Source organism: Rathayibacter sp. AY1D2 (assembly GCF_002932695.1).
In the GTDB taxonomy this organism is placed as follows: Bacteria; Actinomycetota; Actinomycetes; order Actinomycetales; family Microbacteriaceae; genus Rathayibacter.
This window is the reverse complement of record NZ_PSVX01000013.1, coordinates 1-57,671: the sequence shown is the minus strand read 5'-3', so window position 1 is coordinate 57,671 and position 57,671 is coordinate 1. Positions and strand designations below refer to the sequence as shown.

Sequence of the window (57,671 nt, the reverse complement as noted above, 5' to 3'; positions counted from 1 at the left end):
GAGCCGAGGGCGAGCATCCCGCCCAGGAGCGCAGCGCCCAGGTCGCGGCCGGTGACGGCCAGCCCGCCGCCCGCCGCTCCGGGGAAGGAGCCGGGGCCGGGCGTCGCGGAGGGATCCTCCTCCGTCGTGCCCACGAGCACCCGCAGCGACGCCGCCGCGAGCTCGGTCCCGTTGCCGGCCGACTCCGGGAACAGGACGCGGACGCGCACGCCCACGGTGGCCCCGCGCTCGAGCGGACGGACACCGTCGAGCCGGCCGAGCGTCGCCGCGGGCCCGGATCCGAGCGGCACAGCGTCGTCGGGGCAGAGGTAGCGCTCGACCGTGCGCCCCCCGTCGACGACCTCGGCGACGGTGAATGCCGAGGCGCAGAGCTCGACGGACAGCTGGAGGCCGTCGCGCGGGTCCTGCGCCAGCGTCCCTCCGTCGACCGCGAAGGCCACGGAGACCCCCTGCGGCGACAGGCCGGTGCTGGTCACCTCGACCGCCCACTCGGCGCGGTCGCCCGGAGCGAGGTCGGTGAGGGATCCGGGCGCCGAGAGCTCGCGCACGTCGAGCACGCCGACGGGCTCGGCGCTCGCCGCGGGCGCGAGGAGCACCGCCGCGAGGACGGCGACGAGCGCACGGGCGTGGGGCATGGGGACGACTCCGGGAGGAAAGGGGGATGCCTCCGCCCCGCGCCGGTGGCGGCCGGGCAGGACGGAGGCGGTGGGGGACGGTCTACTTCTGGATGCCGGCGCGCTGGATCGCGGCGGCGGTGAAGGTGACCGTGGCGGAGGCGTTCTCGTACGCGTTGTCGGCCGCGGTCGGCAGGACGAGCTCGATCAGCGTGTTCAGCGTCACATCACCGGCGTCCGAGGGGAAGGTCCCGGTCGTGGTGGGGGTGATGCCGAAGTTCGCCGGGGTGAAGTCGACCGCGCCGGCCTGGCCGCCGATGGACGACAGCTTGCCGGATCCGGTGACCGTGGTGGTCCCGCTGCAGGAGTACGGGCCCGCCGGAGTCGTGGTGGGGGCGGTCGTCCAGGCGGTGGAGCAGGTCAGCAGGCGGTAGTCGAGGCCGTTCGGGCCGGAGACGAGAGACTGGCCGACACGGTTCTGGTCGGTGGTGTCGGATCCCACGACGTCGTTGGTGACGGCCTGCGAGAAGCGCACCGACGAGACGAGGTCGCCGTCGTTGGTGGCGTTCGGCAGGACGATCGTCACCGGGCGCTGGATGGTGTCTCCGGGCGCGATGTCCGTCACGATGAAGGTGCCGTCGAGGTTGATGTCGAGCTGTCCGGCGTCCGCGGTGACGCTGGCGCTCCCGGAGTCGGTAAACACGGCGAAGGCGCCGGCGCCGGCGAGGGCTCCCGCGGCGAGGAGGACGCCGCCGGTGAGGGCGATCTTCTTCCAGGGGCTGCGACGGGTGGGTGCTGTGGTGGTCATGGCGACCGTTCCTTTCTGGTGGGTGGTGCCCGGTGCGGGCGTGGTCTCCCTCACGAGGACACGTGCAGGACGAGAGGGGTGTCGGCGGGGAGGCATCAGCAGCCTCCGGCGGTGGTGACGGCCGGCTGGGCGACGGCGGTCGAGGCGGCGGACGCGACTCCGAGCCAGCGCTGCAGGTCCGGGCGGACCCGCCACTGGTAGCTGCGGCCCTCACCGACCCGGTCGTCGGTGAAGCTCGTCGCGGAGGCGGCGGGTGCCGCGATCACGGTCCAGGGGCCGGGCGTCGTCCCCGCGAGGCGGCGCTCGAGGGTCCAGCCGGTCGCTCCAGCGGCGGCCGACCAGCTCACGAGGGTGCTCGGCCGACCGGCCGTGCAGCTCGCGACAGGCGTGGCGACCACGGAGGAGCTGGTCCAGGCGCCGAGCCCGACCGCTCCGCTCGTGCTGCCGGTGCCGGAGAAGCCGCGCCGGACGAGGGGAGCGGGATCGACCCACACCGTGATCGTGCCGCCCGCCGTGAGCGCGCCGTCCGTGACCGTGTACGCGATCGTCGCGCTCCCGGTCCAGCCGTCGGTCGCGGGCGTGTAGGTGCACGTGGATCCGGAGCAGGAGAAGGTGCCGCGCAGCCCGGCCGGGACGCTCGTGCCGGCCAGGGCGAGGGTCGTGCCCGGGTCCTCGTCGGTGTCGTTCGCGAGCGGAGCGACGGTGACGGCGGGGCCGCCGGTGGTCGCGACCACGCGGTCGGGTCGGGCGACCGGCGCGCGGTTCAGCGCGGTGACGGTGACCGTGACCCGCACGTTCCAGGTGCCGTACTGGCCCGAGAGGGAGTAGTCGAAGACGTCGGTGCCGACGAAGGCGGCGATCGGGCGGTAGGTGCACTGGCCGCGGGTCGCTCCGCTCGCGACGCAGGAGACGGACCCCTGCAGGGGAGTGGCGGGGGCTGGGGTCGCCGCGCCTCCGATCGCCTTCGGGGTCGCCGAGAGCTGCGCGCGCGAGAAGGTCGCTCCGGTCGCGGCGGGCCCGTCGTTCGCGAGCACGTCGATCACGACCGATCCGCCCTGCACGACCGTCGCGGCGTCGGCCGCCGGATCGGGGATCACTGAGATGCTCACCGAGGCCGTGCGGGTGAACGCCCCGCCGGTCGGGCCGGTCGCCGTCGCCGTGGCGGTGTTGGCGATCGTGCCGGCGGTGACGTCGGCGGCTGTGGTCGTGTAGGCGGCGGTCGCGGTGACGACCTGGCCGGGCAGCAGTCGTCCGGAAGTGCCCGGCCAGGAGTAGGTGAGAGCGGAGAGCCCGCTCTTGGGGTCGCTGATCGCGACCGCGGTGAGGGTGGTGGTGCCGGTGTTGGTCGCGCGGAAGGTGTAGGTCACCACGGTGCCGGCGGCGCTGATGAAGGCGGGGTTCGCGGTCTTGGCGAGCGCGAGGTCGTTCGTGCGGGTGATCGTCACCGTCCGCGAGGCGGTGGCCGTGACGGCGGCGCCCGTCGGAGGGGTGCCGGTCGCGGTCGCGGTGTTGAGGACCTGGCCCGCGTCGACGTCGGCCTGCGTGAGCGTGTACGACGCGGTCGCGGTGACCGACTGGCCGATCTCGAGGCGCCCGGCGGTCCCCGGCCAGGAGTAGGCGAGCGCGGAGAGCCCGCTCTTGGGGTCGGTGACCGCGACGGCGCTCAGCCCGGTGTTGCCGGTGTTGGTGGCGGAGAAGCTGTAGGAGACGGTCGAGCCCACGGCGGCCCCGGTCGGGATCGTGCCGTTCTTCGTCAGCGAGATCGAGGGCGCGTAGCGGATCGGCGTGGTGGCCGTGGAGGTCGCGGTGACCGTCACGGCCGAGGCTGCCAGCGTGCGCCCGCTGACCGTGGCGGTGTTGGTGACGGCCGTGCCCTTGTCGATGTCGGTCTGCAGCACCGTGTACGGCGCCGAGGTGAAGGTCGCGCTCGCTCCGGGTGCGAGCTGAGTCGAGGCGGGCGTGATGCCGGTGACCTTCGGGTCGGCGACGGCGACCGTCTGCAGCGTGACGTTGCCGGAGTTGAGGGCGAGGAACGAGTAGCGGATCTGCTCGCCCGGGTCGGCCTGGGCGTTGCCGTTCGTGTCGGTGAGCAGGGCGGTCTTGGTGAGGGTCAGAGCGGGAGCCGGGGTGGCGATGGGGGCGGTGGCGGTGGCGGTCCTGCTCGTGACGGGGGTCGTCGTCACGACGTTCGAGATCGTCTCCGTCTTCGTCGCTGCAGCGGTCGCCGTGTTGACGAACGAGCCGGCCACCGCTTCGGCGGCCGTGACAGTATTAGATCCCGTGCAGATGGTGGAGGCCAGCGGGAGCAGGGTCGTCGTCGGACAGGAGATGCTCGCGGCCTTCGGGTCCGTGACGACGATGCCGGTGAGCGTGCCCCGGATGGACCCGTTCGTGACGACGAACTGGTAAGGGATGACGGATCCCTCGGCGTAGGCGACGGGCTGCGTGGTGGTGCGGTCGATCTGCTTGACCAGAGTGATGTCGTCGAGAGTGTTGATGGACGAGACGGAGACGTTGCGGACGAGGTGGGTGTCGTTCGATCCACCGGTGGACGCCGTGAAGCCGAGCTTGTAGGTCGAGGGCGCTGCGGTCGGCATCGTGAACTGCATCAGCTGCGTCAGCGCGGAGGCGGCCATTCCCGCCGAGGTGCCCCAGTAGACCGTGACGACGGGGGAGGCCGTGGCGGACACGGTGATCCGCACGGTCCTGCCGTAGCTCGCGGGCGGATTGCCCGACGAGACGGTGATCGGGGTGCGGACGGAGGTGAGCGTCGGCGGCGGCGCGGCCTGCAGGAAGCAGTAGCCGGTCTGGCCCTGGCCTGCACCGCGGGCGACGATCTGATTCGCGACCTGGCCCTGGCCTGAGCCGGAGGGGCACCCGAATCCGAGTCCGTAGGTGGGCGGGGCGTTGGGTGTCGTGCTCTGCGTGGGAGGTCTGGCCGAGAAGTTCCCGTAGGCGTCGATGCCGATGCCGAGATAGCCGCCGTTCACACCCTCGACGGTCGCGGACTGACCGTAGCCGAGCGAGCCGCCAGGGGCTCCGGCCGCCGTCAGTGACTTCGAGCCGTCCGTGAGGAAGAAGCCGATGCCGTCTGCTCCGAGGAGGCCGAGGGCGGAGCTGTACTGGTACTGGTCGAACTGGACGTCGATGCCGCCCATCGCGGGGATCGGCCGGTTGAAGACCGCGCCGCCCTTGGCGTTGTTCCGGGCGTCGGTGAGCTGCAGGAAGCCCGGACTCGTCGCGGCGGCGGGGGCCTGAGTCCGGTTGGCGCAGACGCCGAGATTCGAGGAGCCGGTCGGCGGAGCAGTGGTCGCCGCCGTGATGCAGGCGCCGTCGAGCGCCTGCCACGCCGAGTCCGCGACGCTGATGCCGCCGAACCCCTCCTGGAGCAGGACCGTGGCCGCGGCGGCCCTCGACGCGGGCAGGACCACGAGGACGGCGGCGAGCAGGAGCAGCACGAGGCCGAGGGCGATCGAGCGGTCGTGGCTCGGCCGGGCATGCGCGTTCGACACGGATCGACCTCCCCCCGGGGCGCCTCGCCGGGCCTTCCGGATGGAGCGGGATCACGATAGGTCGCAGCTCGGAGGCGCCCTGTCCCCCTGAGACGGGACGTGGGCGGCGGACGACGGGCCCCCGATCCGGTGGGCACGCAGAAGGGGGAGAGCAAGCGCTGAACCAGCGCTCAGGTGGTGTCCAGAAAACGCGACCTATCCGGGGCTCCCCCGCGAGAGTGTTGACGTGCGCACGGCCCTCGCGCCGGGCTCAGGGCGGCCTGGATCCGTGCCGGCCCCGCGGGACCCCGGAGTTCCGCCACCGACACGATGCGGTTCCGCTCCCGTGGCGGGCATCTCCGGAGCAGTGGCGCGAGATAGCGCTCTCACCAGGACCTTCTCGCATCCCTCCGCCGCTCCACGCCAGGTGGGAGCGCCGCCGCGGGTGTCCCTGAAGCGGGTCTGGCGGTCGCGCAGCGGACGCGGGAGGATGCATTCGCGCCTGCCCGCCCGCACGGTCCCCCGAAGGACCGCACCGCGCCCCCTCCACGGTGGTCCGATCCGGACCGCAGCACCCCCCTCACACCTTCCGGTCAGGCTCCGCCGACCGAGCAGCCCTCTCCACGTCGGGATCCCATGTCCTCTCCTGCGCGCCACAGCCGCCGTCTCGTCCTCACCGGAGCCGCCCTCGGCGTCGGATCCGCCTTCGCCTACGCGATGACCGCGTCCGCGGCGCCCGACTACAGCGTGATCCCGCCGCTGCCCAACGAGCTCGGGCGCAGCGACACGGCGATCTCGCGCGTGGGGAAGAAGCCGTACCAGATCATCGACGTGATGATCGGCACCGACCGCGCGCGGCTCTTCGTCCCGCACACCGCGGTCCCCTCGCAGCGGATCGGCCGGGTCGTCTACTGGTACTACCACGCCAACGGGAGCACCTACGCGGCCCTGTCCGGCGCCTACCAGTACAGCGCTGACCAGGCCGTCGACAAGGGCGTCATCTCGATCTGCCCCAACTACGGCGGCAGCATCTACACGAACAAGCGGGCCGTCGCCATGCAGGTGGACGCGGTCGCCTGGTTCCAGAAGACGTGGCGGATCGGCGCGAGCTTCCTCCGCTCGAACTCCGGCGGCGGAGCGCTGCTCTGCTGGGCGTACGGCAACAAGCTGGTCCCCGAGATCCGCGGCGCGTACCACGCGGCCGGCGTCTACGACATGGCCGACATGGCCCGCCGCGATCCGGGGCGCGTCCTGCCGGACTACGACAACGACCCCTCGACGATCCCGGCGACCGACCCCGCGCTGCTGCCGCAGGCCTCGTGGGCGGGGGCGCGGATCCGCACGACCGGCTCGACGGAGGACGTCCTCGTCCCGATCGCCGTGCACGGAGGGGCCTGGGTCGCGCTCGCGAAGCCCGTCGCGAAGGAGGCTGTGGTCCTCTACACGCCGACCGACGGCGCTCCGAACGGCCACAACGTGCCGAGCCTGACGAACAAGGACATGCTCGACACGTTCGACCGCTGGCTCGCGGAGCAGCCGGTCGTTCCGCTGCCCGACGAGCCCGCCTCGTCGATCCCCGGCGAGGGCACGTACCAGAACTACTCGCCGCTCATCACGACGGCGGGCACCTGGAGCACGATCTCCTCCTCCGCCGACAGCGGCGGGAGCATCAGCTACTCCAGCTCGGCCGGAGCGTCCGCGAGCTTCCGCTTCTCGGGCACGGGCGTCAGCTGGGTGAGCCGGATGACGGCGACCTCCGGCATCAACGAGGTGCTGCTCGACGGCGTCCTCGTCGCCACCGTCGACCGCTACAGCCCCACGACCCGCTCGGGTCAGACGGTGTGGACGAGCGGACCGATCGCCGCCGGCACCCACACGGTCACGATCCGCCGCGGGACGACGCGCAACCCGGCGTCCACCGGGTCCACCCTGATCCTCGACGCCTTCGTCGTGACCGCGGGGACCGTCTCCACGTCGACCCCCACCCCCACCGCGACGGCGTCTCCGACCAGCACGCCGACGCCGACGCCGACGGACACGCCGACCCCCACCGACACGCCGACTCCGACCGAGACCCCGACGGCCACGTCCACGCCCACCCCGACCTCGACGCTGCCGGCGGCGGGGACGTACCAGAACGGAGCCGCCGTCATCGCGACGGTCGGCACCTGGGCGACGCTCTCGAGCACCGCCGACAGCGGCGGCAGCATCTCGTACTCCAGCACCTCCACGGCCTCGGCGACCCTCCGCTTCCGGGGCACGAAGGTCAGCTGGGTGAGCCGGATCACCCCGACCTCCGGCATCAACGAGGTCCTGATCGACGGCGTGCTCGTCGCCTCCGTCGACCGCTACAGCGCCACGAACCGCTCGGCCCGCACCGTGTTCACCAGCAGCACCCTCAGCGCCGGCGAGCACACCATCACCATCCGCCGCGGCAGCAAGCGCAACGCCGCCTCCACGGGCAACTCGCTGATCCTGGACGCCTTCGTCGTCGTGTGAGCCGCTCGGGCGCCCGAGCCGCCCGCGTGATTCCGGACAGAGGACGCGGGCGGGCTCGGGTGGCCGGGTGTGCGGGGGCTCGTGGAGGGGGCCTTTGTCGCTGAGTCGCTCGCTCGGCGCCCACTGCGTCGAGTCGCCCGTGTCGAGTCGCCCGAGAATGCAGTTGTTTCAACGTTCTCGGGACCAATTCGGGCACCTCAGCGGGCTTCGCGCGAGGCGGCCCGTGCGAGCATGCGGGGACGAGAACGCTGATCCTCGGAGGAACGGGCTGGCTCGGCGGGCACCTCGCGGCGGAGGCGCTGCGGCGCGGCCACGACGTGACCTGCCTCGCGCGGGGGACGGCCGTGCCCGCGGGGGTGTCCCTCGTCCGGGCCGACCGCGACCGCGAGGACGCCCTCGACGCCGTGGCTGCGGCATCGTGGGACGCGGTGATCGACGTCTCCTCGACCCCGCAGCACGTCCGCCGATCCGTCCGCGACCTGCGCTGCAGCGCCTACGTCCTCGTCTCGACCACGAGCGTCTACGCCGAGAACGCGGTCGTCGGCGCGGACGAGGACGCCGAGCTGCTGACTCCCTCCGACGATCCCGCCTCGTACGGCGCTGCGAAGGCCGCCTGCGAGCAGGCCGTGCTGGCCGGATCCGCGCCGTCCCTGATCGCGCGCGCCGGCCTGATCGTCGGCCCCGGCGACCCGACGAGCCGCTCCTCCTACTGGCCCTGGCGCTTCAGCGCGCGGTCCGGGCCCGTGCTGGTGCCGGATGCGCCCGAGCTGCCGACGTCCGTGGTCGACGTGCGGGACCTCGCCGCATGGCTGGTGGCGTCCGCCGAGGCGCGGGTGGCGGGCGTGATGAACGTCTGCGGGACCCCCGTGCCGTTCGGCGAGCACCTCGCCGCGGCGCGGAGCGGATCGTCGGCCGAGCCGGTCGCCGTGCCGCAGGAGTGGCTGCTCGAGCGTGGCGTCGGCCAGTGGGCGGGCGCCGGCTCGCTCCCGCTGTGGATCGCGGACCCGGACTGGCGCGGCATGAACGCACGCTCGACGGCACGGGCGGAGGCCGCGGGCTTCGAGCGCCGCGAGCTCGCCGAGACGCTGCGGGACGCGGCGGCCGCGCACGTGCCGGGACGCGGCGCCGGACTGGGGGAGGAGCGGGAGCGGGAGCTGCTGGGGGAGTGGGGTGCGGGGCGGGATTGAGGCGGCGGGCCGTCTCGGCTGAGTCGTCCGATGGAGCAGGCGGCCCTACGACGAGGCGCGGAGTTCAGAGGCCGGAAGAAGTATTGATCCCTGCCCGCCTGGCAGCCGCTCGACCGATGTCGTCCAGCTGAGCGAGCATCTCGGCGGGCGGCCTCGTGACGTCGATCCGCACCGTCCGAACCACGACACCGGAGCCTTTCACCGTCGCTGTCCGATCACTCGGGTCTCCGGCGCTCGAGACGTAGACGAGCGTCCCTTCAGCCAGCCCGAGCACTGTGCAGTAGGCCAGCATCTGGTAGAGGTCCTCGACCCTCGGTGGCCCGAGTTTGTACTTGGCATCGATGACGACCACTGGTCGGCCGCCGGCGACGTGGACGAAGTCGGGTCGGATCGGCTGGCGTCGTTCGAGATCGAGATGAGCGGGGAACTGACCGATACTGACGCCACGCGAGACCCCTGAGAGAGCGCTGCTCAGAGTCGTGGTCACGAATGCCTCGAACGCCTCCGCCATATTGACGACGAAGGAGGCGACGGTGTGGCCGCCGTTCGTCGTGGTGGGCGTGATGCGTGCGAGCACGAGTTCGGCGAAGCGCAGGGCGGGCTGATAGCGCTGGTTCAGCCGCGACGGCTGCCACGACGGTGTCATCGTCCCTGGCCGCAGGAGGGCTGCCTCCGACAGTCTCGAGTCGAGGTGCGCCAGGCGCCGCCGGACGTCCGGCGACACGCGGGGCACGGCGAGCAGCAGCCGGCCGGCCGCACGCAGGATCCGGTTCTCGACGATGTCGGCCGAGTAGTCGTCGACCGTCAGCTCGATCGGGAGGAGTCGTCCGCCGCGGCGCGACATCTGGTCGGAGAACCGGACCCGCCCGCGCACCGTCATGGCGCTCTCGTCGTACCGTCGGTACCCCTGCAGGAGGCCGTGCCCGAGTGCACGTTCCGCGATGCGCGCGTACGTCTCGGCGACCGCGGGGAAGATCTCCCTGCCGTCGCCGGAGACCTCTTCCGGTCGGAAGCCCGGGTCCGCCGCGTACCCCAGCATGAAGAGCACCGAGGAGAAGGCGGCCTTCGGACGGACGACGACCTCGTCGCCATCGATCCGAATCGCCCCGATCCTGTTGAGCTGAGGCTTCACCTCGGCGCCTGACGCTGTCATGCGGGATTCGAGCAGCCCTGCGCTGCATACGCGACCGATGACCTCAGGGTCGAACGAGACCGCCGTCCAGCCGCCGTTCTCGTCGAACTCGACGCGGGTCATCCGGCCGGAGCGTCGTCGACCGCTTCGTCCGGATCCGCGACAGCACCGGGCTCGAGAGCGCTGAGACCGAACGTCGCCCGGACCTCCGCGCGAGACAAGCGTCCGTAGTAGTGCTCGTCGAGCAGCGGAAGGATGTCGTACTCCCAGATCCTCGCCAATCCGGAGTCCGTGCGGGCAGAAGCGCCCATGAGGTAGGACGGGCCGATCTGGAAATCGCGGTCGAGGTCGCCGATCCGCTCGTTGAGCTGCCTCAGCAGAGCACTTCGGCTGATCTCATGGTGCTGCGCCTTCGACCATCGCTCGATCAGGCCGAGTACCGGCTCCTCTGCGGGGTGCAGCTCGACGAACGAGAACCGCCTCCTGATCGCCGCGTCCACCAGGGAGATCGAGCGGTCTGCCGTGTTCATCGTTCCGATGACGAAGAGATTCTCGGGCAGACGGAAGTCCTCCTCCGGCGAGTACTGCAGTGAGACCCCGGCGTCGCGGTATTCGAGGAGCAGGTAGAGCTCGCCGAACACCTTCGCGATGTTCGCCCGGTTGATCTCGTCGATGATCAGCACATGCGGCACTGTCGGGTTCGCCGCCGCCGCAGCAGCGAGAAGACGTACCGGCCCCGGTGCGAGTCGGAAACTCGCGGACCCCTTCTCATCGACCGTCGGCCGGAACCCCTCGAAGAAGTCCTCATAGGAGTAGGAGGGGTGGAACTGGACGATGCGGACCGCGCCCTTCGGCGCGATGAAGTCGGCGAGAGCACGGGCGAGATAGGTCTTGCCCGTTCCGGGAGGCCCGAAGAAGATCGCTTGGCGACGCTCCTCGAGGAGACCCAGCACCTCGTTCAGCCACAGTGAGTCGTAATGCAGGCGACCCGCGAGTTCGGGCGTGCTGCGGGGGAGGCGGAGGGGGCCGGACAGCGGAGGTGCGGGCGTCGGTGCGATCGGCGGCGATATCAGGAAGCCGACGTCGGTGATCGGAGCGCTGCCGGACAGGACGTCGAGGACGGCGTTCGGTATCTCCGACCTCGAGACCGGCGTTCGCCAGTCGACGCCGCGTCGTCCTCGGGAATCGAGTTCTCCGATGACGCCCCAGTGCACGTCGTCGGAGCCGTCGACGAAGACCTGGTCGCCGGCCGCCATCGTCACGAGGAACTGCGCAGCCGAATCCACCTCGGTGAGGAGATCGGTGATGGGCGGTCGCGGACCGGCCCCGGACGTCGGCCAGTCTCTCCATGAACGGAGCGCTTCGTCGCGGATGCCGCTTCGACCGCCATCCGGCGGGAGCGTGACGTGGAGGCCTGGGAGGGCGAGTGGCGCGCCGGGAGCGGCCGAGGGTACGGCCCAGCCGCGATGCTCGGTCTGCGGTGCCGCAAGCCACCATTCCGCGTCCCACGGTGGCGAGTACCAGGCGATGTCGAGCTCGCCGCTCGGGTCGAGGCTGTCCCGCAGAGCGAGCAGATCGCGGTCGACGTCGTCCGTCACCGTCGGGAGCGCTCCCGCGAAGGCGTCGCGGATCGCGTGCTTCTGCGCGACGGAGACGATTGCTTCGAAGCAGCTCGGCCAGGCCAGAGCGAGCAGAGAGCTCCGGATCGGTGGAGCATCACCCTGTACGTCGAGCGTGCGGTCGCGGAAGAGCCAGGGATCGCCGAGCGCGGCTTCGCGATGATCGGACGCGAGGGCGTCCCACTGCCGGACGAAATCGCACAACCAGAGGAGATGCTGTGCGATCTGCTGGTTGAACCCCTGACCGCCGTTGAAGACGCCGCGAGTGTCGAGGGCGTCGACGATCACATCAGGGACCCGGGGGCGATCGGGCAGCACGTCGAGGATCTCCTGCAGAAGAGCGAGCTTCGTCTTCGCCCGGATGTTGATGAGGGGGAGGCGCTGCAGGAAGCAGAGCTCAGCGGCGAGCAGGACGACCGCCCTCGGCTGATCCGTCATCTGCTCGGCGATCCGCTCACGGAAAGTGCCGGTCGACCCGGGTGTCTCGATCGCTCGCCGGAGTGCCGCCGCAGTATCAGCGGTCCAGGTCACCGTCCGGCCGTCGAACGCGGAGGCCTGGCGTCGGAGACCACCGTCGAGGACGACCCGGGCGGCCTGCGCGATCGCCGTCCGCTCCGCCCGGCCCGTCCGTCCGGACGTCTCCGGTTGCTCCGCTGGAACGCCGGGGTCGGTCGTTCCTCTTATGGCCGCGCAGTCCGAGCACCATCCCGGTCGCGTCAGCGTCCTGAGATCGACATCCGGCGCAGCACCCCAGGCCTTCAGCACTTCGTCCTGAGCCCAGATGCGGATCGGAGTCGTCACGCCGTGAGCACATCCTGGGAGATGCAGCTTGCCCGAGGACGCTTCCTCGTAACCGTGCTCGGATGCGGCGAGCCCCCACTCGACGCCGTCGAAGGACCGCGTGGAACCGGAGATGCGCCCTCGAGCTCCCGGAGCAGTGCTGAGCACCAGGAATCCGAGCCCTGTGAGGACCCGCTGTGCCTGGCCGGAGGTGAACTCGCTCCTCTGCAGACCGGTGACCTCGGAGATCACCTGTTTCACGGGGAAGCGGCTGCCGCTCACCTCGACGGAGTACGTGCTCACCTCGGCCGGCGCGGTACGGGCGAGGGTGCTCTCGACTTGTTCCCGTGTGAGTTCGTAGGTGGCGCCGTTGATCGTGAACTGCACTTCGTCCCCTTCGTCGTTCCGGTGAGTCTGTCGGACGGTACCGACTTTCACCGCATCGGCTCCCTTTTCGCGCCGGGAGAAGAGGGGGTGTCACTGACCGTCTTCGAGTCCGTCTGCTCCGGTCTTGGTATGGGGGAGAGTCCGACGCGATGAGCGCGGAGAATCCGACGGGACGGCGACCGATCGAGAAGGAAGCGACAGCCCTTCCGCAGCGAACCGGACCTCGACCGGTATGGCACGATCAACCCATGCCCGGCTCACTGCACGCCTATGTCGTCGAAGGAACCCGTCTCCGAGTGGATGTGGTCTCGGATCAGGGGGCGACTCTCTCCCTTGCGGGGGAGTTTACCGATCTCGAGCCGGTGACGGAGAGCGGTGGCGTTCTCGAGAGCAATCCTGCACTGCGCAGCAACATGTGGGCGTACGCCAAGACCTGGTACCGCGCCCGGATGACGTCCAATGCCGAGGCTCTCGCGCATTCGGATCCGGCCGAGCAGAAGGCAGCTCTCCAGCAGGTGGAGCAGGAGCGGCGGACCGCACAGAAAGTGGCCGAGACGTACGCGAAGACGGCGCAGTGGATCGCGGACGTCGCAGACGACGTCTCGCTGCTGGACGTCCAGCACGGATGGTGCTCGTCGTGCTTCTTCAACACCGAGCACCGGAAGTCGAACCGTCCCGCGGGGCAGCTTCCCGTCTACGTCTGCCAGGGCTGCGGATCCGCGACGCTCCCGTGCGTGGCTGTGGGCTGCGGCAACATGGCGGTGCGCGAGCGCGGCGCTCTGCGCGTCCCCCAGTCCTGCGCCGAGCACAAGCACGAGATCCCGGGCTTCGAGAAGGCCCAGGGGAGCTTCGGCGAGCTGCACGACTACGAGGCCTTCCTCGAGTACGAGAAGCCCGACCTCGACGCGACCTCGAAGATCATCGTGGGCGGCATCGCTGTCCTCGCGATGGCGGCGCCGGTCGCTCTCCTCGCCGCTCCCGCCATCGGCGGCGCGATCGGCTCGCTCGGCGTCTTCGGCGGATTCACCGGCGCAGCGGCGAGCTCACACGGACTCGCGCTGCTCGGCGGCGGCACCCTCGCAGCGGGCGGGCTCGGCATGGCCGGCGGCACGGCGGTCGTGACGGCCGTCGGAGCGGCGGTGGGAGGTGTCCTCGGGGCATCGGTCGCGAACGCCTACCTGAGCGAGGACAAGTCGTTCCAGATCGAGCTGCTCCGTCCGGGAACGGGCGGCGTCCCCGTGGTCGTCGCTAACGGGTTCCTCACCGACGGTGAGGGAGAGCGGTGGGGCAAGTGGAAGTCGATCGTCGACTCCCGCTACCCGGACTCGCCCGTCTACCGCGTCCGATGGGGGTCGAAGGAGTTGCGGGATCTGGGGGAGCTCGCCGTCGGCGCAGCAGGCAAGGGCGTCGCCATGGGGCTGCTCAGAGGAGCGGCGGCGCTCGGGCACAAGGCGGGGGCGAAGCTTCTCGGAGGCGTCGCCGGGCCGGCGATGATCGCCTCGGACCTCGCGAGGAACCCCTGGCACGTCGCGAAGAATCGCGCCGACAAGACGGGCGTGATCATCGGTGATCTGCTTGCACGCACGAACGCGGAGTCGTACGTGCTCATCGGTCACAGTCTGGGAGCGAGGGCGATGGTCGTCGCCGCGCAGTCCATGGGCACGAAGCCCGGAGGGCCGCGGATCCAGGCCGCACATCTCCTCGGCACCGCGATCGGAGCGAAGAGCAACTGGGACTCGTTGACTGCCTCGGTCGACGAGGCGGTCTACGGCTACTACTCCCGCAACGACGCGATCCTCAAGTTCGTCTACCGGACGGCTCAGGCCGGTGAGACGGCAGCTGGTCTGGTGGGCTTCATCCCCGCGTCCAGCAAGATGCAGAACATCGACGTCTCGGATCGTGTCCAGACGCACTTCGAGTATCAGGACAACGTCGAGCTCCACGACGCCGTCTGAGCGGTGCCGGGCGGGAGGTCGGTGACCTCTCGCCCGCGATCAGTCGATCCGCTGGTCCTTCGTCCATTCGCGCAGGACTCGCCGACGACCGCCGGCTCGGCCGTTCGGCCCTCGAGCGACGAGCGCTGTCCGAGCTAGCGCCCTTCCCCACCCAACCGCACACTCATCCTCGCGACCTCCTGCCACGCCCCGGTCGCCCGTTCCTCCGCCGTCGCATCCCGGGGCAGCCCGGTCTTCCGCTCCCGGAGCCGCAGCTCTGCGGCCGTCATCGCGCTCTCGTGCCCTCGCGCGAGGAGGTACGAGTGGGCGTCCGTCGCGAAGGCGGCCAGGGCGTCGAGGAAGATCTCGAGGGCGCGGGCGGCCTCGCCGACGCGGGACGGATCGCGGGGCACCGGCAGCATCGGCACGAGCCGCAGCCTCCCCTGCCAGAGGCGCTCGTCGAGCGGATCGGCGAAGAGGGTGAGCGCGGTCGCGAGCGTTCCCGAGGCGGAGGAGGGGAACGCGCGGCGGACGTCGTGGACGATCTCGTGGAAGTGGTCGTCGGTGAGGCCGAAGCCGACGAAGAGCAGGTGCCGGGTCGCGAGGGTGGCCTTCACGATCGAGGAGAGGGCGCGGCGGGAGGAGTCGAAGCCGAGGTAGTCGTCGCGGGTGAGGACGATCGAGGACGGGTCGTCGACGGTGCCGTGGAGCTTCAGCAGCCAGCGCTCGTGGTCGCCCTCGTGGTCGCCGGGGATGACGGCGCGGGGGACGCCCGCGTCCTCGGACGCCGTCTCGAAGAGGCGGTCGTAGTTGAGCGTGATGGCCTGCTCGGAGTCGATCGCGGTGAGGAGCGCCGGCGCGAGACCGTACCGCTCGAGGGAGCCGATCTCACGGGCGACGGCCTCGGCGAACCGTCCGGGCTTCTCCTCGTCGAAGAGCGTCGCGAGGTAGGACGCCTGGTCGAGCACGTTCTTCCCGCTGAGGACCGCGGACGTCTCGGAGTCGAGTCCGATCTCGCGGCCGAGCTCCTCGAGCAGTCCGTCCCAGGAGGGGCCGCCGGCGCTGACGCTGGTCCCGGCGCCGAGGAAGGGCACGAGCCGGCGGCGACGGGCGCGCTCGGCGAGGCTCTGCGCCTCCTCGAGGGCCGGAGCCTCCAGCTCGGGCCAGGACGTCGCGGGATCGAGTCGCCGCCTGGACTGGGCGAAGGCGTGGACGTCGGCGCGGAGGGTGACGATCGCGATGTCGACCTGGAACGCCTCGGCGGCCTCCCGCAGCACGCGGAGCTGCTGGGCGAGCACGGCGTCGCGGAGCGTCCCTGATCCTCCTCCCGCCGTCGCGAAGAGCGGCACGGCCAGGAGCGGCAGCGGCCGCCTCGTGCGCCGATCTCTCGTCGCCGTCCGCGCGGCGACCTCGACGAAGGTTCGGAGGCGGCGGGCGATGTCGGCGAGTCCTTCGCTGTCCTCGGCGTCGTGCACGGCGCGATCGGGGACGGCGGTGAGGACTGGAGTGGGCTCGCCGTCGCGCGGCGCGAGCGGCAGTGCCGCCTGTCGGCCGTCCGAGAACTCCGGAGTCAGTACGGCGCGTGCGCGATCCTCCAGCTGCGGGACCCCGCGCCAGAAGTCGGTGAACGAGAGGAAGCGGTCCGTCGGCAGGAGCCACGCGTCGCAGGCGAAGTGGAGGAGGCTTCCGCGGGTGACGAAGAGATGAGGTCGAGGCACGGCCTCTTCCTATCAGCATCGCTCAGTCGCCCGGGAGGGCTCGTTCTCCGCGTCGAGAACGAGCCCTCCCGGGCGACTCGGTGCAGACGGCCGGGAGTCACGCGAGCATCCGATGCCGATGTGACGCCGGCGTCAGCGCCCCAGCACTCCCGCGTACACCGCCAGGTACTCGTCGACCATCCGGTCCACGGCGAAGCGGCGGCGCGCGGTCGCCCGCACGGCTGCGCGGTCGAGGAGTCCGACCCGCTCGACCGCGGCGACCGCCTCCGACAGGGAGCCCACCGCGTACCCGGTGACGCCCTCGTCGATGATCTCGGCCATGGATCCGCGGCGGTGCGCGAGCACCGGCGTTCCGCAGGCCAGCGGCTCGACGACGGAGAGGCCGAACGGCTCGTCGAAGCCGATCGGATGCAGGAGCGCGAGCGCCCCGCCGAGGACGAGGGCGCGCTCCTCCGGCCCGACCGAGCCGCGGTAGACGACGCGCGTCCCGTCGACGAGCGGCTCGACCTCCTCGCGCCAGTAGCGCTCGTCCTGGACGATGCCGCAGAGGAGGAGTCGGCGTCCGGCCGCGGCGGCGATCCGGACCGCCTCCGCCGTGCCCTTGTCGGGATGGATCCGGCCGAGGATCACAAGATCCTCTCCTCCGGATCCGGCGGGGAAGCCGTCCACGTCGATCCCGTGGTGCACCGTCGCCGCGTAGTCGAGCTCGGGGGAGCGGTCGCTGTCCGAGATCGACACCAGGTGCGCGGTGCGCGGATGCCGCAGCGCCTCTCGGTAGGCGGGCAGGATCTCGGGCCCCGAGAAGCCGTGCACCATCGTCACCAGGAACACGGCCGGGGTGCCGTCGACGTCGACGCAGCGGCGGATCAGGAGGCCGGCGCCGCGAGTGGCGTCCTCGCGGCCGTGCCCGGCGGGGAGGACCTACTCGAGGAGGAAGGCGCGCCCGTTGATCAGCAGCGTGTCGCCGTCGGTCGCGGCGAGAACGCCGAATTCGTCGACGGAGCGGGTGGAGTCCCCGGCGGTGTCCGAGGTCGCGGCGACAGCGGGAGTGGCTGCGGCGGCGGTGAGGAGGAGCCCGCAGGCGAGTGCGGTGATCACGGTCGTGCGGTTCATCGGCGTCGTCCTTGGCGTCGTGGTGGGCCGCTTCTCGTGGAGGCGGCGGGAACTGGTTCCGAGCCTAGGGCGCCGAGCCCGTCAACGCCCTGGGTCGTTCCTTGGGTTCAGCTATGAAGTACCGTGCAGCCATGCCCTGGGGACGCCTCTACTTCGCCGTGCAGGCCCTCGGCGGCGCGGCCTGGTGGGTCGCCGTGGCGCTCGTCCCCGCCGTGCGGATCGCGACGCTCGGCAGCCTCGATCCCGTCCCTGTCGCGGCTCTCGACCTCCCGCTGTTCGTCGGCGCCTCCGCTCTGGCCGCGGCCGGGATCCGCTGGGCGGCCGTCACCGCGACGGCCTGGACGCTCCTCGTCGCGGTCGCCCTGGCCGTCTGGGCCACCCTGACGGGGGAGGCGGGCTGTGGCGTCGTCGCGAGTGTCGCCGCGGCGGGCGGCTCCGTCGTCGCGGCGTGCCTGCTCCTGCTCGGCCGGGTGCCCACGCGCTGGATCGCCTCCGGTCCCTTCTCCTTCCGGGTCGCGACCGCGGGCCGCCGACCCGGATCGCACCTCGCCGCGACCCTCGGGCAGATCGCGGTGTTCTGGGGAGGCGCGCTGGTCGTCGTCCCGCTGGTGATCGCTGCGCTGGAGGAGCGCTGGGGCGTGAGCCTCGGAGCGGCGCCGCCCGCGGTCGTCGGCGTCGGCGTCCTGCTGCTGGTCGCGGCGAGCGCGCTCGGGATCTGGTCGGGGCTCACGATGTCGCTCCTCGGCGACGGCACGCCGCTGCCGATCGCGATGACCAACCGGCTGGTGATCGCCGGCCCCTACCGCTGGGTCCGCAACCCGATGGCGGTCGCCGGCATCGTGCAGGGAGCGGCGGTCGGGCTGCTGCTCTCGTCGTGGCTGGTCGTGCTGTACGCACTCCTCGGCGCCGTCGTCTGGAACCAGGCCGTGCGCCCGCTGGAGGAGGCGGACCTCGCCGCCCGCTTCGGCGCCGACTTCGAGCGCTACCGCTCGCGCGTCCGCTGCTGGGTGCCCCGCCGCCCGGAGCCGCTGCCGCGCCGGGGGTAGCCGCTGCCGCAGTGCGGTCGTCGAGGCGTTCCGCTCACGCCGGGACACCGCCGCCAGGCCGGCGTCTCGCCGACGAGGGCGGTGTCTCGAGGTGCCGGACGCGCCTCTCGCGACGGCGACGCGCCTCGCCCGCCGACCTCGTCACTCCGCAGTGCGCCCGCGCCCGACCACCGCGGCGACCAGCCCCGCCGACACCGCGGCCAGCGCGACCAGCACCCCGCCCACGCCGAGCGCCCCCGCCACGAGCGGAGTCGCCAGCGCCAGCGCGACACCGGGGAGCGCCAGCCGCGCGGGCATCGGCTGGTGCTCGCCGAGCGGCGCGTGCACCGCCCACAGGGTCAGGACGAAGACCGCGACCGGGACCGCGACGGCCGCGCCGATCACCGTGTCGGACGCCTCGAGGTGGCCCGCGGTCGCGGCGACGGCCGCCTCCAGCCCGGATCCCAGCGCCGCGAGGGCCGCGAACGCCGCGAAGTGCGCGTAGCCCCAGCGGTAGGAGAGGCCGCGCCGCCGCTCCAGCAGCTCGCCGGAGGGATGCGAGAACGACAGCCACCACAGCGCGAACACGATCACCAGCCCGCAGGCCGCGACCAGCACGAGCGAGGTGCTGACGCCCGCCTCCGTCACCGCCCGCTGCACGCCCATCACCGCCGCGAGGACGCCCTCCCCGAGCAGGATGATCGTGAACAGCCCGTACCGCTCGGCGACGTGGTGCGGATGCCAGTTCGCGTCGCCCGCCCGCTGCGCCCAGAGGGGCACCGCCAGCTCGCAGGCGACCAGGAGCAGGAAGCTCACCACCCCGACCTCCTCGGGCAGGAGCAGCCGCAGCAGCCAGCCGACCTGCACGATCGAGAAGCCGACGGCGCTGCGCACGGCGGAGGTGCGGTGCTCCGGAGTGGACACGGCGACGCGGATCCACTGGCTCACCAGCGCGAACCGCATGATCGCGTAGCCGATGGTGATCGCCCGGTAGTCGCCCTCCTCGAAGCCGGCCGGGACGCCGGCCGCGAGCACGAGGACGCCGCCCATCTGGGCGAGGGTCAGCAGCCGGTAGGGCACATCGTCGGTGTCGTACCCGGAGGCGAACCAGGTGAAGTTCATCCACGCCCACCAGATCGCGAAGAACACCATGCCGAAGGGAAGGAGCCCCTCGGCGAGGTGCCCCTCCTCGGTCGCGTGGGCAAGCTGCTGGGCGATCTGCGCGATCGCGACGACGAAGGTCAGGTCGACGAGCAGCTCGAGCGGACTCGAGACGCGGTGCGCCTCGTCGATCGCGCGCGGCTGCATCCGCACGCGGAGGGGGTGCGCGGGGGAGGCGGGCATGCGCTCATCCTGCACCCGGAGGGCCGCTGCGCGAGTGCCGCGCCCGCCTCCCGCGACCCTCGGCGCCCGCCCTCGCACCGAGTGTCCAGACGTCGTCGCACTCGAGCGCGAGTGCGACGACCATCGGACACTCGCGGGCGGCCGGACCTCGCGGGGCCGGGCTCACACTCGCCGGGTACGTCGCAGCCGCGCCCCGCGCCGGCCCGCGCAGGGCCCCCGCCTACGATGGGTCGGGATGTCCCCCGAATCCGCGCTCGCCGCCCCGACCCGCGAGTCCCCGGGCGCCCGGCGGTCGCGGCGCGGGCCGCTCCTCGGACTCGCCCTGGTCGCCGTCCTCGTGGCGACGCGCCTGCTCGCCCCGGACGCGGCGGGCGACGCCCTCTCGGACGCGGTGCGCGACTTCCTCACCCTCTCGATCAGCGTCGTCATCGAGTCGCTGCCGTTCGTGTTCCTCGGCATCGTCCTCTCGATCGCGGTGCAGCTGTGGGTGCCCGAGGCCGTGCTCCTGAGGATCCTTCCGAAGCGGGCGCTCCCGCGGCGCCTCGTGATCTCGCTGCTCGGCGTGCTCCTCCCGGTCTGCGAGTGCGGCAACGTGCCGCTCGCGCGCGGGCTGATCGTCAAGGGCCTCTCGGTGTGGGAGTCGATGACGTTCCTCCTGGCCGCGCCGATCGTGAATCCGATCACCATCGTCACGACCTACCAGGCCTTCGGCTGGGCCGACGGGATCCTCGTCTGGCGCATCGTCGGCGGCTTCGCGATCGCGAACCTCGTCGGCTGGATCTTCAGCCGCCACTCCGAGCCGATGAGCCTGCTCACCGACCGCTTCCGCGCTGCCTGCGAGGCGGGCGAGCGGCCCTCCCGCTCCCTCCGCGACCGCTCCCGGCGCAGCGTGCTGCTGTTCGCCGAGGAGACCGGGGCGATGATGCCGGCGCTGTTCGTCGGCGCCGCCATCGCGGGGCTGATCCAGGTCGGCGTCTCGCGCGACGTGCTGACCACGCTCGGCGGCGACCCGCTCTGGTCGGTGCTGGCGCTGATGGTGCTCGCCTTCGTCATCTCGATCTGCTCGAACGTCGACGCGTTCTTCGTGCTCTCGTTCGGCTCCACGTTCCTGCCGGGAGGCATCATCGCGTTCCTCGTCTTCGGCCCGATGATCGACGTCAAGATGCTCGCGCTGCTCCGCACCACGTTCTCGGCCGCGACCCTGGTGCGCGTCACCGTGCTGGTCGCCCTCGCCGCCGCCGTGCTGGGACTGGCGGTGAACTATGCGCTCTGAGCGCCTCCTCGCCCGCTGGAAGGGCGTCGTCCTCAGCCTGATCGGCGTCGTCTCGACCCTGTGGCTCGCCGCGACCGGCCGGCTCGGCCTCTACATCCACCCCCGCTACTTCGAGTTCTCGGTGGTGCTCGCGGTGATCGCCGGAGTGCTGCTGATCGCGGCGTTCGCGGTCGTGCCGGGCGCCGAGGAGGACGCCCACGAGCACGAGGACGACGTCGAGCACCTCCACGCCCCCGCACCCGCCCGCCCCTGGCGCCGGGTGGTCGCGGTCGCGGCCGGAGTCGCGGTGATCGCCTCCGCCGCCGTCGCCCTGCTCGTGCTCCCGCCGGCCGCCCTCACCGCCTCGACCGCGACGCAGCGCGAGGTCAACACGAGCGCCGTCGACGCCTCCGTGACCGCCGCTGCGCCCACCGGCGACACGGCGTCCTTCAGCGTGCGCGACTGGGCGACCCTGCTGCGCCAGGGCGCGAGCGAGCAGTTCCTCGCCGGCCGCACGGCGACGGTGAGCGGATTCGTGACCCCCGACGCCTCCGACCCCGAGAACGTCTTCTACATCGCCCGCTTCGTCGTCACCTGCTGCGCGGTGGACGCGCAGCCGGTGGGCGTGCCGGTCTACCAGGCCGGCTGGGCCGACACCTGGTCGGAGGGGCAGTGGCTGGAGGCGAGCGGCGGCTTCGGCGCGAACCCGAGCGTCACCAGCGCCGAGGCGGTCGTGCTGGAGCCGGAGGCGCTCACTCCGATCGACGAGCCGGCGATGCCGTATGTCTACTGAGCGCGGCGCGAATCCTGAGCGCGGCGCGTCTCCTGAGCGCGGCGCGTCTCTCGAGCCCGGCGCGTCTCCCGGCGGCGGCACGTCGGCGCAGAGCGGGCGACGGGCCGGAGGCGGCGCGCGGCGGGCTCCCGGCCTCGACTCCGCAGGCGCCTCCCGCTTCTCGCGGCTCTTCTGGGCGGTCGTCGCGGTGCTCGTCCTCGCGGTCGGAGGCCTGACCGCCGCCACCGTCGCGAAGGGGCCCCGGGTCGCCTCCCTCGAGGTCAGCACCGACGGCGTCGTCGAGCGCGACGGCTCCCGAGCCCGCCTGCACCTCGACCAGGCGCTCGAGCCCGACGCGCTCGACCGTGTCCGCGTCGCTCCGGACGCCCCGCACACCGCCGAGCTCGACGGCGGCGTGCTCACCGTCACCTTCACCGACACCCTCCGCTACGCCACCCGCTACGAGATCGGGATCGACGACGCCCGCAGCGCCGCGACCGGCTCGGCCGCCGACGTCTCCGCCTCCTTCACCACGAAGGACCCCGACCTCTTCACCCTCGACCGCACCGCCGACGACCCCTCGCAGCCCGACGCCGTCCGCGTCCGCCCGCTCTCCGGAGGCGACGCCCGGGTCCTCGTCACGGCCGACCGGATCCAGGACTACGCCGTCGTCGGCCCGGTGCTGGTCGTCGTGACCATCGAGCCGGACGACACGAACCTCCTCCGCACGGTCACGCTCGACACCGGCTCCGAGGGCGTCATCCCGCTCCCCGGCCCCGGGACCGTGCGCGAGCTGCACTCCTCGCCCGAGAAGGGCGTGCTCGGCTGGACCTTCACCGGGCAGGCGCCGTCGGGCCCGCTCGACCGCGCCCTCTACTCCTACGACCTCACCGACCAGAAGGCCGAGGCGATCCCCGTAGTCGGGATCGACGGCGGGCCGCTGCGGGCGCGCGACTGGATGTTCGTGCCCGGCACCACCTCCGTCGTCACCCACTCGCTCGACGACACGGTGCTCCTGCTCGACCTGCTGACGCCCGGCTCGATCAGCCCGCTCGGGCAGCACGCGGAGCTGCGCGGATTCGTGCCCGGCGCGAACCGGCTCGTGGTCGCCGATCCGGCGTCGGGCTCGCTGATCGACCTGGCCGACGGTTCGGTCGAGACGCTCGCCCTCCCCCCGGCGGACGTGAGCGCGACCGCGTCGCCCGTGCAGATCCTGCTCCTCGACTCCGGGAGCTACGTCGAGCTCGAGGCCGAGTACGCGCCGGAGACGGGGGCGACCCAGTACTCCGTCGTCCGCGTCGACGCGTCCGGCACCTCGGAGGTGTTCCGCACCTCGCCGACGGGGCGCATCCGCGGCGTCTGCCTCTCGCCGAACGGGCAGTACCTCGCCGTCGAGACCGTCTCGGTCGAGGGCCGGCCGGACGACTACCCGGGCGAGCCGGGCTTCAGCGCGACCTCGACCGTGCTCGTCGACCTCGGCACCGGCGACACCGCGCGCAGTGTCAACGGGCGCTCGCGCGACTGGTGCGCGTAGGGGGCCGACCTGACGACCGGTTCGTCCACCTGACTGATTGCTGGCGGCCCGGAAGGACCGGATCGTTCAGCAGATCATCGAGAACGACCAGCGCGCCGAGCTGAGCGTCGCGGACCGCACCGCCGCATGGGCGCAGCTCGCGTTCGAAGGCGTGTCCGCTGCAGCGATCGCCATGCGCACCGGCACCAAGACCGACGCGGTGAAGAAGGGGCTCGCGGTCGCGGAGTCCGCGACCGTCACGTCCGTTCTGCACGAGCACGAGCTGACCCTGGACCAGGCGGCGGTGCTGTTGGAGTTCGAGGACGACGCCGACGCCCGCGCGATACTGATCGAGGTCGCCACGCACGACCCGGCCCAGTTCGAGCACACCGCGCAGACCCTCCGCGACGAGGCCGCGCACCAGGGGCTCCTCGCGGCGACCGCCGCCGAGTACACCGGCAACGGCTTCCAGATCCTCACCCGCTCCGACGCTTACGGCGACCAGGCGACGTGGACGCCGGTGCGGCAGCTGCGCGGCGAGGACGGGAAGAGCGTCACCCCGGAGCAGGTCGCGGCCGTTCCCGGCCGTGGAGTGCTCATCGACACCAGCTGGCGCGGCGAGGTCGAGGTCACGCTCCTGGTTCAGGACCCGACCGCCGCCGGATTCACCTACGCCTACGGAGCCCCCGAGCAGCCGCAGACCGAGGAGGAGGCCGAGGAGGAGCGGGCCGAGAAGTCCGCGGAGCGGAAGGTGCTCATCGCCAACAACAAGGCGTGGAACGCGGCCGAGAAGGTGCGCCGCGAGTGGATCGCGACCTTCCTCGCCCGCAAGACCCTCCCCAAGGACGCGGATCGCGTCATCGCCCTCGGTCTCACCGCTCACCGGTTCGCGGTGTCCTCCGGGATGACGGGCGGCAGCGACCTCGCGCACACGCTGCTACGCATCAAGCGCCCCTCCGGCTACCGCGCGGACGCCCTCGCGGCGCTGGTCGAGGGGAACCCCGCGAAGGCCCGCCTGGTAGCGCTGGCCGTCGTGCTCGGAGGGCAGGAGGCGCACACGAGCAAGGAGTCCTGGCGCCGCGGCGACGAGCGCACGGCCGAGCACTTCCGCCAGCTCGCGGCCTGGGGCTACGCGCTCTCCCCGGTCGAGCAGGTCGTCACCGGCGACAGCACCCCCGCCGACGCCGCAGGACTCAGCTAGCCCACCCGGCGGGGACCGGCTCGCACCGGTCCCCGCCCCTCCTCTTCTCCCACTGCTGCACAGGAAGGCCTGACCATGACCACCACGACCACCGCACCCCGCCCCGCCCACCGCTTCGACCCGTACCAGGAGTGATCGACCTCGAAATCGGATCGCTTTCCACGGCTGGGGGACCGACGACGAGAACGACGACCACCCTCGACGCTATCGACTGCGCCGACGGCCCACACGAGATCGATCCCGCGTCGCTCGGTGAGAAGCCGATATCGAGTGTCGACGCCACCCCATCGGACGCGGACAACGACACCGTCTGGGTCCTCACAGTGCGCGGAGACCGGGATCCCTCCTGACATCGGCGGGACTTCTCGACGCGCTCGGCCGGTGTCGTCCTCAAGCGCGTCTCGGCTCTGCTGTCCAGTACGGAAATCGTCCTACGGCCGGCCGAGTTCAGCTAGTCGACGGTCATAGCGGGCCAGTCCGGCACGCATCTGCTCGATCGACCTCGGCGTGAAACGCCTCACCTGCATGTCGAGGATCGCATCGGCCACGACGTCGCTGGTCCCGAATGCTGCGGCAACGGCCGCCCTCTCGTCGTCGCGACCTCCCGAGACGCTCGCGCACACCCGGAACAGCTTCTCGGGGTTCTCGATGGCTCTGATGCAGGCGTTGATGATCTCGGTACTCATCACCAGATTCTGACGTTCGCTGTCGTCGTCCATGCGGTCACCGTACCGGCCGAAGCGACCTGCCTCCGGGCGGCGACGGCCTCGCGGCGGGGCGGACGTTCTCAGCGCTCCAGTCGGTCGGGTCGTCGCGGGGATCGCGAGGCCGGGCTTCATGGCGACGACGATGTCCGCGTTCTCGAGGTCCTCCACTCTGACGGCGCGGCGGGTCCGGTCGCTGCTGTCGAGCCCGCGCTCCGCGACGGTCGCGGCAATCGCGGGGCTCACTGTGTCTGCGGGGGACAGCCCGGCGGTGGTGGCGGTGTAGCGGTCGCCGGCGAGTACTTCGAACATGCCGGCCGCTCCCAACTCGGCGCCCGCGGTCAGCCGAAGCACCAGCATCGCCTGCACGATCCACCTCACCCGGAAAGGGGACTTAGTTAGACCGTCTAGAAAATCTAGGCTGTGACCGCTCGATCGGCGATCCCTGGCTGCTGGTCGTTCGAGGTTGGCGCGCGTTCGGCCAACCGGCAGCGAGGGGTGCACCGACCCGAACGGTTGCACCCCTCGCTGTAATTGTGAAGCCACCAGAGCCCGTTGACGAGAGGGCCCGGAGGCGCCGAGACATTTTCGAGGGTCGATGCCGGTGAGGGTCAGGCGAAAGCGCTGCCCGCCAGCGGATGCGCGAGCAGGATCCCCGCGATGAGGACGAGTGCGGCGCTCGGCAGCACGAACTCGACGGGGCGTTTTCCGTGGCGGCTCAGCGCGGAGGGCGCCAGATGGATGAGCACGCCGACCGTGAGCAGGGCGGCGCACGTGAGAAGACCCCATCCGCCGATGAAGAGCAGACTGACTCCCGGGCCACCCGACTCGGGGATCCCGTACCAGACGGCGTCCGCGATCCAGAGTGTCGCGGCGGCGACGCCGGTTGACGCGAGAGCGACCCAGGACACAACGGAGCTAGAGCCGGTCGAGGTCGATCTCCTGGTGTCCACCTGCCGAACGCTAGGGCAGCCGACGGCGCTGGACAACGAAGCCGGAATGAACAAGAGGTGGACGTGAATCCGTCCGGCGACGGACGGCCGTGCCCCTTCAAGGAGTTGCCGGTGGACTCCCGAGCGCAGCGCCGTCGGCTGCCCTAGCGTTCGGCAGGTGGACACCAGGAGATCGACCTCGACCGGCTCTAGCTCCGTTGTGTCCTGGGTCGCTCTCGCGTCAACCGGCGTCGCCGCCGCGACACTCTGGATCGCGGACGCCGTCTGGTACGGGATCCCCGAGTCGGGTGGCCCGGGAGTCAGTCTGCTCTTCATCGGCGGATGGGGTCTTCTCACGTGCGCCGCCCTGCTCACGGTCGGCGTGCTCATCCATCTGGCGACCTACGCGCTGACCCGCCACGGAAAACACGCCGTCGAGTTCGTGCTGCCGAGCGCCGCACTCGTCCTCATCGCGGGGATCCTGCTCGCGCATCCGCTGGCGGGCAGCGCTTTCGCCTGACCCTCACCGGCATCGACCCTCGAAAATGTCTCGGCGCCTCCGGGCCCTCTCGTCAACGGGCTCTGGTGGCTTCACAATTACAGCGAGGGGTGCAACCGTTCGGGTCGGTGCACCCCTCGCTGCCGGTTGGCCGAACGCGCGCCAACCTCGAACGACCAGCAGCCAGGGATCGCCGATCGAGCGGTCACAGCCTAGATTTTCTAGACGGTCTAACTAAGTCCCCTTTCCGGGTGAGGTGGATCGTGCAGGCGATGCTGGTGCTTCGGCTGACCGCGGGCGCCGAGTTGGGAGCGGCCGGCATGTTCGAAGTACTCGCCGGCGACCGCTACACCGCCACCACCGCCGGGCTGTCCCCCGCAGACACAGTGAACCCCGCGATTGCCGCGACCGTCGCGGAGCTCGGTCTCGACATCAGCGACCGCACCCCCCGCGCCGTCACAGTGGAGGACCTCGAGAACGCGGACATCGTCGTCGCCATGAAGCCCGGCCTCGCGATCCCCGCGACGACCCGACCGACTGGAGCGCTGAGAACGTCCGCCCCGCCGCGAGGCCGTCGCCGCCCGGAGGCAGGTCGCTTCGGCCGGTACGGTGACCGCATGGACGACGACAGCGAACGTCAGAATCTGGTGATGAGTACCGAGATCATCAACGCCTGCATCAGAGCCATCGAGAACCCCGAGAAGCTGTTCCGGGTGTGCGCGAGCGTCTCGGGAGGTCGCGACGACGAGAGGGCGGCCGTTGCCGCAGCATTCGGGACCAGCGACGTCGTGGCCGATGCGATCCTCGACATGCAGGTGAGGCGTTTCACGCCGAGGTCGATCGAGCAGATGCGTGCCGGACTGGCCCGCTATGACCGTCGACTAGCTGAACTCGGCCGGCCGTAGGACGATTTCCGTACTGGACAGCAGAGCCGAGACGCGCTTGAGGACGACACCGGCCGAGCGCGTCGAGAAGTCCCGCCGATGTCAGGAGGGATCCCGGTCTCCGCGCACTGTGAGGACCCAGACGGTGTCGTTGTCCGCGTCCGATGGGGTGGCGTCGACACTCGATATCGGCTTCTCACCGAGCGACGCGGGATCGATCTCGTGTGGGCCGTCGGCGCAGTCGATAGCGTCGAGGGTGGTCGTCGTTCTCGTCGTCGGTCCCCCAGCCGTGGAAAGCGATCCGATTTCGAGGTCGATCACTCCTGGTACGGGTCGAAGCGGTGGGCGGGGCGGGGTGCGGTGGTCGTGGTGGTCATGGTCAGGCCTTCCTGTGCAGCAGTGGGAGAAGAGGAGGGGCGGGGACCGGTGCGAGCCGGTCCCCGCCGGGTGGGCTAGCTGAGTCCTGCGGCGTCGGCGGGGGTGCTGTCGCCGGTGACGACCTGCTCGACCGGGGAGAGCGCGTAGCCCCAGGCCGCGAGCTGGCGGAAGTGCTCGGCCGTGCGCTCGTCGCCGCGGCGCCAGGACTCCTTGCTCGTGTGCGCCTCCTGCCCTCCGAGCACGACGGCCAGCGCTACCAGGCGGGCCTTCGCGGGGTTCCCCTCGACCAGCGCCGCGAGGGCGTCCGCGCGGTAGCCGGAGGGGCGCTTGATGCGTAGCAGCGTGTGCGCGAGGTCGCTGCCGCCCGTCATCCCGGAGGACACCGCGAACCGGTGAGCGGTGAGACCGAGGGCGATGACGCGATCCGCGTCCTTGGGGAGGGTCTTGCGGGCGAGGAAGGTCGCGATCCACTCGCGGCGCACCTTCTCGGCCGCGTTCCACGCCTTGTTGTTGGCGATGAGCACCTTCCGCTCCGCGGACTTCTCGGCCCGCTCCTCCTCGGCCTCCTCCTCGGTCTGCGGCTGCTCGGGGGCTCCGTAGGCGTAGGTGAATCCGGCGGCGGTCGGGTCCTGAACCAGGAGCGTGACCTCGACCTCGCCGCGCCAGCTGGTGTCGATGAGCACTCCACGGCCGGGAACGGCCGCGACCTGCTCCGGGGTGACGCTCTTCCCGTCCTCGCCGCGCAGCTGCCGCACCGGCGTCCACGTCGCCTGGTCGCCGTAAGCGTCGGAGCGGGTGAGGATCTGGAAGCCGTTGCCGGTGTACTCGGCGGCGGTCGCCGCGAGGAGCCCCTGGTGCGCGGCCTCGTCGCGGAGGGTCTGCGCGGTGTGCTCGAACTGGGCCGGGTCGTGCGTGGCGACCTCGATCAGTATCGCGCGGGCGTCGGCGTCGTCCTCGAACTCCAACAGCACCGCCGCCTGGTCCAGGGTCAGCTCGTGCTCGTGCAGAACGGACGTGACGGTCGCGGACTCCGCGACCGCGAGCCCCTTCTTCACCGCGTCGGTCTTGGTGCCGGTGCGCATGGCGATCGCTGCAGCGGACACGCCTTCGAACGCGAGCTGCGCCCATGCGGCGGTGCGGTCCGCGACGCTCAGCTCGGCGCGCTGGTCGTTCTCGATGATCTGCTGAACGATCCGGTCCTTCCGGGCCGCCAGCAATCAGTCAGGTGGACGAACCGGTCGTCAGGTCGGCCCCCTACGCGCACCAGTCGCGCGAGCGCCCGTTGACACTGCGCGCGGTGTCGCCGGTGCCGAGGTCGACGAGCACGGTCGAGGTCGCGCTGAAGCCCGGCTCGCCCGGGTAGTCGTCCGGCCGGCCCTCGACCGAGACGGTCTCGACGGCGAGGTACTGCCCGTTCGGCGAGAGGCAGACGCCGCGGATGCGCCCCGTCGGCGAGGTGCGGAACACCTCCGAGGTGCCGGACGCGTCGACGCGGACGACGGAGTACTGGGTCGCCCCCGTCTCCGGCGCGTACTCGGCCTCGAGCTCGACGTAGCTCCCGGAGTCGAGGAGCAGGATCTGCACGGGCGACGCGGTCGCGCTCACGTCCGCCGGGGGGAGGGCGAGCGTCTCGACCGAACCGTCGGCCAGGTCGATCAGCGAGCCCGACGCCGGATCGGCGACCACGAGCCGGTTCGCGCCGGGCACGAATCCGCGCAGCTCCGCGTGCTGCCCGAGCGGGCTGATCGAGCCGGGCGTCAGCAGGTCGAGCAGGAGCACCGTGTCGTCGAGCGAGTGGGTGACGACGGAGGTGGTGCCGGGCACGAACATCCAGTCGCGCGCCCGCAGCGGCCCGCCGTCGATCCCGACTACGGGGATCGCCTCGGCCTTCTGGTCGGTGAGGTCGTAGGAGTAGAGGGCGCGGTCGAGCGGGCCCGACGGCGCCTGCCCGGTGAAGGTCCAGCCGAGCACGCCCTTCTCGGGCGAGGAGTGCAGCTCGCGCACGGTCCCGGGGCCGGGGAGCGGGATGACGCCCTCGGAGCCGGTGTCGAGCGTGACCGTGCGGAGGAGGTTCGTGTCGTCCGGCTCGATGGTCACGACGACCAGCACCGGGCCGACGACGGCGTAGTCCTGGATCCGGTCGGCCGTGACGAGGACCCGGGCGTCGCCTCCGGAGAGCGGGCGGACGCGGACGGCGTCGGGCTGCGAGGGGTCGTCGGCGGCGCGGTCGAGGGTGAAGAGGTCGGGGTCCTTCGTGGTGAAGGAGGCGGAGACGTCGGCGGCCGAGCCGGTCGCGGCGCTGCGGGCGTCGTCGATCCCGATCTCGTAGCGGGTGGCGTAGCGGAGGGTGTCGGTGAAGGTGACGGTGAGCACGCCGCCGTCGAGCTCGGCGGTGTGCGGGGCGTCCGGAGCGACGCGGACACGGTCGAGCGCGTCGGGCTCGAGCGCCTGGTCGAGGTGCAGGCGGGCTCGGGAGCCGTCGCGCTCGACGACGCCGTCGGTGCTGACCTCGAGGGAGGCGACCCGGGGCCCCTTCGCGACGGTGGCGGCGGTCAGGCCTCCGACCGCGAGGACGAGCACCGCGACGACCGCCCAGAAGAGCCGCGAGAAGCGGCAGGCGCCTGCGGAGTCGAGGCCGGGAGCCCGCCGCGCGCCGCCTCCGGCCCGTCGCCCGCTCTGCGCCGACGTGCCGCCGCCGGGAGACGCGCCGGGCTCGAGAGACGCGCCGCGCTCAGGAGACGCGCCGCGCTCAGGATTCGCGCCGCGCTCAGTAGACATACGGCATCGCCGGCTCGTCGATCGGAGTGAGCGCCTCCGGCTCCAGCACGACCGCCTCGGCGCTGGTGACGCTCGGGTTCGCGCCGAAGCCGCCGCTCGCCTCCAGCCACTGCCCCTCCGACCAGGTGTCGGCCCAGCCGGCCTGGTAGACCGGCACGCCCACCGGCTGCGCGTCCACCGCGCAGCAGGTGACGACGAAGCGGGCGATGTAGAAGACGTTCTCGGGGTCGGAGGCGTCGGGGGTCACGAATCCGCTCACCGTCGCCGTGCGGCCGGCGAGGAACTGCTCGCTCGCGCCCTGGCGCAGCAGGGTCGCCCAGTCGCGCACGCTGAAGGACGCCGTGTCGCCGGTGGGCGCAGCGGCGGTCACGGAGGCGTCGACGGCGCTCGTGTTGACCTCGCGCTGCGTCGCGGTCGAGGCGGTGAGGGCGGCCGGCGGGAGCACGAGCAGGGCGACGGCGGCGGAGGCGATCACCGCGACTCCGGCCGCGACCGCGACCACCCGGCGCCAGGGGCGGGCGGGTGCGGGGGCGTGGAGGTGCTCGACGTCGTCCTCGTGCTCGTGGGCGTCCTCCTCGGCGCCCGGCACGACCGCGAACGCCGCGATCAGCAGCACTCCGGCGATCACCGCGAGCACCACCGAGAACTCCAAGTAGCGGGGGTGGATGTAGAGGCCGAGCCGGCCGGTCGCGGCGAGCCACAGGGTCGCGCCGCCGCCCACCAGGCTGCGGACGACGCCCTTCCAGCGGGCGAGGAGGCGCTCAGAGCGCATAGTTCACCGCCAGTCCCAGCACGGCGGCGGCGAGGGCGACCAGCACGGTGACGCGCACCAGGGTCGCGGCCGAGAACGTGGTGCGGAGCAGCGCGAGCATCTTGACGTCGATCATCGGGCCGAAGACGAGGAACGCGATGATGCCTCCCGGCAGGAACGTGGAGCCGAACGAGAGCACGAAGAACGCGTCGACGTTCGAGCAGATCGAGATGACGAAGGCGAGCACCATCAGCGCCAGCACCGACCAGAGCGGGTCGCCGCCGAGCGTGGTCAGCACGTCGCGCGAGACGCCGACCTGGATCAGCCCCGCGATGGCGGCGCCGACGAACAGCGCCGGCATCATCGCCCCGGTCTCCTCGGCGAACAGCAGCACGCTGCGCCGGGAGCGGTCGCGGAGGGAGCGGGAGGGCCGCTCGCCCGCCTCGCAGGCAGCGCGGAAGCGGTCGGTGAGCAGGCTCATCGGCTCGGAGTGGCGGCTGAAGATCCAGCCGACGAGGTTCGCGATCGCGAAGCCGCCGACGATGCGCCAGACGAGGATCCCGTCGGCCCAGCCGAAGGCCTGGTAGGTCGTGACGATGGTGATCGGATTCACGATCGGCGCGGCCAGGAGGAACGTCATCGACTCCGACACCGAGAGGCCCTTGACGATCAGCCCGCGCGCGAGCGGCACGTTGCCGCACTCGCAGACCGGGAGGAGCACGCCGAGCAGCGAGATCACGAGGCGCCGCGGGAGCGCCCGCTTCGGAAGGATCCTCAGGAGCACGGCCTCGGGCACCCACAGCTGCACCGCGATCGAGAGGACGATGCCGAGGAACACGAACGGCAGCGACTCGATGACGACGCTGATCGAGAGGGTGAGGAAGTCGCGCACCGCGTCCGAGAGGGCGTCGCCCGCCGCGTCCGGGGCGAGCAGGCGCGTCGCCACGAGGACGGCGACCAGGGCGAGTCCGAGGAGCGGCCCGCGCCGCGACCGCCGGGCGCCCGGGGACTCGCGGGTCGGGGCGGCGAGCGCGGATTCGGGGGACATCCCGACCCATCGTAGGCGGGGGCCCTGCGCGGGCCGGCGCGGGGCGCGGCTGCGACGTACCCGGCGAGTGTGAGCCCGGCCCCGCGAGGTCCGGCCGCCCGCGAGTGTCCGATGGTCGTCGCACTCGCGCTCGAGTGCGACGACGTCTGGACACTCGGTGCGAGGGCGGGCGCCGAGGGTCGCGGGAGGCGGGCGCGGCACTCGCGCAGCGGCCCTCCGGGTGCAGGATGAGCGCATGCCCGCCTCCCCCGCGCACCCCCTCCGCGTGCGGATGCAGCCGCGCGCGATCGACGAGGCGCACCGCGTCTCGAGTCCGCTCGAGCTGCTCGTCGACCTGACCTTCGTCGTCGCGATCGCGCAGATCGCCCAGCAGCTTGCCCACGCGACCGAGGAGGGGCACCTCGCCGAGGGGCTCCTCCCCTTCGGCATGGTGTTCTTCGCGATCTGGTGGGCGTGGATGAACTTCACCTGGTTCGCCTCCGGGTACGACACCGACGATGTGCCCTACCGGCTGCTGACCCTCGCCCAGATGGGCGGCGTCCTCGTGCTCGCGGCCGGCGTCCCGGCCGGCTTCGAGGAGGGCGACTACCGGGCGATCACCATCGGCTACGCGATCATGCGGTTCGCGCTGGTGAGCCAGTGGATCCGCGTCGCCGTGTCCACTCCGGAGCACCGCACCTCCGCCGTGCGCAGCGCCGTCGGCTTCTCGATCGTGCAGGTCGGCTGGCTGCTGCGGCTGCTCCTGCCCGAGGAGGTCGGGGTGGTGAGCTTCCTGCTCCTGGTCGCCTGCGAGCTGGCGGTGCCCCTCTGGGCGCAGCGGGCGGGCGACGCGAACTGGCATCCGCACCACGTCGCCGAGCGGTACGGGCTGTTCACGATCATCCTGCTCGGCGAGGGCGTCCTCGCGGCGGTGATGGGCGTGCAGCGGGCGGTGACGGAGGCGGGCGTCAGCACCTCGCTCGTGCTGGTCGCGGCCTGCGGGCTGGTGATCGTGTTCGCGCTGTGGTGGCTGTCGTTCTCGCATCCCTCGGGCGAGCTGCTGGAGGGGCGGGGGGGGCTCTGCTGCGGCGGGGGCTACGCGCAGTTCGCGGCGTTCGGGGCCGTCGCGGCGCTGGGAGCGGGGCTGGAGGCGGCCGTCGCCGCGACCGCGGGCCACCTCGAGGCGTCCGACACGGTGATCGGCGCGGCCGTCGCGGTCCCGGTCGCGGTCTTCGTCCTGACCCTGTGGGCGGTGCACGCGCCGCTCGGCGAGCACCAGCCGATGCCCGCGCGGCTGGCGCTCCCCGGTGTCGCGCTGGCGCTGGCGACTCCGCTCGTGGCGGGGGCGCTCGGCGTGGGCGGGGTGCTGGTCGCGCTGGCCGCGGTGTCGGCGGGGCTGGTCGCCGCGGTGGTCGGGCGCGGGCGCACTGCGGAGTGACGAGGTCGGCGGGCGAGGCGCGTCGCCGTCGCGAGAGGCGCGTCCGGCACCTCGAGACACCGCCCTCGTCGGCGAGACGCCGGCCTGGCGGCGGTGTCCCGGCGTGAGCGGAACGCCTCGACGACCGCACTGCGGCAGCGGCTACCCCCGGCGCGGCAGCGGCTCCGGGCGGCGGGGCACCCAGCAGCGGACGCGCGAGCGGTAGCGCTCGAAGTCGGCGCCGAAGCGGGCGGCGAGGTCCGCCTCCTCCAGCGGGCGCACGGCCTGGTTCCAGACGACGGCGCCGAGGAGTGCGTACAGCACGACCAGCCACGACGAGAGCAGCAGCCCGACCGCCGCTCCCTGCACGATGCCGTCGGCGGCCATCGGGTTGCGGACCCAGCGGTAGGGGCCGGCGATCACCAGCCGGTTGGTCATCGCGATCGGCAGCGGCGTGCCGTCGCCGAGGAGCGACATCGTGAGCCCCGACCAGATCCCGAGCGCGCTCGCCGCGACCAGCAGCAGGACGCCGACGCCGACGACCGCGGGCGGCGCCGCTCCGAGGCTCACGCCCCAGCGCTCCTCCAGCGCAGCGATCACCAGCGGGACGACGACCAGCGCGCCTCCCCAGAACACCGCGATCTGCCCGAGGGTCGCGGCGAGGTGCGATCCGGGTCGGCGGCCCGCGGTCGCGACCCGGAAGGAGAAGGGACCGGAGGCGATCCAGCGCGTGGGCACCCGGCCGAGCAGGAGCAGGCACGCCGCGACGACGGACCCGCCCGCCACGGCGAGCATCGCGACGACCCCCCAGCCCGCCGCCCCCGCCAGCTTGGCCCAGACGGCCAGGGCGACCGCGACGAGGAGCGTCCAGGCCGTCGCGGTGACGGCCGCCCAGCGGATCCCGGCCGCGGCCAGAGCGGAGGCGCCGACGAACAGCGGGAGGTCGAGAGCCGCGACAGGGACGGGATCGAGGCTGCCGAGCGTCGCGATCCGCACGGCGGGGACGAGCGCCACGGCGACCCACCAGGCCGCGCCGCCGAGGGCCTGCACGGCGAAGTAGAGGCGTCCCCAGGGCATGGCTGCACGGTACTTCATAGCTGAACCCAAGGAACGACCCAGGGCGTTGACGGGCTCGGCGCCCTAGGCTCGGAACCAGTTCCCGCCGCCTCCACGAGAAGCGGCCCACCACGACGCCAAGGACGACGCCGATGAACCGCACGACCGTGATCACCGCACTCGCCTGCGGGCTCCTCCTCACCGCCGCCGCAGCCACTCCCGCTGTCGCCGCGACCTCGGACACCGCCGGGGACTCCACCCGCTCCGTCGACGAATTCGGCGTTCTCGCCGCGACCGACGGCGACACGCTGCTGATCAACGGGCGCGCCTTCCTCCTCGAGTAGGTCCTCCCCGCCGGGCACGGCCGCGAGGACGCCACTCGCGGCGCCGGCCTCCTGATCCGCCGCTGCGTCGACGTCGACGGCACCCCGGCCGTGTTCCTGGTGACGATGGTGCACGGCTTCTCGGGGCCCGAGATCCTGCCCGCCTACCGAGAGGCGCTGCGGCATCCGCGCACCGCGCACCTGGTGTCGATCTCGGACAGCGACCGCTCCCCCGAGCTCGACTACGCGGCGACGGTGCACCACGGGATCGACGTGGACGGCTTCCCCGCCGGATCCGGAGGAGAGGATCTTGTGATCCTCGGCCGGATCCATCCCGACAAGGGCACGGCGGAGGCGGTCCGGATCGCCGCCGCGGCCGGACGCCGACTCCTCCTCTGCGGCATCGTCCAGGACGAGCGCTACTGGCGCGAGGAGGTCGAGCCGCTCGTCGACGGGACGCGCGTCGTCTACCGCGGCTCGGTCGGGCCGGAGGAGCGCGCCCTCGTCCTCGGCGGGGCGCTCGCGCTCCTGCATCCGATCGGCTTCGACGAGCCGTTCGGCCTCTCCGTCGTCGAGGCGATGGCGTGCGGGACGCCGGTGATCGCGTACCGCCGCGGATCCATGGCCGAGATCATCGACGAGGGCGTCACCGGGTACGCGGTGGGCTCCCTGTCGGAGGCGGTCGCCGCGGTCGAGCGGGTCGGACTCCTCGACCGCGCAGCCGTGCGGGCGACCGCGCGCCGCCGCTTCGCCGTGGACCGGATGGTCGACGAGTACCTGGCGGTGTACGCGGGAGTGCTGGGGCGCTGACGCCGGCGTCACATCGGCATCGGATGCTCGCGTGACTCCCGGCCGTCTGCACCGAGTCGCCCGGGAGGGCTCGTTCTCGACGCGGAGAACGAGCCCTCCCGGGCGACTGAGCGATGCTGATAGGAAGAGGCCGTGCCTCGACCTCATCTCTTCGTCACCCGCGGAAGCCTCCTCCACTTCGCCTGCGACGCGTGGCTCCTGCCGACGGACCGCTTCCTCTCGTTCACCGACTTCTGGCGCGGGGTCCCGCAGCTGGAGGATCGCGCACGCGCCGTACTGACTCCGGAGTTCTCGGACGGCCGACAGGCGGCACTGCCGCTCGCGCCGCGCGACGGCGAGCCCACTCCAGTCCTCACCGCCGTCCCCGATCGCGCCGTGCACGACGCCGAGGACAGCGAAGGACTCGCCGACATCGCCCGCCGCCTCCGAACCTTCGTCGAGGTCGCCGCGCGGACGGCGACGAGAGATCGGCGCACGAGGCGGCCGCTGCCGCTCCTGGCCGTGCCGCTCTTCGCGACGGCGGGAGGCGGATCAGGGACGCTCCGCGACGCCGTGCTCGCCCAGCAGCTCCGCGTGCTGCGGGAGGCCGCCGAGGCGTTCCAGGTCGACATCGCGATCGTCACCCTCCGCGCCGCCGTCCACGCCTTCGCCCAGTCCAGGCGGCGACTCGATCCCGCGACGTCCTGGCCCGAGCTGGAGGCTCCGGCCCTCGAGGAGGCGCAGAGCCTCGCCGAGCGCGCCCGTCGCCGCCGGCTCGTGCCCTTCCTCGGCGCCGGGACCAGCGTCAGCGCCGGCGGCCCCTCCTGGGACGGACTGCTCGAGGAGCTCGGCCGCGAGATCGGACTCGACTCCGAGACGTCCGCGGTCCTCAGCGGGAAGAACGTGCTCGACCAGGCGTCCTACCTCGCGACGCTCTTCGACGAGGAGAAGCCCGGACGGTTCGCCGAGGCCGTCGCCCGTGAGATCGGCTCCCTCGAGCGGTACGGTCTCGCGCCGGCGCTCCTCACCGCGATCGACTCCGAGCAGGCCATCACGCTCAACTACGACCGCCTCTTCGAGACGGCGTCCGAGGACGCGGGCGTCCCCCGCGCCGTCATCCCCGGCGACCACGAGGGCGACCACGAGCGCTGGCTGCTGAAGCTCCACGGCACCGTCGACGACCCGTCCTCGATCGTCCTCACCCGCGACGACTACCTCGGCTTCGACTCCTCCCGCCGCGCCCTCTCCTCGATCGTGAAGGCCACCCTCGCGACCCGGCACCTGCTCTTCGTCGGCTTCGGCCTCACCGACGACCACTTCCACGAGATCGTCCACGACGTCCGCCGCGCGTTCCCCTCCTCCGCCTCGGGAACGCTCGCGACCGCGCTCACCCTCTTCGCCGATCCGCTCGACGAGCGCCTCTGGCAGGGGAGGCTGCGGCTCGTGCCGATGCTGCCGGTGCCCCGCGATCCGTCCCGCGTCGGCGAGGCCGCCCGCGCCCTCGAGATCTTCCTCGACGCCCTGGCCGCCTTCGCGACGGACGCCCACTCGTACCTCCTCGCGCGAGGGCACGAGAGCGCGATGACGGCCGCAGAGCTGCGGCTGCGGGAGCGGTTGACCGGGCTGCTCCGGGAGGCGACGGCGGAGGAACGGGCGACCGGGGCGTGGCAGGAGGTCGCGAGGATGAGTGTGCGGTTGGGTGGGGAAGGGCGCTAGCTCGGACAGCGCTCGTCGCTCGAGGGCCGAACGGCCGAGCCGGCGGTCGTCGGCGAGTCCTGCGCGAATGGACGAAGGACCAGCGGATCGACTGATCGCGGGCGAGAGGTCACCGACCTCCCGCCCGGCACCGCTCAGACGGCGTCGTGGAGCTCGACGTTGTCCTGATACTCGAAGTGCGTCTGGACACGATCCGAGACGTCGATGTTCTGCATCTTGCTGGACGCGGGGATGAAGCCCACCAGACCAGCTGCCGTCTCACCGGCCTGAGCCGTCCGGTAGACGAACTTGAGGATCGCGTCGTTGCGGGAGTAGTAGCCGTAGACCGCCTCGTCGACCGAGGCAGTCAACGAGTCCCAGTTGCTCTTCGCTCCGATCGCGGTGCCGAGGAGATGTGCGGCCTGGATCCGCGGCCCTCCGGGCTTCGTGCCCATGGACTGCGCGGCGACGACCATCGCCCTCGCTCCCAGACTGTGACCGATGAGCACGTACGACTCCGCGTTCGTGCGTGCAAGCAGATCACCGATGATCACGCCCGTCTTGTCGGCGCGATTCTTCGCGACGTGCCAGGGGTTCCTCGCGAGGTCCGAGGCGATCATCGCCGGCCCGGCGACGCCTCCGAGAAGCTTCGCCCCCGCCTTGTGCCCGAGCGCCGCCGCTCCTCTGAGCAGCCCCATGGCGACGCCCTTGCCTGCTGCGCCGACGGCGAGCTCCCCCAGATCCCGCAACTCCTTCGACCCCCATCGGACGCGGTAGACGGGCGAGTCCGGGTAGCGGGAGTCGACGATCGACTTCCACTTGCCCCACCGCTCTCCCTCACCGTCGGTGAGGAACCCGTTAGCGACGACCACGGGGACGCCGCCCGTTCCCGGACGGAGCAGCTCGATCTGGAACGACTTGTCCTCGCTCAGGTAGGCGTTCGCGACCGATGCCCCGAGGACACCTCCCACCGCCGCTCCGACGGCCGTCACGACCGCCGTGCCGCCGGCCATGCCGAGCCCGCCCGCTGCGAGGGTGCCGCCGCCGAGCAGCGCGAGTCCGTGTGAGCTCGCCGCTGCGCCGGTGAATCCGCCGAAGACGCCGAGCGAGCCGATCGCGCCGCCGATGGCGGGAGCGGCGAGGAGAGCGACCGGCGCCGCCATCGCGAGGACAGCGATGCCGCCCACGATGATCTTCGAGGTCGCGTCGAGGTCGGGCTTCTCGTACTCGAGGAAGGCCTCGTAGTCGTGCAGCTCGCCGAAGCTCCCCTGGGCCTTCTCGAAGCCCGGGATCTCGTGCTTGTGCTCGGCGCAGAACTGGGGGACGCGCAGAGCGCCGCGCTCGCGCACCGCCATGTTGCCGCAGCCCACAGCCACGCACGGGAGCGTCGCGGATCCGCAGCCCTGGCAGACGTAGACGGGAAGCTGCCCCGCGGGACGGTTCGACTTCCGGTGCTCGGTGTTGAAGAAGCACGACGAGCACCATCCGTGCTGGACGTCCAGCAGCGAGACGTCGTCTGCGACGTCCGCGATCCACTGCGCCGTCTTCGCGTACGTCTCGGCCACTTTCTGTGCGGTCCGCCGCTCCTGCTCCACCTGCTGGAGAGCTGCCTTCTGCTCGGCCGGATCCGAATGCGCGAGAGCCTCGGCATTGGACGTCATCCGGGCGCGGTACCAGGTCTTGGCGTACGCCCACATGTTGCTGCGCAGTGCAGGATTGCTCTCGAGAACGCCACCGCTCTCCGTCACCGGCTCGAGATCGGTAAACTCCCCCGCAAGGGAGAGAGTCGCCCCCTGATCCGAGACCACATCCACTCGGAGACGGGTTCCTTCGACGACATAGGCGTGCAGTGAGCCGGGCATGGGTTGATCGTGCCATACCGGTCGAGGTCCGGTTCGCTGCGGAAGGGCTGTCGCTTCCTTCTCGATCGGTCGCCGTCCCGTCGGATTCTCCGCGCTCATCGCGTCGGACTCTCCCCCATACCAAGACCGGAGCAGACGGACTCGAAGACGGTCAGTGACACCCCCTCTTCTCCCGGCGCGAAAAGGGAGCCGATGCGGTGAAAGTCGGTACCGTCCGACAGACTCACCGGAACGACGAAGGGGACGAAGTGCAGTTCACGATCAACGGCGCCACCTACGAACTCACACGGGAACAAGTCGAGAGCACCCTCGCCCGTACCGCGCCGGCCGAGGTGAGCACGTACTCCGTCGAGGTGAGCGGCAGCCGCTTCCCCGTGAAACAGGTGATCTCCGAGGTCACCGGTCTGCAGAGGAGCGAGTTCACCTCCGGCCAGGCACAGCGGGTCCTCACAGGGCTCGGATTCCTGGTGCTCAGCACTGCTCCGGGAGCTCGAGGGCGCATCTCCGGTTCCACGCGGTCCTTCGACGGCGTCGAGTGGGGGCTCGCCGCATCCGAGCACGGTTACGAGGAAGCGTCCTCGGGCAAGCTGCATCTCCCAGGATGTGCTCACGGCGTGACGACTCCGATCCGCATCTGGGCTCAGGACGAAGTGCTGAAGGCCTGGGGTGCTGCGCCGGATGTCGATCTCAGGACGCTGACGCGACCGGGATGGTGCTCGGACTGCGCGGCCATAAGAAGAACGACCGACCCCGGCGTTCCAGCGGAGCAACCGGAGACGTCCGGACGGACGGGCCGGGCGGAGCGCACGACGATCGCGCAGGCTCCCCGCGTCGTCCTCGACGGTGGTCTCCGACGCCAGGCCTCCGCGTTCGACGGCCGGACGGTGACCTGGACCGCTGATACTGCGGCGGCACTCCGGCGAGCGATCGAGACACCCGGGTCGACCGGCACTTTCCGTGAGCGGATCGCCGAGCAGATGACGGATCAGCCGAGGGCGGTCGTCCTGCTCGCCGCTGAGCTCTGCTTCCTGCAGCGCCTCCCCCTCATCAACATCCGGGCGAAGACGAAGCTCGCTCTTCTGCAGGAGATCCTCGACGTGCTGCCCGATCGCCCCCGGGTCCCTGATGTGATCGTCGACGCCCTCGACACTCGCGGCGTCTTCAACGGCGGTCAGGGGTTCAACCAGCAGATCGCACAGCATCTCCTCTGGTTGTGCGATTTCGTCCGGCAGTGGGACGCCCTCGCGTCCGATCATCGCGAAGCCGCGCTCGGCGATCCCTGGCTCTTCCGCGACCGCACGCTCGACGTACAGGGTGATGCTCCACCGATCCGGAGCTCTCTGCTCGCTCTGGCCTGGCCGAGCTGCTTCGAAGCAATCGTCTCCGTCGCGCAGAAGCACGCGATCCGCGACGCCTTCGCGGGAGCGCTCCCGACGGTGACGGACGACGTCGACCGCGATCTGCTCGCTCTGCGGGACAGCCTCGACCCGAGCGGCGAGCTCGACATCGCCTGGTACTCGCCACCGTGGGACGCGGAATGGTGGCTTGCGGCACCGCAGACCGAGCATCGCGGCTGGGCCGTACCCTCGGCCGCTCCCGGCGCGCCACTCGCCCTCCCAGGCCTCCACGTCACGCTCCCGCCGGATGGCGGTCGAAGCGGCATCCGCGACGAAGCGCTCCGTTCATGGAGAGACTGGCCGACGTCCGGGGCCGGTCCGCGACCGCCCATCACCGATCTCCTCACCGAGGTGGATTCGGCTGCGCAGTTCCTCGTGACGATGGCGGCCGGCGACCAGGTCTTCGTCGACGGCTCCGACGACGTGCACTGGGGCGTCATCGGAGAACTCGATTCCCGAGGACGACGCGGCGTCGACTGGCGAACGCCGGTCTCGAGGTCGGAGATACCGAACGCCGTCCTCGACGTCCTGTCCGGCAGCGCTCCGATCACCGACGTCGGCTTCCTGATATCGCCGCCGATCGCACCGACGCCCGCACCTCCGCTGTCCGGCCCCCTCCGCCTCCCCCGCAGCACGCCCGAACTCGCGGGTCGCCTGCATTACGACTCACTGTGGCTGAACGAGGTGCTGGGTCTCCTCGAGGAGCGTCGCCAAGCGATCTTCTTCGGGCCTCCCGGAACGGGCAAGACCTATCTCGCCCGTGCTCTCGCCGACTTCATCGCGCCGAAGGGCGCGGTCCGCATCGTCCAGTTCCACCCCTCCTACTCCTATGAGGACTTCTTCGAGGGGTTCCGGCCGACGGTCGATGAGAAGGGGTCCGCGAGTTTCCGACTCGCACCGGGGCCGGTACGTCTTCTCGCTGCTGCGGCGGCGGCGAACCCGACAGTGCCGCATGTGCTGATCATCGACGAGATCAACCGGGCGAACATCGCGAAGGTGTTCGGCGAGCTCTACCTGCTCCTCGAATACCGCGACGCCGGGGTCTCACTGCAGTACTCGCCGGAGGAGGACTTCCGTCTGCCCGAGAATCTCTTCGTCATCGGAACGATGAACACGGCAGACCGCTCGATCTCCCTGGTGGACGCGGCGATCAGGAGGCGGTTCTCGTTCGTCGAGCTGCACCCCGCAGAGGAGCCGGTACTCGGCCTGATCGAGCGATGGTCGAAGGCGCAGCACCATGAGATCAGCCGAAGTGCTCTGCTGAGGCAGCTCAACGAGCGGATCGGCGACCTCGACCGCGATTTCCAGATCGGCCCGTCCTACCTCATGGGCGCTTCTGCCCGCACGGACTCCGGATTGGCGAGGATCTGGGAGTACGACATCCTTCCGCTGCTCGACGAGCACTACTACGGACGCTTGTCTCGCGCGGAGGTCCGGGCGACGTTCGGTCTCAGCGCTCTCGAGCCCGGTGCTGTCGCGGATCCGGACGAAGCGGTCGACGACGCTCCGGCCGGATGACCCGCGTCGAGTTCGACGAGAACGGCGGCTGGACGGCGGTCTCGTTCGACCCTGAGGTCATCGGTCGCGTATGCAGCGCAGGGCTGCTCGAATCCCGCATGACAGCGTCAGGCGCCGAGGTGAAGCCTCAGCTCAACAGGATCGGGGCGATTCGGATCGATGGCGACGAGGTCGTCGTCCGTCCGAAGGCCGCCTTCTCCTCGGTGCTCTTCATGCTGGGGTACGCGGCGGACCCGGGCTTCCGACCGGAAGAGGTCTCCGGCGACGGCAGGGAGATCTTCCCCGCGGTCGCCGAGACGTACGCGCGCATCGCGGAACGTGCACTCGGGCACGGCCTCCTGCAGGGGTACCGACGGTACGACGAGAGCGCCATGACGGTGCGCGGGCGGGTCCGGTTCTCCGACCAGATGTCGCGCCGCGGCGGACGACTCCTCCCGATCGAGCTGACGGTCGACGACTACTCGGCCGACATCGTCGAGAACCGGATCCTGCGTGCGGCCGGCCGGCTGCTGCTCGCCGTGCCCCGCGTGTCGCCGGACGTCCGGCGGCGCCTGGCGCACCTCGACTCGAGACTGTCGGAGGCAGCCCTCCTGCGGCCAGGGACGATGACACCGTCGTGGCAGCCGTCGCGGCTGAACCAGCGCTATCAGCCCGCCCTGCGCTTCGCCGAACTCGTGCTCGCACGCATCACGCCCACCACGACGAACGGCGGCCACACCGTCGCCTCCTTCGTCGTCAATATGGCGGAGGCGTTCGAGGCATTCGTGACCACGACTCTGAGCAGCGCTCTCTCAGGGGTCTCGCGTGGCGTCAGTATCGGTCAGTTCCCCGCTCATCTCGATCTCGAACGACGCCAGCCGATCCGACCCGACTTCGTCCACGTCGCCGGCGGCCGACCAGTGGTCGTCATCGATGCCAAGTACAAACTCGGGCCACCGAGGGTCGAGGACCTCTACCAGATGCTGGCCTACTGCACAGTGCTCGGGCTGGCTGAAGGGACGCTCGTCTACGTCTCGAGCGCCGGAGACCCGAGTGATCGGACAGCGACGGTGAAAGGCTCCGGTGTCGTGGTTCGGACGGTGCGGATCGACGTCACGAGGCCGCCCGCCGAGATGCTCGCTCAGCTGGACGACATCGGTCGAGCGGCTGCCAGGCGGGCAGGGATCAATACTTCTTCCGGCCTCTGAACTCCGCGCCTCGTCGTAGGGCCGCCTGCTCCATCGGACGACTCAGCCGAGACGGCCCGCCGCCTCAATCCCGCCCCGCACCCCACTCCCCCAGCAGCTCCCGCTCCCGCTCCTCCCCCAGTCCGGCGCCGCGTCCCGGCACGTGCGCGGCCGCCGCGTCCCGCAGCGTCTCGGCGAGCTCGCGGCGCTCGAAGCCCGCGGCCTCCGCCCGTGCCGTCGAGCGTGCGTTCATGCCGCGCCAGTCCGGGTCCGCGATCCACAGCGGGAGCGAGCCGGCGCCCGCCCACTGGCCGACGCCACGCTCGAGCAGCCACTCCTGCGGCACGGCGACCGGCTCGGCCGACGATCCGCTCCGCGCCGCGGCGAGGTGCTCGCCGAACGGCACGGGGGTCCCGCAGACGTTCATCACGCCCGCCACCCGCGCCTCGGCGGACGCCACCAGCCATGCGGCGAGGTCCCGCACGTCGACCACGGACGTCGGCAGCTCGGGCGCATCCGGCACCAGCACGGGCCCGGACCGCGCGCTGAAGCGCCAGGGCCAGTAGGAGGAGCGGCTCGTCGGGTCGCCGGGGCCGACGATCAGGCCGGCGCGCGCGATCAGGGACGGCGCGGATCCGGCCAGCACGGCCTGCTCGCAGGCGGCCTTCGCAGCGCCGTACGAGGCGGGATCGTCGGAGGGAGTCAGCAGCTCGGCGTCCTCGTCCGCGCCGACGACCGCGTTCTCGGCGTAGACGCTCGTGGTCGAGACGAGGACGTAGGCGCTGCAGCGCAGGTCGCGGACGGATCGGCGGACGTGCTGCGGGGTCGAGGAGACGTCGATCACCGCGTCCCACGATGCCGCAGCCACGGCGTCGAGGGCGTCCTCGCGGTCGCGGTCGGCCCGGACGAGGGACACCCCCGCGGGCACGGCCGTCCCCCGCGCGAGGCAGGTCACGTCGTGGCCGCGCCGCAGCGCCTCCGCCGCGAGGTGCCCGCCGAGCCAGCCCGTTCCTCCGAGGATCAGCGTTCTCGTCCCCGCATGCTCGCACGGGCCGCCTCGCGCGAAGCCCGCTGAGGTGCCCGAATTGGTCCCGAGAACGTTGAAACAACTGCATTCTCGGGCGACTCGACACGGGCGACTCGACGCAGTGGGCGCCGAGCGAGCGACTCAGCGACAAAGGCCCCCTCCACGAGCCCCCGCACACCCGGCCACCCGAGCCCGCCCGCGTCCTCTGTCCGGAATCACGCGGGCGGCTCGGGCGCCCGAGCGGCTCACACGACGACGAAGGCGTCCAGGATCAGCGAGTTGCCCGTGGAGGCGGCGTTGCGCTTGCTGCCGCGGCGGATGGTGATGGTGTGCTCGCCGGCGCTGAGGGTGCTGCTGGTGAACACGGTGCGGGCCGAGCGGTTCGTGGCGCTGTAGCGGTCGACGGAGGCGACGAGCACGCCGTCGATCAGGACCTCGTTGATGCCGGAGGTCGGGGTGATCCGGCTCACCCAGCTGACCTTCGTGCCCCGGAAGCGGAGGGTCGCCGAGGCCGTGGAGGTGCTGGAGTACGAGATGCTGCCGCCGCTGTCGGCGGTGCTCGAGAGCGTCGCCCAGGTGCCGACCGTCGCGATGACGGCGGCTCCGTTCTGGTACGTCCCCGCCGCCGGCAGCGTCGAGGTCGGGGGGGGCGTGGACGTGGCCGTCGGGGTCTCGGTCGGAGTCGGCGTGTCGGTGGGGGTCGGCGTGTCCGTCGGCGTCGGCGTCGGCGTGCTGGTCGGAGACGCCGTCGCGGTGGGGGTGGGGGTCGACGTGGAGACGGTCCCCGCGGTCACGACGAAGGCGTCGAGGATCAGGGTGGACCCGGTGGACGCCGGGTTGCGCGTCGTCCCGCGGCGGATCGTGACCGTGTGGGTGCCGGCGGCGATCGGTCCGCTCGTCCACACCGTCTGACCCGAGCGGGTCGTGGGGCTGTAGCGGTCGACGGTGGCGACGAGGACGCCGTCGAGCAGCACCTCGTTGATGCCGGAGGTCGCCGTCATCCGGCTCACCCAGCTGACGCCCGTGCCCGAGAAGCGGAAGCTCGCGGACGCTCCGGCCGAGCTGGAGTAGCTGATGCTCCCGCCGCTGTCGGCGGAGGAGGAGATCGTGCTCCAGGTGCCCGCCGTCGTGATGAGCGGCGAGTAGTTCTGGTACGTGCCCTCGCCGGGGATCGACGAGGCGGGCTCGTCGGGCAGCGGAACGACCGGCTGCTCCGCGAGCCAGCGGTCGAACGTGTCGAGCATGTCCTTGTTCGTCAGGCTCGGCACGTTGTGGCCGTTCGGAGCGCCGTCGGTCGGCGTGTAGAGGACCACAGCCTCCTTCGCGACGGGCTTCGCGAGCGCGACCCAGGCCCCTCCGTGCACGGCGATCGGGACGAGGACGTCCTCCGTCGAGCCGGTCGTGCGGATCCGCGCCCCCGCCCACGAGGCCTGCGGCAGCAGCGCGGGGTCGGTCGCCGGGATCGTCGAGGGGTCGTTGTCGTAGTCCGGCAGGACGCGCCCCGGATCGCGGCGGGCCATGTCGGCCATGTCGTAGACGCCGGCCGCGTGGTACGCGCCGCGGATCTCGGGGACCAGCTTGTTGCCGTACGCCCAGCAGAGCAGCGCTCCGCCGCCGGAGTTCGAGCGGAGGAAGCTCGCGCCGATCCGCCACGTCTTCTGGAACCAGGCGACCGCGTCCACCTCCATGGCGACGGCCCGCTTGTTCGTGTAGATGCTGCCGCCGTAGTTGGGGCAGATCGAGATGACGCCCTTGTCGACGGCCTGGTCAGCGCTGTACTGGTAGGCGCCGGACAGGGCCGCGTAGGTGCTCCCGTTGGCGTGGTAGTACCAGTAGACGACCCGGCCGATCCGCTGCGAGGGGACCGCGGTGTGCGGGACGAAGAGCCGCGCGCGGTCGGTGCCGATCATCACGTCGATGATCTGGTACGGCTTCTTCCCCACGCGCGAGATCGCCGTGTCGCTGCGCCCGAGCTCGTTGGGCAGCGGCGGGATCACGCTGTAGTCGGGCGCCGCGGACGCGGTCATCGCGTAGGCGAAGGCGGATCCGACGCCGAGGGCGGCTCCGGTGAGGACGAGACGGCGGCTGTGGCGCGCAGGAGAGGACATGGGATCCCGACGTGGAGAGGGCTGCTCGGTCGGCGGAGCCTGACCGGAAGGTGTGAGGGGGGTGCTGCGGTCCGGATCGGACCACCGTGGAGGGGGCGCGGTGCGGTCCTTCGGGGGACCGTGCGGGCGGGCAGGCGCGAATGCATCCTCCCGCGTCCGCTGCGCGACCGCCAGACCCGCTTCAGGGACACCCGCGGCGGCGCTCCCACCTGGCGTGGAGCGGCGGAGGGATGCGAGAAGGTCCTGGTGAGAGCGCTATCTCGCGCCACTGCTCCGGAGATGCCCGCCACGGGAGCGGAACCGCATCGTGTCGGTGGCGGAACTCCGGGGTCCCGCGGGGCCGGCACGGATCCAGGCCGCCCTGAGCCCGGCGCGAGGGCCGTGCGCACGTCAACACTCTCGCGGGGGAGCCCCGGATAGGTCGCGTTTTCTGGACACCACCTGAGCGCTGGTTCAGCGCTTGCTCTCCCCCTTCTGCGTGCCCACCGGATCGGGGGCCCGTCGTCCGCCGCCCACGTCCCGTCTCAGGGGGACAGGGCGCCTCCGAGCTGCGACCTATCGTGATCCCGCTCCATCCGGAAGGCCCGGCGAGGCGCCCCGGGGGGAGGTCGATCCGTGTCGAACGCGCATGCCCGGCCGAGCCACGACCGCTCGATCGCCCTCGGCCTCGTGCTGCTCCTGCTCGCCGCCGTCCTCGTGGTCCTGCCCGCGTCGAGGGCCGCCGCGGCCACGGTCCTGCTCCAGGAGGGGTTCGGCGGCATCAGCGTCGCGGACTCGGCGTGGCAGGCGCTCGACGGCGCCTGCATCACGGCGGCGACCACTGCTCCGCCGACCGGCTCCTCGAATCTCGGCGTCTGCGCCAACCGGACTCAGGCCCCCGCCGCCGCGACGAGTCCGGGCTTCCTGCAGCTCACCGACGCCCGGAACAACGCCAAGGGCGGCGCGGTCTTCAACCGGCCGATCCCCGCGATGGGCGGCATCGACGTCCAGTTCGACCAGTACCAGTACAGCTCCGCCCTCGGCCCCCTCGGAGCAGACGGCATCGGCTTCTTCCTCACGGACGGCTCGAAGTCACTGACGGCGGCCGGAGCCCCTGGCGGCTCGCTCGGCTACGGTCAGTCCGCGACCGTCGAGGGTGTGAACGGCGGCTATCTCGGCATCGGCATCGACGCCTACGGGAACTTCTCGGCCAGACCTCCCACGCAGAGCACGACACCCAACGCCCCGCCCACCTACGGACTCGGATTCGGGTGCCCCTCCGGCTCATACCAGGGCCAGGCCGCGAATCAGATCGTCGCCCGAGGTGCAGGCCAGGGCCAGACCGGCTACTGCTTCCTGCAGGACGCGCAGCAGACGACGCTACCGTCCGTACGCACCCCGATCACCGTATCGTCGGGCAATCCGCCCGCGAGCTACGGCAGGACCGTGCGGATCACCGTGTCCGCCACGGCCTCCCCCGTCGTCACGGTCTACTGGGGCACCTCGGCGGGAATGGCCGCCTCCGCGCTGACGCAGCTGATGCAGTTCACGATGCCGACCGCAGCGCCCTCGACCTACAAGCTCGGCTTCACGGCGTCCACCGGTGGATCGAACGACACCCACCTCGTCCGCAACGTCTCCGTCTCGTCCATCAACACTCTCGACGACATCACTCTGGTCAAGCAGATCGACCGCACCACCACGCAGCCCGTCGCCTACGCCGAGGGATCCGTCATCCCTTACCAGTTCGTCGTCACGAACGGGTCCATCCGGGGCACGCTCACCGGCATCGTCGTCACGGACCCGAAGGCCGCGAGCCTCTCCTGTCCGCCGACGACCCTGCTCCCGCTCGCCTCCACCATCTGCACGGGATCCCATACGGTCACGGCCGCCGAAGCGGTGGCCGGCTCGTTCGTCAACACGGCGACCGCTGCAGCGACGAAGACGGAGACGATCTCGAACGTCGTGACGACGACCCCCGTCACGAGCAGGACCGCCACCGCCACCGCCCCCATCGCCACCCCGGCTCCCGCTCTGACCCTCACCAAGACCGCCCTGCTCACCGACACGAACGGCAACGCCCAGGCCGACCCGGGCGAGCAGATCCGCTACTCGTTCCTCGCCCTCAACTCCGGCAACGTCACGCTGCAGACGGTCGCCGTCGCCGACCCGAAGGTCACCGGCATCACGCCCGCCTCGACTCAGCTCGCACCCGGAGCGAGCGCGACCTTCACCTCGGCGCCGTACACGGTGCTGCAGACCGACATCGACAAGGGCACGGCCGTCACCAACACCGCCACGGTCAGCGGGCGCACGCTGGCAGCCTCGCCCGTGACGGTCACCGCGACCTCCACGGCCACCACGCCGATCCGCTACGCGCCCTCGATCTCGCTGACGAAGAACGGCACGATCCCGACCGGGGCCGCCGTGGGCTCGACCGTCTCCTACAGCTTCTCCGCCACCAACACCGGCAACACCGGGCTGAGCGCCGTCGCGGTCACCGACCCCAAGAGCGGGCTCTCCGCGCTCGCCTACTCCTGGCCGGGGACCGCCGGGCGCCTCGAGATCGGCCAGTCGGTCACCGCGACCGCGTCGTACACGCTCACGCAGGCCGACGTCGACGCGGGCCAGGTCCTCAACACCGCGACCGCGACCGGCACCCCTCCGACGGGCGCCGCCGTCACGGCCACCGCCTCGCGGACGGTGACGATCACCCGCACGAACGACCTCGCGCTCGCCAAGACCGCGAACCCCGCCTTCATCAGCGCCGCCGGCACCGTGGTGACCTACACCTTCCGCGCGACCAACACCGGCACCACCACCCTCACCCCGGTCGCGATCAGCCACCCCAAGAGCGGGCTCTCCGCTCTCACCTACTCCTGGCCGGGCACTTCCGGACGACTGCTGCCCGGCCAGGTCGTCACCGCGACCGCCGCCTACACGACCACAGCCGCCGACGTCACCGCCGGCACGATCGCCAACACCGCCACGGCGACGGCGACCGGCCCGACCGGCGGGGCGTTCACCCGCACGGCCTCGGTGAGCATCTCAGTGATCCCCGATCCGGCGGCCGACGCCGCGACGGTCGTGCAGGGCGGATCGGTCGTGATCGACGTGCTCGCGAACGACGGGCCCGCCGCGACCGGAGCGACCTTCTCGCGCGCGCAGCTCTCGGCGACCCCGAAGGCGATCGGAGGCGCGGCGACCCCAGCCCCCGCCACTCCCCTGCAGGGGTCCGTCTCCTGCGTCGCGAGCGGAGCGACCCGCGGCCAGTGCACCTACCGCCCGATCGCCGCCTTCGTCGGCACCGACGTCTTCGACTACTCCCTCTCGGGCCAGTACGGCACCTGGAACGTGCGGGTCACGGTCACCGTCACCGCGCTGAACCGCGCGCCGGTCGCCCGACCCGACCGCGTGGTCGCGACCACCGGCGGCCCCGCCGTCACCGTCGCTCCGCTCGCGAACGACACCGACGAGGACCCGGGCACGACCCTCGCCCTGGCCGGCACGAGCGTCCCGGCCGGGCTGCGCGGCACCTTCTCCTGCTCCGGATCCACGTGCACCTACACGCCCGCGACCGACGGCTGGACCGGGAGCGCGACGATCGCGTACACGGTCACGGACGGCGCGCTCACGGCGGGCGGCACGATCACGGTGTGGGTCGATCCCGCTCCCCTCGTCCGGCGCGGCTTCTCCGGCACCGGCAGCACGAGCGGAGCGGTCGGGCTCGGCGCCTGGACCAGCTCCTCCGTGGTCGCCACGCCTGTCGCGAGCTGCACGGCCGGTCGGCCGAGCACCCTCGTGAGCTGGTCGGCCGCCGCTGGAGCGACCGGCTGGACCCTCGAGCGCCGCCTCGCGGGGACGACGCCCGGCCCCTGGACCGTGATCGCGGCACCCGCCGCCTCCGCGACGAGCTTCACCGACGACCGGGTCGGTGAGGGCCGCAGCTACCAGTGGCGGGTCCGCCCGGACCTGCAGCGCTGGCTCGGAGTCGCGTCCGCCGCCTCGACCGCCGTCGCCCAGCCGGCCGTCACCACCGCCGGAGGCTGCTGATGCCTCCCCGCCGACACCCCTCTCGTCCTGCACGTGTCCTCGTGAGGGAGACCACGCCCGCACCGGGCACCACCCACCAGAAAGGAACGGTCGCCATGACCACCACAGCACCCACCCGTCGCAGCCCCTGGAAGAAGATCGCCCTCACCGGCGGCGTCCTCCTCGCCGCGGGAGCCCTCGCCGGCGCCGGCGCCTTCGCCGTGTTTACCGACTCCGGGAGCGCCAGCGTCACCGCGGACGCCGGACAGCTCGACATCAACCTCGACGGCACCTTCATCGTGACGGACATCGCGCCCGGAGACACCATCCAGCGCCCGGTGACGATCGTCCTGCCGAACGCCACCAACGACGGCGACCTCGTCTCGTCGGTGCGCTTCTCGCAGGCCGTCACCAACGACGTCGTGGGATCCGACACCACCGACCAGAACCGTGTCGGCCAGTCTCTCGTCTCCGGCCCGAACGGCCTCGACTACCGCCTGCTGACCTGCTCCACCGCCTGGACGACCGCCCCCACCACGACTCCGGCGGGCCCGTACTCCTGCAGCGGGACCACCACGGTCACCGGATCCGGCAAGCTGTCGTCCATCGGCGGCCAGGCCGGCGCGGTCGACTTCACCCCGGCGAACTTCGGCATCACCCCCACCACGACCGGGACCTTCCCCTCGGACGCCGGTGATGTGACGCTGAACACGCTGATCGAGCTCGTCCTGCCGACCGCGGCCGACAACGCGTACGAGAACGCCTCCGCCACGGTCACCTTCACCGCCGCCGCGATCCAGCGCGCCGGCATCCAGAAGTAGACCGTCCCCCACCGCCTCCGTCCTGCCCGGCCGCCACCGGCGCGGGGCGGAGGCATCCCCCTTTCCTCCCGGAGTCGTCCCCATGCCCCACGCCCGTGCGCTCGTCGCCGTCCTCGCGGCGGTGCTCCTCGCGCCCGCGGCGAGCGCCGAGCCCGTCGGCGTGCTCGACGTGCGCGAGCTCTCGGCGCCCGGATCCCTCACCGACCTCGCTCCGGGCGACCGCGCCGAGTGGGCGGTCGAGGTGACCAGCACCGGCCTGTCGCCGCAGGGGGTCTCCGTGGCCTTCGCGGTCGACGGAGGGACGCTGGCGCAGGACCCGCGCGACGGCCTCCAGCTGTCCGTCGAGCTCTGCGGCTCGGCATTCACCGTCGCCGAGGTCGTCGACGGGGGGCGCACGGTCGAGCGCTACCTCTGCCCCGACGACGCTGTGCCGCTCGGATCCGGGCCCGCGGCGACGCTCGGCCGGCTCGACGGTGTCCGTCCGCTCGAGCGCGGGGCCACCGTGGGCGTGCGCGTCCGCGTCCTGTTCCCGGAGTCGGCCGGCAACGGGACCGAGCTCGCGGCGGCGTCGCTGCGGGTGCTCGTGGGCACGACGGAGGAGGATCCCTCCGCGACGCCCGGCCCCGGCTCCTTCCCCGGAGCGGCGGGCGGCGGGCTGGCCGTCACCGGCCGCGACCTGGGCGCTGCGCTCCTGGGCGGGATGCTCGCCCTCGGCTCGGGCGCCCTGCTCGCCGCGGCGGCGCGCCGTCGTCACCGGAGGGAGCAGGCGTGAAGGCCCTCCGCGCTCTCCTCGGCGGCCTGGTCACGATCGTGGCCGTCGCCGGCATCGCCGTCTTCGTCCTCTCCGCGCTCGGTCTCGTGCGGCTCGTGCCGGTGCTGTCGAACTCGATGGCGCCCGGGATGCCCGTCGGCTCCCTCGCCGTCACCCTGCCCGTCGACCAGGCCGCGATCCGCGCCGGTGACGTGATCGTCTTCACCGACCCGGACGATCCGGGCCGCCGCGTCATCCACCGCGTCACCCTCGTCTACTCCGAGGAGGAGGCGGCGGCACTCCGCGGCCGCGAGCCCGGCCAGCTGGCGCTCACCACCAAGGGCGACAACAACGAGTCGGCCGACCCGTGGATCGTGACGATCGCGGACGAGCGGATCTGGCGCGAGAGCTCGGTGGTGCCGCTGCTGGGCTGGCCGAGCATCGGCCTCGCCCACCCGGAGGCGCGGTTCGCGCTCTTCGCCGCGGGCGGCGCGGTCATCGTGGGCGCGCTCCTGATCGCCATCTGGCGCCACCCCGCGGAGGTTGCCCCGTGAGCGGCGCGCACCGCTCGTCGGACGGCACGCCGCCCCCGGAGCCCCTGCGTCCGCCCGCTGAGCACGGACGGCACAGCGCCCGGCCGTCCTCCCGCGACCGCGGAGCCCCGCGCCACTCCCCCGAGGTCCGCCGCCGCGTGGTCTCCCGCGCCGGCCTGGCGGGACTCGTCGCCGGCGCGCTCGTCCTCGGCGCCGCCGCCACCGCCACCGCCGTGCTCCTGGACCGGGGCTCCGTGAGCGCACGGATCGCCTCCGGCACCGTCATCGCGACGTTCACCGGCACCGGAGCGACGACCGTGCCGGTCCCCGTCGCGGGACTCGTCCCCGGCGGCACGGCCCGGCGCCTCCTCGACCTGACGAACGCCGGGACCCTGCCGATGTCGGCCCTCCAGCTGCAGACGGCCACCGGCACCGACCTCTCGGACGGCCTGCAGCTCGCGATCGAGCGCTGCTCGCTGTCCTGGTCGGCCGATGCCGCGACCTGCCCCGGCACCGTCACCACCGTGTCGGCCGACCGCCCCGCCGCCTCCCGCCTCGACCTGCCCGGCTCCCCAGCTCTGGCCGTCGGAGCGACCGACCACCTCCGCCTGACCGTGCGCCTGTCGGAGTCCGCGCCGTCCGCCGCGCAGAGCACCTCGGCGACCCTCACCGTCACCTTCTTCGGCGTGCAGCGTCCGGGCCGCCAGCTGTAGGCGCGGCGGGCCCACGCCTCGGCGGCACCACCGCCGCGCCGCCCCCTTCCGCGCTGAGGTGCCCGGGACGGCCGTCGACACGCCGGAGAGGGCGACCGTCTCGGGCGACTCAGCGGGGCCGCGGGTACCTCGGTGATGCCTCGCTACTCGCGCAGGGCCGCCACGGCGTCGTGGAAGCTCGGCACGTCGGAGAGCACGCCCTCGGGGCCCAGCACCGTCCAGGTCGTGCCCGTGCGGATCAGGACGCCCAGCTCCTCGGCGGGCCGGCGGCGGGTGCGGCGCAGCTCGAGCACGAAGACTCCGGGACGCGCCTCTCTGATCTCGGGCGTGCGCCGGTCGGGCAGCATCACGAGTCCTCCCCGAGGGTCAGCGGTAGACGCTCCACTCCTTCTTCACGATCCGGCGCTCCTCGCCGTCGACCGCGACGATCCACTCGCCGTCCTTCTTGGCCACGACCCGCCCGCGCAGGTACTGCGGCTCCCAGCCGTCGGCCTTGTTGACCCACTTCACGAACCGCGCGAACCGCCCCGGTGCCACGTCGTCTCTGGACATCTCTCGACTCCCCTTCGCCGTCACCGGCACGTCCATCGACCTCCGTCAGGAGTTCACCTCGCCCAGCGCGAGGAGGACCTCTCCTGTGAGGTCTCGAAGCCGGTTCACCGACGGTAGAACGCGCTGCCAGAAGTGGACGAGGCCGTTGACTGATCGACGATCGTCTGGCAGTGGGGTCAGGATGCGGCAGCGGAATCAGGAGTCGAACAGCACGTGCGGCCGTCCGGCGTCGACGATCACGCGGGCGCGCACCCCGTAGACGTCCGCGATCAGCGCCGGAGTGAGCACCTCCTCCGGGGTGCCGCCCGCGACCACGCGCCCCTCGCGCAGCACCAGCAGCGCGTCGCAGAACAGGGCCGCGAGGTTGAGGTCGTGCAGCGCGACGACCGTGGTCACCGGCAGCGCCCGCACCAGGGCTAGCAGCTCCAGCTGATGGCGGATGTCGAGGTGGTTGGTCGGCTCGTCCAGCAGCAGCTCGCGCGGCTCCTGCGCCAGCGCCCGGGCGATGTGCGCGCGCTGCCGCTCGCCGCCCGAGAGGGTGTGCCAGAGGTGGTCGGCCTTCGCCTCGAGATCCACCTGCTCGAGGGCGCGCTCGATCGCGCGCAGGTCCTCGGCCGAGTCTCCGCCCAGAAGGGAGCGGTGCGGTGTCCGCCCCAGCCGGACGACGTCGCGGACGGGGAGGTCCCCCTCCGTCTCGGCCTGCTGCGTCACCGTGGCCCCGGCCCGGGCGACCTCGCGGCGGCGGAGCGAGCGGAGCGGCGCGCCGTCGAGGGTGACGACGCCGGCGTCCGGAGCCGCGGTGCCCTGCAGCAGCCGCAGCAGTGACGACTTGCCCGAGCCGTTGGGCCCGAGCAGTCCGACGGTCGAGCCGGGATGGGGGAGGAGCGAGACCCCGTCCACCACCAGGCGGCCGCCCCGGCGCCACGAGACCCGGTCGGCCTCGAGCGTCACGAGCGGCCCCTCCGCCGCAGGAGCAGCAGCATGAACACCGGCACGCCGACGAGTGCCGTGCCGACCCCCACCGGCAGCGGAGTCGGCGCGAACGCCACCCGCGATCCGGCGTCGACCCACACCAGGAACACCGCGCCGAGCAGGATCGTCGCGGGGATCACCCGCGAGTGCCGCTGGCCGAACACGAGTCGCGCGGCGTGCGGCAGCACCAGCCCCACGAAGCCGATCGCGCCGGCGATGCTCACCAGGGTCGCCGTCAGCAGGGCCGTCACCACCAGCAGGAGGAGGCGGGTGCGGCCCACGTGCACGCCGAGCGACGCGGCCACGTCCTCCCCGAAGGCGAACGCGTCGAGCGTGCGCGCCGCGGCGAGGCAGACCACGGAGCCGAGCAGCACGACTCCTCCGCTCAGCGCCACGTCGTCCCAGCGCATGCCCTCGAGGGAGCCGAGCAGCCAGAACATCACGCCGCGCGTCTCGTCCGAGTCGGCGAGAGCGAACACGATCAGCGAGGTCAGCGCCGAGAACAGCTGGGTGCTCGCCACCCCCGCCAGGATCACGCCCGAGGTGCCGCCCGCCGAGAACCGCGTGAGCAGCAGCACGAAGCCGAAGGCGACCAGCGCGCCGACGAAGGCGCCTCCGGAGAGCCCGACCACTCCTCCGCCGACCCCGAGCACGCCGACGAGCACCGCGCCCGTGGACGCTCCGGAGGAGACGCCCAGCACGAACGGGTCGGCGAGCGGATTGCGCAGCAGCGACTGCAGGATCACTCCGCACACGCCGAGCCCCGCCCCGCAGGCCGCGGCCACGAGTGCGCGCGGGAGGCGCTCCTGCCAGACGATCGCGTCCTCGGCCGCACGCACCGGGACGGAGGCGAGCCCGAGGTGGTTGAGGAGGATGTCGCGGACGTTCACGAGCGAGACGTCGGCCGGGCCGAGCGTCACCGCGACGCCGACCGAGAGCGCCAGCGCTAGCAGCCCGCCGACGACCAGCGCGGCGGCGGCCAGACCCCGCGGCACCCGGCGGACGAGGACCGTGCTCGTGCCCGTGTGCGTGCTCAGAGCGAGGCCCCGTTCTCGTCCCACCAGGCGCGGATCTTCTCGAGCCCGTCGACGAAGCGGATCGACGGGTTCAACTCGGCGCCGTGGAGCGCGATGAAGCGGCCGTCCTGCACCGCGGGCAGGCTGCTGGTCAGCGGGTCGGAGCGGAGGAACGCGGTCTTGTCGTCGAGGCGGTCGCCGGGGAAGCGGTCGCGCTGCAGGTCGCCGAGGACCAGGACGTCCGGGTCGGCCGCGACGACGCTCTCCCAGCCGACGGCGGGCCAGTCCTCCGTGCGGTCGGCGAAGACGTTGGTCATGCCGGTCGTGGTGCCGAGCATCGAGGCGAAGTTGTAGCCGCCGGCCATGTAGGGCGTCTTGGTGTCGGCGAACCAGAAGGCGACGCTCCGGCCGCCGAGGTCGACCCCCTCGGTGGCGGCGGCGGCGCGCTCCTGCAGCTGCGCGACCAGGGCGTCGCCGCGCTGCTGCACGTCGAAGACCTCGGCCAGCTCGTGGATCTCCTGGTAGAGGACGTCGACGGTCAGCGGGACGGTGCGCGTGCCGCTCCCGCCGTTGACGCTCGCTCCGTTGTCGCAGTCGGAGGGGGCGAGGTAGGAGCCGATCCCCGTCTCGGCGAGGCGGTCGCGCGAGGCGACGCCCTCGGGCGCGTAGTGCCGGCCGAAGGAGGCGGTGACGAAGTCGGGGTCGGCGCCGAGCAGCACCTCGTAGGTGGGCGCGTTGTCGGCCAGGCGCGGCACGCTCTCGTTCGCGGAGGCGAGGGTCGCGAGCACGGGGTCGGTCCAGGAGGCGGTGCCGACCATCCGGTCCTCGAGGCCGAGGGACAGCAGGATCTCGGTCGAGTTCTGGTCGAGGGAGACGACCCGCTGCGGAGGGGCGGTGACGGTAGTCGTGGTGCCGCAGTTGTCCAGCATGAGCGGGTACGAAGTCGTGCCCTCCCCCGCGGCGGCCGTGCTCTCGGGCTCGATCTGCTCGGAGGCGCCGCAGCCGGTGAGGGCGAGCAGGGTCAGGGCGGCGAGGGCGAGGGCGGCGGGGCGCCGTCGGTGCGTGGACATGGATCTCCCGTGGTTCGTGGGCGTCGGTCGTCGGCCCGGTTCATGGGCCCGGTTCATGGGCCCGGTTCGCCGGCAGGGCTCGGCGGCCCGGTCCGTCGGCGGGCGGCACCCGCGTCTCGGCGTGGAGCCCAGGTAAGCATAGCCTTACCTCATCTGGCCCCGTCCATTCGCGCCAGTCGATCCGCGCCACCGAGCCCTCGGCGCCCTCGGCCCGGCCCGCCGGCGACTCCGCAGAAGTCGCCGTGGTCGCGCGCGCGGACGGCGACCTCCGAGTTCTCATGTCACCCAGAAGGCCCGGAACAGCCGAGTAAGCGGACACCTGTCGCGCACCTCGCCTCCGCAGCCCCCAACCAGGTGGACAGCACCCCGGACACGGTTCCCCTGGGGGCGGGAGAGCGCGATCCTGAACACCGACGATCGACGGCTCCCGCCCCACCGCCCGCCGACCGTCACGGAAGGAACCCGTTGCCCCGCCGTCCGCGCGCGCGACCACGGCGACTTCTGCGGAGTCGCCGGCGGGCCGGGCCGAGGG

At 72.0% G+C, this 57,671-nt stretch carries 47 protein-coding genes (1 of these 47 running past the window's edge); 22 read left to right on the top strand and 25 right to left on the bottom strand.

Translation table 11 applies throughout. The features are described 5' to 3' along the window. The 3 genes from C5D04_RS05265 to C5D04_RS05255 all read right to left on the bottom strand — a co-directional run. Positions 1-635: the 5' portion of a sortase gene (locus tag C5D04_RS05265; protein ID WP_104347354.1), read on the bottom strand. 55 nt of this gene lie to the left of the window's left edge; 635 of the gene's 690 nt are visible here — the first part of the coding sequence; the start codon lies at positions 633-635; the stop codon falls past the left edge of the window. Positions 636-717: 82 nt separating this feature from the next. After that, positions 718-1,422, bottom strand: a complete 705-nt coding sequence (locus tag C5D04_RS05260) for a TasA family protein (protein ID WP_104234080.1) — start codon at positions 1,420-1,422, stop codon at positions 718-720. A gap of 95 nt (positions 1,423-1,517) precedes the next feature. Next, a complete protein-coding gene (locus C5D04_RS05255) occupies positions 1,518-4,934 on the bottom strand; it encodes an Ig-like domain-containing protein (RefSeq protein WP_104347353.1) in 3,417 nt (1,138 codons plus the stop codon). 615 nt (positions 4,935-5,549) lie between these two features. On the opposite strand from C5D04_RS05255, the gene C5D04_RS05250 reads away from it, so the two are divergent. Further along, positions 5,550-7,412 carry a hypothetical protein gene (locus C5D04_RS05250; RefSeq protein ID WP_104234078.1) on the top strand — a complete coding sequence of 621 codons (1,863 nt, stop codon included), beginning with the start codon at positions 5,550-5,552 and terminating at the stop codon, positions 7,410-7,412. A 248-nt stretch (positions 7,413-7,660) separates the two neighbouring features. Further along, positions 7,661-8,599, top strand: a complete 939-nt coding sequence (locus C5D04_RS05245) for an NAD-dependent epimerase/dehydratase family protein (protein WP_104347337.1) — start codon at positions 7,661-7,663, stop codon at positions 8,597-8,599. Positions 8,600-8,663: 64 nt separating this feature from the next. Here the strand turns inward: C5D04_RS05245 and C5D04_RS05240 are convergent, their stop codons facing one another. Both C5D04_RS05240 and C5D04_RS05235 read right to left on the bottom strand, forming a co-directional pair. Then, the gene (locus tag C5D04_RS05240; RefSeq protein WP_104234076.1) at positions 8,664-9,854 is read right to left on the bottom strand and encodes an McrC family protein; all 1,191 of its coding nucleotides are present in this window, start codon (positions 9,852-9,854) and stop codon (positions 8,664-8,666) included. Then, the gene (locus C5D04_RS05235; protein WP_104347352.1) at positions 9,851-12,517 is read right to left on the bottom strand and encodes an AAA family ATPase; all 2,667 of its coding nucleotides are present in this window, start codon (positions 12,515-12,517) and stop codon (positions 9,851-9,853) included. Before C5D04_RS05235 ends, C5D04_RS05240 begins: the two co-directional genes overlap by 4 nt. 362 nt (positions 12,518-12,879) lie before the next feature. Between C5D04_RS05235 and C5D04_RS05230 the strand changes: the two genes are divergently transcribed. Beyond that, positions 12,880-14,472 carry a DUF726 domain-containing protein gene (locus C5D04_RS05230; RefSeq protein ID WP_219815011.1) on the top strand — a complete coding sequence of 531 codons (1,593 nt, stop codon included), beginning with the start codon at positions 12,880-12,882 and terminating at the stop codon, positions 14,470-14,472. A gap of 134 nt (positions 14,473-14,606) precedes the next feature. Here C5D04_RS05230 and C5D04_RS05225 read toward each other — a convergent pair whose 3' ends face one another. The 3 genes from C5D04_RS05225 to C5D04_RS05215 all read right to left on the bottom strand — a co-directional run bounded on the left by C5D04_RS05225 (position 14,607) and on the right by C5D04_RS05215 (position 17,282). After that, positions 14,607-16,169 (bottom strand): SIR2 family protein, encoded by a 1,563-nt coding sequence (locus tag C5D04_RS05225; RefSeq protein WP_104347350.1) that lies wholly within the window; start codon positions 16,167-16,169, stop codon positions 14,607-14,609. 132 nt (positions 16,170-16,301) lie between these two features. Further along, complete coding sequence (locus tag C5D04_RS05220; protein WP_258068839.1) at positions 16,302-17,000, bottom strand: glycosyltransferase; 699 nt, start codon at positions 16,998-17,000, stop codon at positions 16,302-16,304. A gap of 90 nt (positions 17,001-17,090) precedes the next feature. Continuing rightward, on the bottom strand, positions 17,091-17,282 hold the full coding sequence (locus tag C5D04_RS05215) for a hypothetical protein (protein WP_104223384.1): 192 nt from the start codon (positions 17,280-17,282) through the stop codon (positions 17,091-17,093). Positions 17,283-17,413: 131 nt separating this feature from the next. Here C5D04_RS05215 and C5D04_RS05210 point away from each other — a divergent pair, with 131 nt between their 5' ends. Further along, positions 17,414-18,328, top strand: a complete 915-nt coding sequence (locus C5D04_RS05210; protein WP_104347349.1) for an isoprenylcysteine carboxylmethyltransferase family protein — start codon at positions 17,414-17,416, stop codon at positions 18,326-18,328. 141 nt (positions 18,329-18,469) lie between these two features. On the opposite strand, the gene C5D04_RS05205 is transcribed toward C5D04_RS05210, so the two are convergent. Continuing rightward, a complete protein-coding gene (locus tag C5D04_RS05205; RefSeq protein ID WP_219815010.1) occupies positions 18,470-19,651 on the bottom strand; it encodes a low temperature requirement protein A in 1,182 nt (393 codons plus the stop codon). Positions 19,652-19,886: 235 nt separating this feature from the next. On the opposite strand from C5D04_RS05205, the gene C5D04_RS05200 reads away from it, so the two are divergent. The 5 genes from C5D04_RS05200 (at position 19,887) to C5D04_RS17865 (ending at position 24,739) form a co-directional block, all read left to right on the top strand. After that, a complete protein-coding gene (locus C5D04_RS05200; RefSeq protein WP_104347348.1) occupies positions 19,887-20,924 on the top strand; it encodes a permease in 1,038 nt (345 codons plus the stop codon). Beyond that, complete coding sequence (locus tag C5D04_RS05195) at positions 20,914-21,696, top strand: TIGR03943 family putative permease subunit (protein WP_104239565.1); 783 nt, start codon at positions 20,914-20,916, stop codon at positions 21,694-21,696. Before C5D04_RS05200 ends, C5D04_RS05195 begins: the two co-directional genes overlap by 11 nt. Next, positions 21,686-23,209 (top strand): hypothetical protein, encoded by a 1,524-nt coding sequence (locus C5D04_RS05190; protein ID WP_104347347.1) that lies wholly within the window; start codon positions 21,686-21,688, stop codon positions 23,207-23,209. The genes C5D04_RS05195 and C5D04_RS05190 overlap by 11 nt, the downstream gene beginning before the upstream one ends. Positions 23,210-23,246: 37 nt before the next feature. Continuing rightward, positions 23,247-24,389 carry a chromosome partitioning protein gene (locus tag C5D04_RS05185; RefSeq protein WP_104347344.1) on the top strand — a complete coding sequence of 381 codons (1,143 nt, stop codon included), beginning with the start codon at positions 23,247-23,249 and terminating at the stop codon, positions 24,387-24,389. A gap of 131 nt (positions 24,390-24,520) precedes the next feature. After that, positions 24,521-24,739, top strand: coding sequence for a hypothetical protein (locus tag C5D04_RS17865; protein ID WP_146076619.1), 219 nt, complete (start codon positions 24,521-24,523; stop codon positions 24,737-24,739). Positions 24,740-24,820: 81 nt separating this feature from the next. Here C5D04_RS17865 and C5D04_RS05180 read toward each other — a convergent pair whose 3' ends face one another. Further along, positions 24,821-25,474: a hypothetical protein gene (locus tag C5D04_RS05180; protein WP_258068837.1), complete on the bottom strand. Its 654-nt coding sequence runs from the start codon at positions 25,472-25,474 to the stop codon at positions 24,821-24,823. A gap of 230 nt (positions 25,475-25,704) precedes the next feature. Continuing rightward, positions 25,705-26,004, bottom strand: a complete 300-nt coding sequence (locus C5D04_RS05175) for a hypothetical protein (protein WP_104223378.1) — start codon at positions 26,002-26,004, stop codon at positions 25,705-25,707. Between the two features lie 241 nt (positions 26,005-26,245). Between C5D04_RS05175 and C5D04_RS05170 the strand changes: the two genes are divergently transcribed. Both C5D04_RS05170 and C5D04_RS05165 read left to right on the top strand, forming a co-directional pair. Further along, positions 26,246-26,545, top strand: coding sequence for a hypothetical protein (locus C5D04_RS05170; RefSeq protein ID WP_104347345.1), 300 nt, complete (start codon positions 26,246-26,248; stop codon positions 26,543-26,545). A gap of 230 nt (positions 26,546-26,775) precedes the next feature. Further along, positions 26,776-27,429: a low molecular weight phosphatase family protein gene (locus C5D04_RS05165; RefSeq protein ID WP_258068836.1), complete on the top strand. Its 654-nt coding sequence runs from the start codon at positions 26,776-26,778 to the stop codon at positions 27,427-27,429. Positions 27,430-27,510: 81 nt separating this feature from the next. Here the strand turns inward: C5D04_RS05165 and C5D04_RS17860 are convergent, their stop codons facing one another. The 5 genes from C5D04_RS17860 to C5D04_RS05145 form a co-directional block, all read right to left on the bottom strand. Continuing rightward, complete coding sequence (locus C5D04_RS17860) at positions 27,511-27,729, bottom strand: hypothetical protein (RefSeq protein ID WP_146076619.1); 219 nt, start codon at positions 27,727-27,729, stop codon at positions 27,511-27,513. Between the two features lie 131 nt (positions 27,730-27,860). Then, positions 27,861-29,003: a chromosome partitioning protein gene (locus C5D04_RS05160; protein ID WP_104347344.1), complete on the bottom strand. Its 1,143-nt coding sequence runs from the start codon at positions 29,001-29,003 to the stop codon at positions 27,861-27,863. 37 nt (positions 29,004-29,040) lie between these two features. Beyond that, entirely contained in the window at positions 29,041-30,564 is a 1,524-nt protein-coding gene (locus C5D04_RS05155; protein WP_104347343.1) for a hypothetical protein, read from the bottom strand. Continuing rightward, positions 30,554-31,336: a TIGR03943 family putative permease subunit gene (locus tag C5D04_RS05150; RefSeq protein WP_104347342.1), complete on the bottom strand. Its 783-nt coding sequence runs from the start codon at positions 31,334-31,336 to the stop codon at positions 30,554-30,556. The genes C5D04_RS05155 and C5D04_RS05150 overlap by 11 nt, the downstream gene beginning before the upstream one ends. Beyond that, positions 31,326-32,363, bottom strand: a complete 1,038-nt coding sequence (locus C5D04_RS05145) for a permease (RefSeq protein ID WP_104347341.1) — start codon at positions 32,361-32,363, stop codon at positions 31,326-31,328. Before C5D04_RS05145 ends, C5D04_RS05150 begins: the two co-directional genes overlap by 11 nt. Positions 32,364-32,598: 235 nt before the next feature. Between C5D04_RS05145 and C5D04_RS05140 the strand changes: the two genes are divergently transcribed. After that, the gene (locus tag C5D04_RS05140; RefSeq protein WP_219815009.1) at positions 32,599-33,780 is read left to right on the top strand and encodes a low temperature requirement protein A; all 1,182 of its coding nucleotides are present in this window, start codon (positions 32,599-32,601) and stop codon (positions 33,778-33,780) included. Between the two features lie 141 nt (positions 33,781-33,921). Here the strand turns inward: C5D04_RS05140 and C5D04_RS05135 are convergent, their stop codons facing one another. Continuing rightward, positions 33,922-34,836, bottom strand: a complete 915-nt coding sequence (locus C5D04_RS05135) for an isoprenylcysteine carboxylmethyltransferase family protein (protein ID WP_104347340.1) — start codon at positions 34,834-34,836, stop codon at positions 33,922-33,924. A 131-nt stretch (positions 34,837-34,967) separates the two neighbouring features. On the opposite strand from C5D04_RS05135, the gene C5D04_RS05130 reads away from it, so the two are divergent. The 3 genes from C5D04_RS05130 (at position 34,968) to C5D04_RS05120 (ending at position 37,643) form a co-directional block, all read left to right on the top strand. After that, entirely contained in the window at positions 34,968-35,159 is a 192-nt protein-coding gene (locus C5D04_RS05130; RefSeq protein ID WP_104223384.1) for a hypothetical protein, read from the top strand. A gap of 90 nt (positions 35,160-35,249) precedes the next feature. Beyond that, complete coding sequence (locus tag C5D04_RS05125) at positions 35,250-35,948, top strand: glycosyltransferase (RefSeq protein ID WP_258068835.1); 699 nt, start codon at positions 35,250-35,252, stop codon at positions 35,946-35,948. 132 nt (positions 35,949-36,080) lie between these two features. Continuing rightward, positions 36,081-37,643 (top strand): SIR2 family protein, encoded by a 1,563-nt coding sequence (locus tag C5D04_RS05120; RefSeq protein WP_104347339.1) that lies wholly within the window; start codon positions 36,081-36,083, stop codon positions 37,641-37,643. 134 nt (positions 37,644-37,777) lie between these two features. Here the strand turns inward: C5D04_RS05120 and C5D04_RS05115 are convergent, their stop codons facing one another. Further along, positions 37,778-39,370, bottom strand: coding sequence for a DUF726 domain-containing protein (locus tag C5D04_RS05115; RefSeq protein ID WP_219812384.1), 1,593 nt, complete (start codon positions 39,368-39,370; stop codon positions 37,778-37,780). Positions 39,371-39,732: 362 nt separating this feature from the next. On the opposite strand from C5D04_RS05115, the gene C5D04_RS05110 reads away from it, so the two are divergent. Both C5D04_RS05110 and C5D04_RS05105 read left to right on the top strand, forming a co-directional pair. Further along, positions 39,733-42,399, top strand: coding sequence for an AAA family ATPase (locus C5D04_RS05110; protein WP_104347338.1), 2,667 nt, complete (start codon positions 39,733-39,735; stop codon positions 42,397-42,399). Then, positions 42,396-43,586 carry an McrC family protein gene (locus tag C5D04_RS05105; RefSeq protein ID WP_104234076.1) on the top strand — a complete coding sequence of 397 codons (1,191 nt, stop codon included), beginning with the start codon at positions 42,396-42,398 and terminating at the stop codon, positions 43,584-43,586. The genes C5D04_RS05110 and C5D04_RS05105 overlap by 4 nt, the downstream gene beginning before the upstream one ends. Positions 43,587-43,650: 64 nt before the next feature. Here C5D04_RS05105 and C5D04_RS05100 read toward each other — a convergent pair whose 3' ends face one another. Both C5D04_RS05100 and C5D04_RS05095 read right to left on the bottom strand, forming a co-directional pair. Next, on the bottom strand, positions 43,651-44,586 hold the full coding sequence (locus C5D04_RS05100) for an NAD-dependent epimerase/dehydratase family protein (protein WP_258068840.1): 936 nt from the start codon (positions 44,584-44,586) through the stop codon (positions 43,651-43,653). A gap of 251 nt (positions 44,587-44,837) precedes the next feature. Further along, entirely contained in the window at positions 44,838-46,700 is a 1,863-nt protein-coding gene (locus C5D04_RS05095) for a hypothetical protein (protein ID WP_104347336.1), read from the bottom strand. A gap of 615 nt (positions 46,701-47,315) precedes the next feature. On the opposite strand from C5D04_RS05095, the gene C5D04_RS05090 reads away from it, so the two are divergent. The 5 genes from C5D04_RS05090 to C5D04_RS05070 all read left to right on the top strand — a co-directional run bounded on the left by C5D04_RS05090 (position 47,316) and on the right by C5D04_RS05070 (position 53,529). Next, complete coding sequence (locus C5D04_RS05090) at positions 47,316-50,732, top strand: Ig-like domain-containing protein (protein ID WP_104347335.1); 3,417 nt, start codon at positions 47,316-47,318, stop codon at positions 50,730-50,732. A 95-nt stretch (positions 50,733-50,827) separates the two neighbouring features. Continuing rightward, positions 50,828-51,532: a TasA family protein gene (locus C5D04_RS05085; RefSeq protein ID WP_104234080.1), complete on the top strand. Its 705-nt coding sequence runs from the start codon at positions 50,828-50,830 to the stop codon at positions 51,530-51,532. An 82-nt stretch (positions 51,533-51,614) separates the two neighbouring features. Beyond that, entirely contained in the window at positions 51,615-52,304 is a 690-nt protein-coding gene (locus C5D04_RS05080) for a hypothetical protein (protein WP_104234081.1), read from the top strand. After that, the gene (locus C5D04_RS05075; protein WP_104234082.1) at positions 52,301-52,837 is read left to right on the top strand and encodes a signal peptidase I; all 537 of its coding nucleotides are present in this window, start codon (positions 52,301-52,303) and stop codon (positions 52,835-52,837) included. Before C5D04_RS05080 ends, C5D04_RS05075 begins: the two co-directional genes overlap by 4 nt. Then, on the top strand, positions 52,834-53,529 hold the full coding sequence (locus tag C5D04_RS05070) for a peptidase (protein ID WP_104347334.1): 696 nt from the start codon (positions 52,834-52,836) through the stop codon (positions 53,527-53,529). Before C5D04_RS05075 ends, C5D04_RS05070 begins: the two co-directional genes overlap by 4 nt. A gap of 143 nt (positions 53,530-53,672) precedes the next feature. Here the strand turns inward: C5D04_RS05070 and C5D04_RS05065 are convergent, their stop codons facing one another. From C5D04_RS05065 to C5D04_RS05045, 5 genes are all read right to left on the bottom strand, one after another. After that, on the bottom strand, positions 53,673-53,876 hold the full coding sequence (locus C5D04_RS05065) for a hypothetical protein (protein ID WP_104234084.1): 204 nt from the start codon (positions 53,874-53,876) through the stop codon (positions 53,673-53,675). 19 nt (positions 53,877-53,895) lie between these two features. Next, entirely contained in the window at positions 53,896-54,081 is a 186-nt protein-coding gene (locus C5D04_RS05060) for a hypothetical protein (RefSeq protein WP_104223398.1), read from the bottom strand. Between the two features lie 195 nt (positions 54,082-54,276). Further along, the gene (locus C5D04_RS05055) at positions 54,277-55,032 is read right to left on the bottom strand and encodes an ABC transporter ATP-binding protein (protein ID WP_104347333.1); all 756 of its coding nucleotides are present in this window, start codon (positions 55,030-55,032) and stop codon (positions 54,277-54,279) included. Beyond that, on the bottom strand, positions 55,029-56,114 hold the full coding sequence (locus tag C5D04_RS05050; RefSeq protein WP_104234086.1) for an iron ABC transporter permease: 1,086 nt from the start codon (positions 56,112-56,114) through the stop codon (positions 55,029-55,031). The genes C5D04_RS05055 and C5D04_RS05050 overlap by 4 nt, the downstream gene beginning before the upstream one ends. Further along, a complete protein-coding gene (locus C5D04_RS05045; RefSeq protein WP_104234087.1) occupies positions 56,087-57,139 on the bottom strand; it encodes an ABC transporter substrate-binding protein in 1,053 nt (350 codons plus the stop codon). The genes C5D04_RS05050 and C5D04_RS05045 overlap by 28 nt, the downstream gene beginning before the upstream one ends. Between the last annotated feature and the right edge of the window lie 532 nt (positions 57,140-57,671).

Coding starts and splice junctions, on each gene's coding strand:
- C5D04_RS05260 (WP_104234080.1), bottom strand. CDS start 1,422: ATGACCACCACAGCACCCACCCGTCGCAGCCCCTGGAAGAAGATCGCC.
- C5D04_RS05250 (WP_104234078.1), top strand. CDS start 5,550: ATGTCCTCTCCTGCGCGCCACAGCCGCCGTCTCGTCCTCACCGGAGCC.
- C5D04_RS05240 (WP_104234076.1), bottom strand. CDS start 9,854: ATGACCCGCGTCGAGTTCGACGAGAACGGCGGCTGGACGGCGGTCTCG.
- C5D04_RS05215 (WP_104223384.1), bottom strand. CDS start 17,282: ATGAACCGCACGACCGTGATCACCGCACTCGCCTGCGGGCTCCTCCTC.
- C5D04_RS05210 (WP_104347349.1), top strand. CDS start 17,414: ATGCCCTGGGGACGCCTCTACTTCGCCGTGCAGGCCCTCGGCGGCGCG.
- C5D04_RS05205 (WP_219815010.1), bottom strand. CDS start 19,651: ATGCCCGCCTCCCCCGCGCACCCCCTCCGCGTGCGGATGCAGCCGCGC.
- C5D04_RS05200 (WP_104347348.1), top strand. CDS start 19,887: ATGTCCCCCGAATCCGCGCTCGCCGCCCCGACCCGCGAGTCCCCGGGC.
- C5D04_RS05195 (WP_104239565.1), top strand. CDS start 20,914: ATGCGCTCTGAGCGCCTCCTCGCCCGCTGGAAGGGCGTCGTCCTCAGC.
- C5D04_RS05190 (WP_104347347.1), top strand. CDS start 21,686: ATGTCTACTGAGCGCGGCGCGAATCCTGAGCGCGGCGCGTCTCCTGAG.
- C5D04_RS05155 (WP_104347343.1), bottom strand. CDS start 30,564: ATGTCTACTGAGCGCGGCGCGAATCCTGAGCGCGGCGCGTCTCCTGAG.
- C5D04_RS05150 (WP_104347342.1), bottom strand. CDS start 31,336: ATGCGCTCTGAGCGCCTCCTCGCCCGCTGGAAGGGCGTCGTCCGCAGC.
- C5D04_RS05145 (WP_104347341.1), bottom strand. CDS start 32,363: ATGTCCCCCGAATCCGCGCTCGCCGCCCCGACCCGCGAGTCCCCGGGC.
- C5D04_RS05140 (WP_219815009.1), top strand. CDS start 32,599: ATGCCCGCCTCCCCCGCGCACCCCCTCCGCGTGCGGATGCAGCCGCGC.
- C5D04_RS05135 (WP_104347340.1), bottom strand. CDS start 34,836: ATGCCCTGGGGACGCCTCTACTTCGCCGTGCAGGCCCTCGGCGGCGCG.
- C5D04_RS05130 (WP_104223384.1), top strand. CDS start 34,968: ATGAACCGCACGACCGTGATCACCGCACTCGCCTGCGGGCTCCTCCTC.
- C5D04_RS05105 (WP_104234076.1), top strand. CDS start 42,396: ATGACCCGCGTCGAGTTCGACGAGAACGGCGGCTGGACGGCGGTCTCG.
- C5D04_RS05095 (WP_104347336.1), bottom strand. CDS start 46,700: ATGTCCTCTCCTGCGCGCCACAGCCGCCGTCTCGTCCTCACCGGAGCC.
- C5D04_RS05085 (WP_104234080.1), top strand. CDS start 50,828: ATGACCACCACAGCACCCACCCGTCGCAGCCCCTGGAAGAAGATCGCC.
- C5D04_RS05080 (WP_104234081.1), top strand. CDS start 51,615: ATGCCCCACGCCCGTGCGCTCGTCGCCGTCCTCGCGGCGGTGCTCCTC.
- C5D04_RS05065 (WP_104234084.1), bottom strand. CDS start 53,876: ATGCTGCCCGACCGGCGCACGCCCGAGATCAGAGAGGCGCGTCCCGGA.
- C5D04_RS05060 (WP_104223398.1), bottom strand. CDS start 54,081: ATGTCCAGAGACGACGTGGCACCGGGGCGGTTCGCGCGGTTCGTGAAG.
- C5D04_RS05045 (WP_104234087.1), bottom strand. CDS start 57,139: ATGTCCACGCACCGACGGCGCCCCGCCGCCCTCGCCCTCGCCGCCCTG.